The organism is Lysinibacillus sp. PWR01 (assembly GCF_043359455.1).
Classification (GTDB): Bacteria; Bacillota; Bacilli; order Bacillales_A; family Planococcaceae; genus Lysinibacillus; species Lysinibacillus fusiformis_F.
Window position 1 is genome coordinate 1 of record NZ_JBHERJ010000087.1, and the last position, 57,671, is coordinate 57,671.

Sequence of the window (57,671 nt, forward strand, 5' to 3'; positions counted from 1 at the left end):
TGACACCCCCCTCCATAAAGAGGAGTGAACACCTTCACATTATTTGAAAACCTTTGCTAAAAAAATTACATTTTGCGGGGGTGAAGCGGAAGGCTACTTGACTCCCGTGGGATAGCGAGATAGGTGAGCCCCTGTATGGAGATTTATTGGGGTCAGTTCACAGTAGCTTGCAACGGAAATCCATTTTCACCTTTCACAAAAATTCTAATGATTGTTTGTTTTTCAACACGATAAAAAGGTATTCAAGCCCCTCGCTTGAATACCTTTTTCTCATTCTATATCTATCGTCACCCATTCAGAGGACCATTGTTCAATCGCTTTTAGCACAGGTGCAATAGCATAACCTTTTTCCGTAAGTTCATACTCAATGACGACTGGTGTGGATGGAATTACTGTACGTAGCACAATTTGCTCAGTCTCTAACTCCTTTAAACGTTCTGTTAATACACGACTACTAATATTCAGCTGATTTTTAATGGTTGAGTACCTTTGTGGACCATCCAGTAGCTGATAAATAAGTAGGGTATTCCACCGATGATTTAATATCATGAGTGCTTTTTCAAAACGTGGACAAATATTTTTTTGATCCAAATGACTAACCCCCTTTTGTAATTAGTTCCTATTTAACAGTATATCACTTTTTTTAAAAAACCTGTTCTAAAAAAACATTAAGTTACTTGACAAAAGTTATTTTTAAAAATAAACTAAGTTACGAATTGTAAGTATAAGAAAAGGAGTTACTCTATTATGCAAAATATTGGTTCAACTATTTTACGTGTAGTTCTAGGCATTATTTTTGCCGTGCATGGTTTTCAAAAATTCCAAGGCGGTATCAGCTATACAGCTGACTTCTTTGATAGTCTAGGTATACCAGGATTTATGGCGTATATCGTGGCGATTATTGAATTAGTCGGTGGAATTGCTATTATTTTAGGTTTAGCAACAAGAATTTTTGGTGCTTTACTAACCATTACAATGATCGTGGCTATCTTTACAGCAAAGCTTAGTATCGGCTTTATCGGAGCTGATGGATTGGCTGGTTATGAATTAGATTTAGCTTTAGGAGCCATCGCTCTTTACTTTGCTTTAGCAGGAGCATCTAGCTTCTCCTTAGATTCTCAACTTTTTGGTAAAGAGTAAATAAAAAACCCGAAGTCTCCCATTTATAAGGGGGCTTCAGGTTTCTATCCATAATTGAATCGCTAACTATTTATAAAACTTTAAGAGTGCTTGTGTACCATTATCACCATAGCCTTCTGCGATTAATTTCTCATACATTTCATAGGCTAACGCTAGTCCAGGTAATGTGATGCCCATTCTGTTTGACTCATCTAAAGCTATTTTCATATCCTTTACAAAATGTTTAATATAAAAGCCTGGTGTAAAATCTTCTTTCATCATGCGTGGGGCCAAATTACTTAAAGACCATGACCCTGCTGCACCTGACGATATCGATTGTAATACGGTAGGTAAATCCAATCCTGCTTTTAGTCCATAAGCTAATGATTCACACACCCCAATCATACCAGAAGCAATGACAATTTGATTGCACATTTTTGTATGCTGCCCTGTACCTGCTTCACCTTGATAAACTATATTTCCTCCAAATTGCTTCATAATTGGCAATACCTTGTCATATGTATCCTGATCGCCACCAATCATAATAGACAAAGTGCCATTTTGTGCACCAATATCGCCACCAGAAACAGGGGCATCTAAAGCCTCAACACCGATTGATTGAGCATGCTTATAAATTTTAATTGCTAAGGATGGCTCTGAAGTTGTCATATCAATGACAATGTTGCCTTGTTCAGCTGTTTGGAAAAGGCCATTTTCCCCAAAATATACTTCCTCTACATCTGAAGGATAGCCTACCATTGTAAAGGCAATTTCATGATTTCTAAATGCTTCCGCAGGCGAGCTTGCCCATGACGCCCCTAAAGCAACAAGAGGCTCTGCTTTTTCTTTCGTACGCGTATAGACGGTTACTTCATGACCATTTTTTAATAAATGCTTAATGATACTAGCACCCATTACACCAGTTCCAATAAATGCAATACGTTTCTTTGTCATATGTACATGCTCCTTTGTTTTAGAATGTATGCACTCTCAGTGAGAGTTCAACTCTATATCTTTTCAGTTTAGGTGAATGAATGAAATAATTCAAACTCTTCCCACAACTTGTACTAAAATTTATATGTAAGGCATATATACCGAATAAGCAAAAAAAAGAGAGCAAGTGATTGGGGGATCACTGCTCTAAAGGGGGAAATGAGAATGTTGCTGTGTTCATAGTAAGTTATTCCCCATTGAAATGCATTTTAAACATATATGTTAAAATGTTTTTACTCTGAATACTGGAACAATCTTTTTAGTCTTCTTGGTCTTTTTCTTCTTCAAATGCCATCTGTCTATAATAAGTATTCATTAACTGATCTAATCTGCGACTCAGTTGAATGGTTTTTGCATTTTGCAACCCGTTTTCTACACCTGAGCGAATCATCATCTCACGAGTTTGTTCCATTTGTTTCAAGAGTAGATTGACCATTCATACAACCCTCCACACACAAATAATCATACCATTATTATACATTTATATTTCATTTCTTACAGCATTAACTTACGACAATGTTCGACAAATTAACTTCTTGGAATTTCAGTATAAGTATAGATAATCCGTCCATTTTGCTTGGCCTCACCTCTGAAATGTTTAAATAATGGATGCCTTACAAGTATTTCGCGAAATTCGTAAAATTCTTCCTTTTGAATTTCAATACTTTCTCTTTCCCCATTTTGTAATTGTTTAAGCATATTTTCGTATTTTTCCATTTACTTTATTCCTCTCTTTTCATTATTTGTGTAATAAATTATGAATTATTTAAAAAAAGCTTTACGTTTACCAATTTTTCATGCAAACTGTATATTATTAGTCGATGAAGGAGCTGACTGTCTGTGAAAATAGCTGAAGTTGGAAATATTATCGAGTTTAAAAATGGTCTCCAAGGTATTGTAGAAAAGGTAAATGAAAATTCGGTGATTGTTAATTTAACATATATGGAGAATTTTGATTCCCTAGAAATTGAAGAGAAAACGGTCGTCAATCATAAACGTTATAAAATTTTATATACTAATGAAGCTTAATAGTCTGAATAGTCCCTTTTTGTCTTAATAGATGATAAGGGACTATTTTTTTGATAAGATTAAGGTATGGAGGTCGAATATGCTAACAAATTCGAAACAAACAATACTATTTCTCCTTTCTTTATTATTCGTTTATGGCATGCTTGCTTTTACCTTTGCTAACCAAGCGGTATTTTGGTACATGTATGCATTCACTTTACTAGTATGTATTGCCATTGCCATCTTAGCTGGCTCCATTGAAGATCAATTACCTACATGGCAATTTTTACTCTTTGGTATTGGATACGGTACCATCACATATGGTATTATTCGCTTCGGTTACTGGCTCGCTCCATATATTAATAATAACTTAGTACAATCCGTTCAAAAATTTTTAGCAAGCTATGGACCACAAAATATTTGGCACTATGTTTTACTCGTATTTATCGTTGCCATAGGTGAAGAATTATTTTGGCGTGGTTATATCCAACAGCAGTTAAAACGCTTTATGCGCCCAACGTTGGCTGTCATAGTTACCGCAGTATTATGTGCTATATCAATTGCCCTAAGCGGATTCATGCTTGGTGTCATTGCCGCACTTGTAACAAGCATTATTTGGGGCTTCTTATATGAATGGCGTAAAAGTATGCCACTTGTTATTGTAGCTCATGTCGTTTTTGTACTATTATTATTTTTAGTGTTGCCTTTAACATCATAACATTAAAATTTGGAAACATTTTATCTTTACTGACGTTTAATTTAGAAAAGGAGGGTTTTTTATGCAAAAAAAATTAGTTTCTATTCTTGCATTATTACTAGCAGCCGTATTAGTTGTAGGTTGTAATACATCTGATAAAACAGGGGATTCAGATGCTCAACAAAATGAGCCATCTAATACTGGTGCCGATCAAAAACCATCTGGAGATGATACAGCAGGTGAATCAAATGAGGAAGAAGAAGAAGATACTCCTGCATCAAATGATACAAATACAGAGGATACTTCTAAACAGCCACAACAGGATGTGAAATACGTCCAAAATGGTGTAGATAAAACAGAAAAGGCAACTGAATCAGCAAGTGTTAATCAAAGCTATAAACTACAACAGCTTCCTGGTTTTACACTGACACAAGAAGAGCCTGGTAAAGACATGTTAGTGTCAAATAATGATGATGAAGTGTTTATGCGTATTGAGACGATTGAAGCTTCACAATCGAGCTTTGAAGAAGTAAAAACAACTATGCAAGATTATATGAATGCTGTGGGTGATACAGTAGCATTAACTGCTGATGAATTAGCTGCATTCAAAGATGTTCAAAATATCGAGGGTTATGTTGTAGACTACGATACTGAGAAAGTAATTGGGGTTGTTCTTGAAAAAGATGGTCTCATTACAAAATTAACAATTCATGATAATGATGAACAAGATTTAACAGATGCTATGCTTAATATGGCAGCAACTATATCTAAAAAATAATAAAATACTTAGGACGATAGACCATGTCTATCGTCCTTCCCTTTCTACAAAAAAAGTTGTCTCAAATCAATGAGACAACTTTTTTAATAAGATAAATCCTTTATAGAAAGGCCTATTTTCTTCAACAACGTAATAGCTTGTTCTTTTTCTTCTGGTGATAGCACACTCATTAATTCATGCAAATGCTGTTCGTGTTTTGGGAACAGCTCTCCCATAAATGCTTCACCTTCTGGGGTGATTTCTGCATACGTAACACGACGATCAGCAGGACAAGATACTCGTAATAAGTAACCTCTCTTCTCCAGCTTGTCAATGACATACGTAATAGACCCACTGGCTAACAAAATTTTATTGCCAATTTGCTGTAATGGCTGTCTTCCTTTATGATAGAGAAGCTCTAGAACAGCAAATTCAGTTGGGTTTAAACCATTATCCTGAAATAATTGATGTGTTGTCTCATTAATTGATTTTAGTGCACGTGATAATACAATATATAATTTTAAAGATTGTTTTAGATCTTCTGACGGCATATTCTTTTCCTCTCACTTCGCTCTTTATACATGACATTATAGCGACATTAGAAAAGCATTGTCAAAAGCAATATACGATTTAGAAGGTTTTGTTGCTCATTATGCAACCATTTTTACTCTCTTTATGTTACTAAATAAGCAGAATCTTTTGTGGATACTTCCATTGTATCCATCTGATTAAATGTGTAAATTGGAAACTGCAGATGGAAGCATGTCCCCTTCTGTAATTCGCTACTAACGCCTATTACACCTTCATGCTCTTCAATCACCTTTTTCACGAAAGCAAGGCCCAGTCCTGTCCCTGTTGATTTTGTCGTGTAAAAAGGCTGGAATAGGTTTTGAAGTGTCGTGCTGTCCATGCCAACACCTTCATCTTTTATCATAAGTTCGACAATCGCACAGTCATTTGTTGCCATTTCGACGGTAATCGTACCGCCATTATTCATGGATTCCATTGCATTTTTGATCAGGTTCATCAGCACTTGCTTTAATCGATTCTCGTTGCCGCCAATATATACTTGATTAGAAGTAGAAATATACTGAATCATAATATTTTTCATAAGTGCATCTGGTAGCATAAACTCAATGACTTGCTTTACAATATGATCCAGTTCTAATAATTCCACTTTCATCGTTGTTGGCTTGGACAATACTAAAAGTTCGGATAAGATTTGTTCCATCCGTTGAAGCTCACTGTCAATAACAGAGAGATACATGCGTGATTCATCATCAGCATTCAACTTTAGTAATTCCGTAAAACCTTTTAAAGAAGTTAATGGGTTACGAATTTCATGCGCAATACTCGCAGCCATCTGTCCAACAACATTTAATGCTTGCTGATGCTCGACTTTATGCTGAAGTTGCTTTTTTTCTGTTTCATCATTAATAACAGTGACAATAATATTATTGTATTCATCGAAAATACTGGAAATTTCATAATAGCAAGTTCTGCTCACTTGTGTTTCATCGACTACATGAATGCTTGCATGTTTTTCACCCATTAGTTTAGATAGGTAGGATGTAATTTGTCCTTTTTTCAATGTAAATGAATCGAATATATGTTGATGCGCTTTATGAAGGAGCTGCGAATTTTCAACTTTCAGAAACATTTCTGCATATTTATTAAGCCCAAGAATAATACCGCTAGCGTCACTAACAATGACAGCATAAGGTAAGTAATCATAGGCATTAAAAGATTGCGCTCTCTCATGTGCTTGACTAACATATAATTTATGAGCAACATCATCATTTAATGTTGAAATTTGCGCAACGATTTCTTCTGTATTGGGATCGTAAAAACATTTGAAAGATAACATTTCGTAGTCATTTCCAACTGTGCGAATATTGAAAATTTCTTCTGAACGTAAATCATTTTGTAACTGTTTGACGAACTTAGTCCATTTAAAATTAGATGGCTCGTCCATAGCTAAATAGCCAATATACGTTAAATTAAGATTAAAAAGTTTGATAGCAGCCTCATTGACGTTCAAAATTTTCCCTGCTTTATTGAGTATAAGTGTTGGTGACGAAGTACTTTTCATAAGATTTCCAAAACATTGATTAATATCATTTTGCTTCAACTTTCTCACCGAACCTTTCAAAAGAGTAAAAAACCTCTAAATCGAATTTTGAGTCTTTACTATACTTTATGACCGCACGATTCTATTATTACAAAATTTAGTAAATTTAAGTATTTTAAATTATTTCACGAACCGTTCACAAAATAAATAGGTAAAATGAATTATATTGTATGTCAGATACTTGACTGCTACAATAGGATGTTGAAAGGAAGATTATTGCATGAATACTATTTTAACTACTTTAAATGCAAAGTATATTCACACAAATTTAGCATTGCGCTATTTAAAAGGCGCAGCTTTACCGGAGTTTAACCCAATTATAGCAGAGTATACTATTAAAGATCCTGCTTTTAATATTGTATCAGATTTATTCCAAAAAAAACCTGATATTGTTGGATTTAGTTGCTATATTTGGAACATCGAAGAAACGATTCACGTTATTAAAATGTTAAAAACGGTCTGTCCAAATGTTAAAATTTTGCTCGGGGGGCCTGAGGTTTCTTATGATTCTCACCATTGGTTACGTCGAATACCTGAGGTAGACTTCATTGTGATGGGTGAAGGAGAAACTTCATTTAAACAATTACTGCGCTACTTCCATGGTGAAATTTTACTGGAAGATGTTCCTGGTATTTGTTATTTGGAGGGCGAGAAAGTCAAGATTCACGCTATGCCACCTAAAATTGATTTGCGTGAATTACCAAGTCCTTTTCGTTTCGAGGAGGATCTTCCCTATCTAGGTAAACGAATTCAATATATTGAAACAAGTCGAGGCTGCCCATTTAGCTGCCAATTTTGTTTATCTTCTATTGAAGTGGGCGTCCGATACTTCAACCGTGAAAAAATAAAAGAGGATATTCGTTTCTTAATGGATAACGGAGCTCGAACAATTAAATTCGTGGATCGTACCTTCAATATCAGCCGTAGCTATGCTATGGAAATGTTCCAATTTTTAATTGATGAACACAAACCTGGCGTTGTGTTCCAATTTGAAATCACGGCCGATATTATGCGTCCTGAAGTAATTCAATTCTTAAATGACAATGCACCAAAAGGTTTGTTCCGTTTCGAAATAGGTGTTCAATCGACGAACGATTTAACAAATACTCTTGTGAAACGTCGTCAAAACTTTGAAAAACTAAAGCGAACAGTAACAATGGTGAAAGATGGCGGAAAAATAGATCAACATTTAGATTTAATTGCTGGATTGCCAGAGGAAGATTATGCAAGCTTCCGTCAAACATTTAATGATGTTTTTGCAATGCGGCCAGAGGAATTGCAGCTTGGATTTTTAAAGCTTTTACGCGGTACTGGTCTTCGTTTAGAAGCTGAAAAGTTTGGCTATACCTATGTGGATCTATCTCCTTACGAAATCTTTTCAAATAATGTTCTAACATTTGATGATATCGTTCGCATTAAACATGCTGAGGATGTTCTTGAGAAGTATTGGAATGATCACCGTATGGATCATACGATTGAATACTTAGTGACAGAGGTCTTTGATACACCATTTGATTTCTTCCAGAATTTTGGGACGTATTGGGAAACAAAAGGCTGGTCTCGTATTGGCTATCAGCTGGAAGATTTATTCCGCCGTTTATTAATGTTTTTAGAAACTATTGAAAATGTGAATTTAAACATTGTCCAGAGTTTAATGCAGCTTGATTATTTAATGGCTCAGCAGTTCCAACCACGGAAGCTATGGTGGAATGAACGTCCAACAGAAGACCAACAAAAGGCCCTTTACCATGCCTTACGAGAAAATCCAGCTATCGCTGGTGAGGAATTTGCTAACTTTAAGTTATCTGAAAAAGAGTTGTTTAAGCATACCTTGATCATCCCCCACTCTCTTGACTATCAAGATTTCATAAATGGCAAAATTGTACCAAAAAATGGCTATCTGTTAACCTATTTCCGTCATGGTCAAGCGCCCTATTTTGCAACAATCTACTCTAAATAATAAGAAAAGCTAGTCCTGTAATAATTATCAGGACTAGCTTTTTTTCTTACTTAAAACATTCTTAAATCCTCAAAGTAACAATAAAGACTGTAAAATTTGTTCTTTCTCCATATCATTCGTTCCGTTAGTTAAGTATTCATAGCTAGCCCTATCAATATAGGCTAAATTACTTAAACAAAAACTGTTAAAACTTTGTAAAAATACCCAAAAAATGAATTGTTCAATCAGGAAAAATAATTTTAAATTTTTTGAATATTTTATGACAACTTCATGTTTTTATACTTTTTATGGAGTATACGATGGGATGATTACCTATTAAGCATCATATACTCCTTAAGATTTACCCTATAATTACTCTTTCTTTTGGATAGTGGAAGCCTGATTTTTTACCTCTTCCTCCACCCCCAAGTGTGTAAAGGAATGAAATTAATCCAACTCGACCAATAAACATTAAAATAATGATAATGATTTTACCAATCACTGATAAATCGGATGTTATTCCTAACGACATCCCACATGTACCGAACGCTGATGTGATTTCAAAAATAATCTGAATAAGGGATGCTTGTGGCTCTGTTATAAGCAAGATAAGGGTTGCAACTAACACCATGAAAAAGGCTAATAAAATAACGACAAATGACCTGAAAACATCAATTAAATGAATTTCTCGACCAAATACTTGAATATCCTCTCTTCCCCTAGCAAAGGTAATTAAGAATAAAATGGCCAAGGCAAAAGTTGTGGTACGAATCCCTCCACCAACTGAACTTGGTGAAGAACCGATGAACATCAGGAAGCTCATAAATATATCGGTTGCTTCGCTAAATGTCGTGACATCATAAGTTGTCAATCCAGCTGATCTTGTTGATACAGAATGGAACATCGCTGAAAATAGTGCTTCATGCCAAGACATTTCCTTAAAAGAATGGAAAGATTCAAGGAGTAAAATGACAAGCGCACCAACTATAAATAAAATGGCGTATGTTGAAGTAGTAATTTTAGTAAACAAACTAAAACGAAAATTCTCGCGTCGATTAAGTAAGAAAGTCTTCAATTCAATTAATACTGGAAAGCCGATAGCTCCTAATACGATCAGTACCATGGTAACCATTTGTACAAAATAATCATCATGGAATGGCAGTAAGCTCATTCCCGTAATATCGAAACCACCATTTGTTGTAGCAGAAATAGAAGCAAAAATTCCATGTAAAAAGGCTTCTTCTAATGTATCAAAGTAATTGGTAAAATGTAGCGTTAAAATAATCGTACCTGCTAATTCAATGCCAAATAAAATTTTTAAAATTTCGCGTATTAATTTAACAACACCAGAGACACTGTACTGGTTATGATCTATCATGATTAACTGGCGCTCACGCATGCCAATTTTTTTCCCAACTAGCAACCACACAAAGGTACCAAGTGACATAATACCAATGGCGCCTAACTGTAAAATAACAAGAATCATTATAAGCCCAAAGGTCGTATAAGTTTCCGAAATATTAATCGTCGTTAACCCCGTGACACTTACTGCACTGACTGCCGTAAACAAACTATCTAAAAAAGAAACTTTTACACCTTCTTGATGAACGCCTGGAAGCCGTAATAACAGGAAGGAAATCGCTATGGCTATAAAATAATAAGAAACAAGTACCTGAAATGGTGTGACTAGTTTATTTGATGATTTTTTCCAAGGCACTTTAACAACTCCTCCCACATATGATGCCCAACTAGATAGATTATAGTATAGAAAAAATACATAAAAAAAGAAAGAGGAATAGTGATAACTATTCCCCTAACGTTCATGTACTTATTTTTTATTTCGAACACCGACTAAATAACCTGCAAATGCAATACCTACTAGGACAATCCAGAAGGTTAACTCCCATGCAGTGGAATGTGGAAATTCCTTAGGTAATATCCCTACCTTTTCATGAGCCAATGTTAAGACAACCAGCTTCACACCTACCCAGCCAACGATTAGAAATGCCGCTGTTTCAAGTGAAGGATAATCATTTAATATTTTTACAAACCATTGTGCTGCAAAACGCATCATAATAACGCCGATAAATCCACCAAGGAGCATCACAATAAACTGCCCGCCATTGATACCGCCAATATCAAATCCGCCTAAGTGTGGCAAAGTTACAGCAATTGCAACGGCTGCAAGCATTGAATCAATAGCAAAAGCAATATCTGCCGCTTCTACCTTTAGGACGGTTAACCAGAAACCAGAACCCTTTTTTCCAGCTTTCTCAGTTTGTTCTTCTTCTTCATCCTTATGTTTACGCAAATCATATATATTTTTCGCAGACATAAACAATAGATAAGCAGCACCGACCGCTTGTATTTGCCAATAATTTACCAATACCGTAATAACAAACAGCGCGGAGAATCGGAAAATCAGTGCCCCAAATAGTCCATAAAATAACGCCTTTTTTTGCTGCTCTTGTGGTAAATGCTTGACCATAACAGCCATTACTACCGCGTTATCAGCTGCAAGTAATCCCTCTAATACAACTAGGACAATTAATACCCAGCCATATTGTAATAAAATTGCTTCCATTCTAGTGCCTCCTCTAAGCTCTATATACCCACTATGACCATTTCATCCAATTACAAAAAGAAAAAAACCCCTGCCCTAATTCAGGCAAAGGTCTCGCTAAGTAAATTCATACCCTATTTCTTTAAGGTACATTAATCTACACGTCATACGTATAGAGCCATTCACTATCACACCCGATGGTAAGTACCATGTCTTGACGAATGTGAAACCAGGTAAAGTTAATTGCCTGTTAGCTACTCCCCTTTGACAAATTGTCGAAGGTATCTTCTTTCAAATATTATAGCACTATCATTTACAGCTGACAAAAATATCTATATGTTTTTTCTTTACTTAATCTGAATTTGATAGCTCTTATCTTCTTTATGTGCTAAATAAAACTCAATCATTCTTGGCATCGTCTGTATAAAATCGGGGCATGTAATACCGCCCTTTTGTAAAATATGATGTGCTTCAGTCGTATCAAATGTGGCATTCCATGTTAAATAATCTAATGTTTCTTGTTCGACACCTAATTTTTTTCGAATAAACGGAAGCTGTAATGATAGTTTCGCCAATATAAATGGTAAACGTCCTTTTGGATAAGAGTTCGTAACTAGTTTCACCATTGTACGGTATACTTCCTGTACAGGGTGAGGATTTGGATCAGTTAAATGAAGTGTCTTCCCTTCTGCACCCTGCTCGTTTACCAGAAAAGTAGAGGCATTTAAAATATAGTCGACTGGCACTACATTAATCGTCGATGTAGATTGACCAATATACGGAATAAAAGGTAAACCCTTTAAACGTTCCACTAAGTTTAAAAAGAAATAAGGGCCATCAAATTTAATGGTTTCACCCGTTTCGGAATGCCCCCGCACAATTCCAGGTCTAATAATCGTCAGTGGCAATTCTGATTTTAAATCCTCTACTCGAAGCTCAGCCTCATATTTTGTTTCCTCATAGTAATTTTTAAATGTTTTAGGTCGGATTAATTCATTTTCACGTAGTAGTCCCTCTCGTGCACCTGCTACATAGGCAGTACTAAAATACATATAGCGTTGTAAATTTGGTAAGGTGCGGACAAAATCATTCACCATTGTTGTCCCATGAACATTTACTTTCCACGCAATATCACGTGGCACAGCTAAATCATAGATAGCGGCTAAATGCCAAAGCACTTCGATTTGCGGTACAATTTCTTTGAGGGTTTGATTGTCTAACCCCAGATTTGGTAGTGTAATATCGCCCTCCACGATACGAATCGAACAGTCAGGAAACTCCTCTATCAGTTTGTTTTTTTCCTTTTGTGCCTTGATGATTTCACCTGTCAACACGATCGCAATCACTTGTTGTGTCTGTTTCTTTTGGAATAATGCTCGAATTAGTTGACTCGAAATGAAACCAGGAAAACCAGTAAAAAAATGAACCTTCATCTTTCTTTCCCCCTTGAATCTAGCGCATCTTTCTTGTTTCTTTATCCATTAAGCTGTAGATAATCGGTACAATATACAGCGTTAGTAATGTTGAAGTCACAAGCCCTCCGATTACAGCAATCCCCATCGGTTGGTTCATCTCTGTTCCTTCTCCAATGCCAAGTGCGAGTGGTAATAGCCCTAAAATAGTCGTTAACGCTGTCATTAGAATCGGACGTAGACGATCTTGGCTAGCGAGTAATATTGCCTCATAAGCTGGCATACCCATTGCCTTTTGCTGATTAATATAATCGACAAGTACGATGCCGTTATTCACGACAATTCCAACAAGCACTAAAATACCAATAACAGAGGTCACACCAATTAAAGTATGTGTTGCGAACATAGCGATCGCCACACCAATGATCATTAATGGGACAGTAAACATGATAACAAACGGATACTTAAATGACTCAAATTGAGCCGCCATCACAATATAAACAAGCACGATTGCTAGCATCACTGCTAATAGCATATCATCGATTGCACTATCATAAAGCTCTCGATCCCCACTGAACACAACTTGAGTGGTAGGTGGCAAATTGACTTGTTCTAAGGCTTTATCTACTTTTGCAGAAATTCCTCCCAACGATTCCTTTGTTTCATAATCTACAAAAAAGGCCACTGCTGCTGCTTGATCAGAACGACGAATGGATACGGGACCCTCTTTTATAGATACAGTAGCCACTTCCTCTAATTTTACAAATAAGCCTGCTGGCGAACGAAGCTGCATAGCTTTTAGCGCATCTATACTAGTATTAAATGTCTGTCCATAGCCTGTATAAACGGGTAATACTGCGCCGTCCTCAGTAATTAATTGGGACGTTAATTGACCTTTTGTCATTTGATTCACGGTTTGAGCGATTTGTGCTGGAACAAAACCGTAGTCTTTTGCTTTTTCTCGATTAACCTCAATTTGAATCTCTTGAACAGTATTATCTAAATCTGTAGAGACATTTGTGACTTGCTGAATCGCTAGAAGTTCCTGCTGCACTTTCTTAACAGTCTGCTGTAGCCTTTGTTCATCGGAGTCTGTTAAGCGGAATGTTAAGGTGTGTGGTGACGAGCCTGTAGCTGTTGATACATTAAAAGTAATTTCTCCTTGCTCTCCAAGCTCTCCCTGTATATCTTGTTCTAGCTCTTCCACAAATTCGAAAATGGAACGTTGCCTTTCTGCTAATGGCACAAGTTTTACATACATTTCAGCTTGGTTGGCGCTAGTTTGTCCACGTGCCTGAGATTGTTGTGTACCGCCAATTAAACTAACATAAACATCCACATCTTTTTCCTGTTTCAAACGTTCCTCAATTTGCTTAACAATCTTTTCTGTTTCCGATACAGCAACACCTTTTTCAAGATTGACACTTATAGAAGTGAAGCCCTCATCGGTAGGCGGTAAAAACTCAGTACCTATTCGAGTCAGCCCAAATAAAGATAGACTAAAGCAAACTACTGTGAAAATTAGTATGAGCATTCGATGCTTTAATACCCAGACAATTGAATTTTTGTAATGCCCATAAAATTTGGACTTACTGCGTTCTACATAAAAATTACTGTTTTTCATTTTTAAAAGTCGACTTGCTAGCATCGGCACGACCGTCAACGCCACTACTAGAGATGCAATTAAGCTGAACGAGATTGTTAAGGCGAACTCTGTAAAAATTTGACCAATCAATCCTTCGATGAACATGACAGGAATGAATACTGCTATTGTTGTTAAAGTGGAGGCTGTAATCGCAAGGGCTACTTCCTTTGTTCCTTCCTTTGCTGCAGTAATGGGGTCCTTTTCTAATCCTAAGTGTCTTTCTATATTCTCAATAACGACTATGGCATTATCCACAAGCATACCAATCCCGAGTGCTAAAGCTCCTAATGTCATAATATTGAGGGAAAAATTCGCAAAAAACATCAACACAAATGTCACAATAACCGAATAAGGAATGGCAACACCAATGATGATCGGACTCTTTACACTACGTAAAAAAACAAATAGGATGAACATCGCAAATAATCCACCTAATAGTAAGGAAGAGCCGATGTTGTTAATTGCTAAATCTACATAATTACCTTGATCAACAAGAATATCTGCTGTGATTCCTTTATACTGTTCTTTTTTTAGTAATGCCTCTAAGGCCTTCTGAAACTCCTTCGAAACCTCTGCCGTATTTGCACCAGATTCCTGTAAAACAGACATAAGGACTGCTGGATGCTCATTAGCACGTGTTGTTGTAAGAGATTGTTGTTCTGTCCTCTCGACGGTTGCAAGATCACCAACGGTTAGCGATTCGCCCGTTAAAGGGTTCACCGAAACAATTAAATCGGCTATGCTTTCAGGTGATGATAATGTACTCACAATACGTGTTGATAGCATTTTGCCATCATCTGTTGAAACAGGCTCACCAGGAAGCGACACATTATTCGCTTGAACTATTTGCATCACATCTGTTTGTGTCAAGCCTTTTTCAACTAACTTTGCTTCATCTAATGTTATTTGAATCTCTTCAATCAATTTGCCAGAAACATTCACACTGGCAACACCTTCTGTCCGTAGCAGCTCTTTCTCTAAGTGCTCAGCTAATAAACGTACATCTACTTGATTATTTTCCGCACGTAAAGACAGCTGAATAATGGGAAATTGAGACGGATCGAACTTTAGAAAACTAGGCTTGCCAGCATCATGAGGCAGTGGGGTCATATCAATTCGCTGTAAAATATCAAGTTGGACCACTTCCATATTAGTGGACCAGTTGAACTCAAGCACAATTAAATTGGAGCCTTCTTGTGAGGTTGATTGGATTTTCTTGATGCCAGGTAAGGTGGCAAGTGTAGCCTCTAATGGCTTCGTTATCTTCTCATTTACCTCCGTCGGGTTTGCCCCAGGATATGAGGTGACAACCACACCAATAGGAGGATTTAATTCTGGAATTAACGTAATCGGTATTTTTAATAATGAGACACCACCTAGTATGATGACAAAAAGCATAGTAACAATCGTAAAGACGGGTCTTTTAATGGAAAAATGACTAATATTCATATAAAAACAAACTCCTTTTTCTACCTCTTCCTTTCTATGATAGCCGAAAAGGAGATTATTTTATAAATAAGCTAGGCTCCCTTTAGCAAAATACTATCCTTAAAAGAAACTTACATTTCCTAATAATGTATATATTCTACAAACAGTGTCAATTTTCCTTGCAAAAAAACACGAATCGCAAAATTGTCGATTCGTGTTTCATGATTATAGAAGGCTATAAAGTTTAATGTTTTCGTTTTTATCGGCAAACCATCGCATAGCAAACTCATTTTCAAATAGGAAAACAAGATTGTCAAAACGGTCTTTCACGAGCATGGAGCGACCTGAGGACATAGACTCTTTAACATCCTCTTCATTTTCAATCCAACGTGCGATTTTGGAACCAATTGGCTCCATTCTTACTTCCACATTGTATTCATTTTTCATACGATGCTCAAATACTTCAAATTGTAATTGACCAACTGCTCCAAGGATAACCTCTTCTGTATGCAGCGTTTTATAGTATTGAATGGCACCCTCTTGTACTAATTGTAAAATCCCTTTATGGAATTGCTTTGATTTCATAACGTTCTTCGCTGTTACACGTACGAATAATTCTGGTGTAAACTGTGGTAATTTTTCAAATTGGAATGTTTTCTTGCCACCTACAACAGTGTCTCCAATTTGGTATGTTCCTGTATCATATAAACCAATAATATCTCCGGCAACTGCTTCATCTACTGTTTCACGATCATCTGCAAGGAACTGTGTAGATTGCGTAACTTTAAAGGATTTCCCAGTACGAGATAATGTCATATTCATCCCACGTTCAAATTTACCAGAAACAATACGTACAAAGGCAATACGGTCACGGTGGGCAGGATTCATATTGGCCTGAATTTTGAAAATAAAACCTGAAAACTCATTATGCTCCACAGGATCAATGAACTGCTCATCTTCAGTAATTCTAGGCTGAGGTGTCGGTGCAAATTGTAAGTATGTTTCAAGGAAGGTTTGAACACCAAAGTTCGTTAATGCTGAACCAAAGAATACAGGTGTTAATTCCCCACGACGAATTTTTTCCTCAGAATACGCATTCCCAGCTTCATCTAGAAGGAGAATATCGTCCATTGCTTGTGAATAATAAGAAGTCACTTTCATTGGATGCTCCACAGCAAGCTCTCCATTGTCATCTATTGGTAAGAAACGTTCAGCTTCATCTGTACGGAATTGTTCAATGCGTTTATTATAACGATCATAAATACCAAGGAACTCTTTACCCATACCGATTGGCCAGTTCATTGGATATGCGTTGATACCTAGTACCTCTTCAAGCTCTTCAATCAACTCAAGTGGTTCTTTCCCTTGACGGTCTAACTTATTAATAAATGTAAAAATTGGAATACCACGCATTTTACAAACCTTAAATAGCTTTAAAGTCTGAGCCTCGATCCCTTTGGCAGCATCCACTACCATGACAGCACTATCTACAGCCATTAATGTACGATATGTGTCTTCTGAGAAATCTTGGTGACCAGGGGTATCCAAAATATTCACACGAGAGCCGCTATAATCGAATTGCATGACGGATGAAGTAACCGAAATCCCACGTTGTTTTTCGATCTCCATCCAGTCTGATGTTGCAAACTTACCTGTTTTTTTCCCTTTGACTGTACCTGCATCACGAATGGCACCACCAAAAAGTAAAAGCTTTTCTGTAATCGTCGTTTTCCCAGCATCAGGGTGACTGATAATGGCAAAAGTACGACGCGATAGTATATCTTTTTCTAAATTTGAATTCATTTCGTCATTCTCCTTTTTTCATACTTAATAATAATAAAAGAAGACTTGCCTTTCGTACAACCTTTTTACATGAAATCTCCAAAAAGAAAACCCTCTAGTTACAACTAAAAGGGTTTCCTAATAACTTAGCTTTCATCATACGAATTTTAATCGGCCAGCTTCTATCGCAATTTCTGCATCACTATGTGGGAATTTTGTATTTTCGATAATTTGATAATCCTCATGCCCTTTACCAGCAAAAATAATCATGTCACCGGGTTCAGCAATTTCAATAGCATGGCGCACTGCTTCTGCACGATCCCCAATACAAGCATAATGGTCATGAAGCATACCTTTGGCAAGATCGCCTGTAATACTAGCATAGTCTTCATAGCGTGGGTCATCTGTTGTCAAAATGACATATTCCGCAGCTGACGCTTTCTCAGCCATGGCAGGACGCTTCGATTTATCTCGATTACCCCCTGTTCCAACTAAGAAAATCAGCTTGCCCTTTTTATAAGGTTGTGCAGCTTCAATCGCCTTTTCAATAGCATCTGGCGTATGCGCATAATCAATAAAAATTTGTACAGGTAGATCTGAACATACTTTCTCCATACGACCTTTAACTGGTGGTAGTTGCTCAATTTGCTCAATAATGGACTCCATTGAATAGCCACGACCATAAAACGCAATCATGGCTGCCAATACATTATAAATGTTAAATTCCCCAAGTAAATTCATTTTTACGCGATAAATTCCTTCGGGCATTTCCACGTCAAAAGATGTCATATAATCGTGATACTCACAGTTAATGGCACGGAAATCAGCCTTTTCATTTTTTAAACCATATGTCCACACTGGAAATGGTGTCATGGCGGCATACCGCTCTGACCAAGCATCGTCAGCATTCAACACAACAAATTTATTTTTTTCTAAATCTTGTCCAAGTTGGGAGAATAATAAGCCTTTTGCATGGCCGTATTCCTCCATCGTACCATGGAAATCAAGGTGATCATGCGTTAGATTCGTAAAAATAGCGATATCATAATCAACACCTGCTAAACGCCCAAGTGCTAACCCATGTGATGAAACTTCCATTGTCATTAAACGACAGCCTTCCATTTTTGCTCGGAAAATCATTTGTTGTGTCGATAACGCATCACTCGTTGTATTGGCTGATTCATATAAAATACCATTTAAATTAAAGCCAATTGTGCCGGATAAGGCCGATTTTTCGCCCATACCATGCATAATATTTTGAATAATTCCTGTTACGGATGTTTTACCATTCGTTCCAGTTACACCAATCATCGTTATGTCCTTAGAAGGATAATCAAAGAACTTTGCAGCTAGTAAACCTACTGCGCGATCTGTATCTTGCACAATCACTTGTGCAATCGTTTCTCCTAGCGGTAATTCACGCTCCGTTACAACAATTGTTGCGCCGCCATCTACAGCCTTTTGCGCATAATCATGCCCATCTACTGTATAACCTTTGATACAAACAAACATGCTATTTGGTTGCACACTTCTTGAATCTACTACGATATCGCTAACCTGATCTGGCAGCACGCCAATTATTTTTTTCAAAGGTAATGCGCTTAACAATTCCTCTGCATACATTTCATAGTCCTCCAATCAATCTCTACACTCATATCATCACCCTTAACAATCGACAAAAAACGACAATATGAATTCCCCCACATTCTATTGAACTTATTTTACTACTTATTTCATGATAAATAAAATGCCTCTGTTGTGTTTTTTCAACGAAAACGCTTTCATTTGAACAAAAAATCATGTTTTCTTCAAATTTTCATTTATAATCACCAATCGGCATTTTTCGACATAACGAGAAAGGTTTATTTAGAGAACAATCTTCTATGCATATGAGACTTATTCTTAAAATGGAGGCATCATAAGATACCCCCATTGTTAGGCTATTTCATAATTGAACGCACAATTTTCACTTTTTGTTTATATGGTGGGAACAGCACATTTGTCTCCAGTTTGGAAGATTTTTTTAAAATAGATTTGGGGTGTGTAAAGTTTTCAAAGCTCGCTTTGCCATGGTATGCTTTCACGCCAGATGGACCTACACCACCGAATGGTAAATGTAAATTCCCAACATGTGTGATGGTATCATTAATACAGCCTCCACCAAATGGTAATTCTTCTAAAAAGTATTGCATTGCTTTTTCATGTTCTGAGAAGAAATATGCCGCTAAAGGCTTCGGTAATTGGCGAATTTGATGAAAGGCAAGTGGCAAATCATTATACATCATAACAGGTAAGATAGGACCAAACAGTTCTTCCTGCATCGAAGGACTTGTCCATTTTACGTATTCGACGATTGTAGGTTCAATATATAAATCATCTCGATCCATTCGTCCACCATATGTAATGGCATCACGTTCTTCCACGATTATTTGCTGTAAACGATCGAATTGTTTCAAATTCACAATACGACCGTAATCAGGGCTTTTCAAAGGATTTTTGCCGTAAAACGAACGAATCGTTTCTTTTAAAATTTTCATAAATCGGTCATAAACATCTTTGTGGACAAGTAAATAATCGGGGGCCACACATGTTTGTCCAGTATTTGTAAATTTACCCCATACAATACGCTTTGCCGCTACTTCTAGATTTGCTGTTTGATCGACAATCGCTGGACTTTTCCCACCAAGCTCTAAAGCAACTGGTGTCAAACGTTCTGCAGCAGCTTTTGCTACTTCTTTACCAACGGCTACACTACCTGTAAAAAAGATGTAATCGAAGGAAGCATGAATAAGTGCCGTAACCTCTTCCTTTTCACCTTCAACAACACGTACGTAGGAAGAGGGGAACGTTTCCTCAATGATTTTTTTCACAATGGATGCTGTGTGTACAGATGTTTCTGACGGTTTGACGATTGCTGTGTTGCCTCCAACAATGGCACCAATTAGAGGCTCCATTACAAGTTGGAATGGATAATTAAAAGGCCCAATTATTAATGTAACTCCATACGGCTCACGTACAATGAAGCTCTTGCCCATTTGATATTGTATCGGCGTTTTGACTGCTTCTGGTTCCATCCATTCTTCCACATGCTTTACCATATATGAAATACTATCTAATACAATGCCAATTTCTGTCGCATATGCTTCAAATTCGCTTTTACGAAGGTCTAAGTGAAGCGCATTCAATATTTCTTTTTCATATTTCAAAATTGAAGTTTTTAATTTCTTTAATTGCTCTTTTCTAAATTTCACACTTTTTGTTGCGCGTGAAAAATAAAATTGACGTTGCGCTGTAATCATATTTTCCACATCTTGTGACGTAAAATTCATCAATAAAGCACCCCTTTTTTAAAATGGCATACATAGTTTTTTCATTTTGAAACAAACTATCTTTGTCTATACGATACAACATCGAGAGGCAAAAATCCTCTTTCTACATCGAGGGGGTGAAATGGCATATGTGAAAATGAAATGTTTTAGTTTTTTCATCTCGGGAAATATACAACTACATATTAAAACCGAAACGGGGGCGTAGATGAATGACAACAACAACAGGAACATGGTGGGAGTCCATTTTTTCTGGACCATTATCGCATGGAATTTGTGAAGAAAAAATAATGCTATTGCAAGATGAAGCTTTCTTATATCTCTCTACAATACCTGTGGAGAATGAAGAAAATCCAGAAGGAAATTAAAAAATAGCGCATTATAGGATGCCCCTATAAATGCGCTTTTATTATTTTAATTAACAATGAACACTTGCTGCAATTGTTCTAACTGTGCTTCAAGTCTGCTGATGGCCTCTTCCTCAATTGCAAAGCCACCCTCTTCCAAACGAATGATTTGTTTATCCACAATGTAAACAGAATTAGTAATGGATGTGGCTCCTAGTACAGCTAAAACTGGCTTTAGTGCATATTCCAATGCCAATAAATGGCTGATTGACCCTCCTACAGCTATAGGTAGTATAGCCTTATCGAGCAAGGCTTTTTGCGGTAGCAAATCCAAGTAAGTCTTCAAAATACCTGTATAGGATGCTTTATAAATAGGTGTAAGGATGACAATAAGATCTGCTTCCTTAATCTGTTCATTTTCAGATTGTATTTCCTTACTTGAAAAATTCGCCGTTAATAAATCAGTAGCTGGTAGTTCATGTACATAATTTGAGTGAACCTCTATTCCTTGTGTAATGAAATGATTTTCCACCTTTTCATGAATAGCCGTAACTCTTGAATTTTTTGAATTACTTCCATTAATAATGACTGCTTTTGTCATCTTACCCACTCCCTTTATCATTGTTATTAAAAAAGGCCCCTATTCTACAATTCGACGGATAACCGTTTTGTAAAATAGAAGCCTCTAGATGTCTAGTTAACTTAAATACCTAGTATTCTTATAAAATTAATTTAACATAAATTTCTTGAATGTCAACAGCTTTTTATCATTGGTGAATTGCTTTCCCAAAAACAGCTTTTGCCACATCACCAATATGCTCCGACACTGTCGGATGTGGAAAAATCATATGTGCAAGTGATTGAGCTGTACCACCAGCATTTTTTGTTGCTAATAGCGCATTAAGCATTTCTGTTGCACCATCCGCTACTACACAAGCACCTAAAATTTGACCATTATCCTTGGATGAAATTAGCTTCACAAAGCCTTCTGTATTCCCCTCCATTAATGCCTTTGGATTAGTCTGCAGTGGCATTTTTGTTACCGTATATGGCGTTTTGACCTGCTCTTCTAATAAACCAAATGTGGCAATTTCAGGATGTGTATAAACACATCGAGGGATGCACGATTGATCAATTGGTATTGGCTGGTTGCCCACAATATAATCAACAACGTAAATTCCCTCCGCACTGGCAGAATGCGCAAGTTGATAACCACCCACTAAGTCACCAATCGCATACATATTCGGCAGGCTTGTCTCAAAATGCTTATTGACTGCGATTAACCGACCATCAAAAGTTAATCCTAATTGCTCTGCAATTTCTGTATTCGGACGACGTCCAGTTGCAAATAAAAGGTTTTCATATGTATAAGAGCCTTTAGATGTATGAATGGTATTGCCTTCAAATTTTTCAAATTGGAAATCTGTCACAAGTTCAATACCAAGCTTCTTCATTTTTTCTCGAATCAGCGGTCTTGCTTCAGCCTCTTCCGTTTGTAAAATATCCTCGCTATGATTAAGCACTGTTACCTTAGTACCGAGGGGTGCTAAACTAAAGGCCATTTCAACTGCAATTACACCTCCCCCAATAATTGTTAACTGCGCTGGAAGCTCCTCTATATCAAAAAATGTGTCTGTCGTATAGTAGGTAGATGTCTCTAACCCTTCAAATGGTGGGACGAAGGGTTTACTGCCTGTGGCTAAAATAATATCTGTAGCCGTTATTGTCTCGTTCTCGATTGTAATTGTTAAATCCTTTGCGACTGAAGCTTCGCCACGATATAAAGTAACATGATTGCTGACAATATAATGCTCAATGTTTGTTAATAGTTCATGAATAATCGTATCTTTCCGCTGCATTAATCGAGGAAAATTAATTTCCACTTTGGGCACTTCTATTCCCCAGCTATTCCCCCGTTTTATTTCCTGCACAAGTTTACTATGCTCCAATAAAATCTTTGATGGTATGCAGCCAACATTATAGCAGGCGCCTCCCAATTTATCTCGTTCAATTAGCGCGACTGTTTTGCCATTCTTTGCTGCATGTATGGCTGCTACATAGCCACCTGGTCCCGCTCCAATTATAGCAATATCAAAATTTTCCATAATTTTCACCTCATGTACCACCATATCATTTGCAAATTTTGAATGCAATGACAGACATAGTAAAAGCCTCTCATTCAATGAAAGGCTTTTGACTTACATAGTATTTGCTTCTCTTTCGCGGGTATTCAACACTCATTGCTCTGTTTAATAAATATTTCGTTGCCAAAATCGTTGCTGGGCAATGGCAGCTACAAACTTTTTCGGGAAATCTTTGTTACCTGTCGCTAACACGATGCCTGGTCCTACATTGGCATTCGACATATTGAAGAAGGTTGTGCCAGTTGCAGCAAATCCTATGGGCTTAAAGTGACGATATGCTTCATTTATATAATTGACGATATAAGTATTGAATTTCGCCTGATTACTTGCTTTTACCCCAACAACATATAACGAGTCGAATAATACAGCATCGGTTGTAATAAATGTGTCAGTAGCCGTTAATTGCACACCATTATTCCCTGTCACAACACCTAGTCGATCAGAGATGATGCTGTAGCGTACACCTTGTCTTGTTAAATATTTCAATACTTCCCCGACTTCATTTGCATCAAAGCCATCACCAATTAAGACACCTACTTTCAGTGTATAAGGTAATTTAATGGTATTGGCTTGGCTCAGTGCAGGTGAGGAGGCTGTTACCTTGGACTGCTCTCCGCTAGGACGATTTACACCAACATTGTCTGCCACTGTTGTAGCCATTGCTTTATCTACATGGACAAACATATCCACTACTTGCTGACGAACTGATTTACTCTTCACTTTTCCTACTTCGAAGCTAAAGGCATCAATAATATGTTGTTTTTCAGGTGGGGACATGCTATTCCAAAAGAGCCTTGCTTGTGAAAAATGATCATCGAAGGATTTACTACGCGCTCTTGTGATTCGCCCCTCAACCTTTTCTTCATAATGAACATATCCTCCTTCTCTTGCAGTAGAAGTGGCTGGTGTATTATTGGCTAGTGAATTTTTATGATAGCTTACCCTACCTAAATTAATCGTCTGTCGGCTAAAGCCATTACGTTGATTGTTATGCACAGGGCAAATCGGACGATTAATAGGAATCTCTGCAAAATTTGGTCCCCCTAATCGAATCAACTGTGTATCTAAATAAGAAAAGAGTCGACCTTGTAGCAGTGGATCATTGGTAAAATCGATGCCTGGCACAACATTACCTGGATGGAACGCAACTTGCTCTGTTTCAGCAAAGACATTATCCACATTGCGATTTAAGGTCATCTTTCCAATCTTCTTCACTGGCACTAGTTCCTCTGGCCAAAGCTTTGTCGCATCTAAAATATCAAAATCAAATTTAAATTCATCCTCAGGTTCTAGTATTTGTATGCCTAACTCAAACTCTGGATAATCTCCAATTTCGATCGCTTCCCATAAATCTCGTCGCTGAAAATCTGGGTCCTTCCCAGCAATTATCTGGGCTTCATCCCAAACAAGAGAATGCACACCTAACACAGGCTTCCAATGGAATTTAACAAATCTTGATCTCCCCTTGTCATTGACGAAGCGGAACGTATGCACGCCAAAACCTTCCATCATACGAAAGCTTCGTGGAATGGCACGGTCAGACATCACCCACATTACCATATGTGCAATTTCCTGATTACTGGCTACAAAATCCCAAAAAGTATCGTGTGCGGAGGCAGCTTGTGGCATATCATTGTGTGGCTCAGGCTTTACAGCATGAATTAAATCGGGAAACTTAATGGCATCCTGAATAAAAAAAACAGGTATATTATTACCGACTAAATCATAATTTCCCTCATCCGTATAAAACTTCGTTGCAAACCCACGTACATCACGAGCTGTGTCCATTGACCCTAAGCTCCCTACCACTGTCGAAAATCTGACAAACACAGGTATTTTCTTTTTCGGATCCTGCAAAAATTTCGCTTTCGTATACTCTGCCATGGATTCATATAATTCAAACTCGCCATGTGCTGCAAAACCTCTGGCATGTACAACACGCTCTGGAATACGCTCATGATCAAAATGGGTAATTTTTTCTCTAAGATGAAAATCCTCCATAATTGTCGGCCCACGAACACCTGCCTTTAACGAATCTTCATCATTGGACACCCTTAGTCCCTGATTCGTTGTCATTTTCGTGCCCTCATTCTCGACACGAAACGGCTCAAGTTGATGATCCTTTGCGTTTCCTTCTACATTATTGGATTGATTTGACTTTGAGTTATCCACGCAATCCCCTTTCATACATGTACTGATTTCGCTCCATATACACTATATGTTTTTGAAAAAGAAACATGCCTTCATTTCGACAAAGCATTATGTAAAGATAAAAACAGGCTTCTATTTGATCATAGAAAACCTGCTCAATCTTAAAATATGTATCGTATCATTTCATGTATGTTACAGTATGGGTTGTCACGGCTCTCTGTTTCTCGGAGAGCCATCATGTCTGTGCAATTTTTAATCGCTACCTCATGTCGTAATGCAATGGGGGCTATGATGGCTTCATCAGCCTTATGACGGAAATAACGACTCACACCAAGGTGCTGTTCCATTTTGTCATTTAAGACAGCACGGGGATATTTTTCTGTACTGTCGACTTCCTCAAAATGCAACAGTAACCACAATTCAAATGCTTCATTTGTATAGGCAATATGAATATTTTTTTCCTCGCAAAATTGATTGACTTCCTCTAATTGCTTATCGGTTAGATCATCCTTATCAAAAACAATCCACACCTCATCAAAGTATTGATAGCTGGAATCTCGATAAGCATGTTGGGCAAGCTTGATTGCTGACCGTTTAACATTTTTTATTTTGACACTAACCATTTTAGAACGCTTTAAAATACGCATTTGTTCAAAATAAATACGTTCAGTTTCACCTTCACAATAAATTAAGATGGTTTTACGCAGTGTTCGGCTCCCTTGTTGACGTACTCTCACTGCTCAGATACCTCCGCTTCTTCTAAATATTGTTCGGATAAATACTCATTAATGACAGGCGTTGCACCAAATTCCCCTTTCATATACCGTTTCGCATAAGAAAGATCCCCACGTTTCTTTTGTAAATCTGCAAAATCAAATAAGGAGTATAGTTCCGATTCATTTTTAAAGCTTTTATTCACAAACCAGATTTGATCGGATCGTAGTGGCTGATCAAGTAATTCTATTTCATGACTCGTCACGACAAATTGATTACGGCTATTGCGTTTGCTGTTCATAATAGCCATTAAAAACTCACAAATCGATACATGGAATGCTGTGTCGAATTCGTCTATAAAAATGGTTTTTCCTTTATTATAAGCATCCACCATCACACATGCTAAATGTAGCATTCGTACTGTGCCCTTAGAATCCATTGTCCAATTAATTGTTTCTGTCCCTATCGGTTTACCTGCTTCATCAAATGATAAGTAATGTAGATCAATATCTACTTCTTGAATCACCTCAGGCGTATCAAACTCATAGCCAATTGTATTTTTCTCTCTGCGTTCCACACGTCTAGCCGTAACATCTTGAATGGAAAGGTCTGCAATTTTAAGAAGTTTGATCACTTCTTTTTTAAAGGGCTCCTCTTCAAGTTTACGAATAAGGGGATGACTTGATAACCGATTTGCTTCATCTAGAAACAGAATTTTATGTAAAAACCAATCGAATATCTTTAATGCATCAGGATCATTAAAAACATGCAATACGGATAAAAAGGCTGTATTGTTTCGTGTGTACTTTGTCAATTCCTGCGCTGTTGTTTGGGCTGTTTCATAAGAATATTCTGTACCGTCCCATTGTCTGACAAACAGTTCTTCCTTCAGTGACCTATTCGTTTTCACAAGACGTTCATAAAGAACTTGAGAAGCATTATACTGTATTTCATAATCGTACAAAGCTCCGTCTAAAAAAAGCGATATCATAAACTCTGTTGGTTTGTCTTGCTGTCTTCCTAACTTAAATGGTTGATAGGGTAGACGTAATTGCTTTACATTATTTAAGTTTTCAAAATTAAAAAGCAAGGAACGCAATACTTTAATAGCCGTAAAAAGATTGGATTTCCCACTTCCATTTGGGCCAAAAACAAATGCACTTTTTACAAGACGAAGTGTATCAAACTGGATTGTGTGGGTATCCTTCCATTTTCGTAGGCGACTTCCCGCAACCATTGAAAATAACGTATCATCTTTATAACTCAAACAATTTTTCACTCTAAAATCTACAAGCATATGTAAGCCTCCGTCCGCAACCATTTCTTTAATGAATTATTATACTATAGACATAGAAAAAGACATATTACTCAATGTAATATGCCCACATACTTTATTGCCTTTATCCACTATTTTGTTGAATTTCTGCTAACTTTTCATTTTGTAGCGCATGCAATGTACGTTCGATTCCTTCTGCAAATGAAGTTTTGGGCTTCCAACCAATGGCATTGGATAATTTGTCATTATTTAAAAACGAGTGTTCAATATCTCCTTCTCGTGCTGGGGCATATTGAATTTCAAGTGGATGATTTAAATGTTGGAGCAGTAAGATGACTTGGTGAATAGACCAAGCTTCATTGGTGGATACATTATACGTACCTTGTAAACGTGCAGATACACCTGCGTAAATAGCATCTGCAATATCATCAACATAAATGAAATCACGCGTTTGTTCACCATCACCATAAATCGTAAAAGGTTTACCTGCCATACTGCTTTTTAACATACTTGGAATCACAGCTGCTTCACCTTGCATTTGCTGTCTTGGACCGAAAACATTGGCAAATCTATAAATGAGAACGGGCAAACGATAATCTTTTTGCCATTTCTCACAGTAGGTTTCGCCAATGCTCTTATTTAATCCGTACATAGATATTGGTTCACAGACATCTGATTCTTCTAATGGAGGATAGTGACTATCTCCATAAACAGCTGCTGAGGAGGCAAAGACAAAGTGCTGTACCTTATACTTGGATGATAAAAAAAGCATTTGGCTGAGCCCAACTATATTGGTCAAAATATCCTTTACTGGCTCCTGGATAGACTGTTGCACGCTCGTTTGCGCTGCACAATGGACGACCACATCAAAGTTTATTTCCTTAAAAAGATGCTCGCAAACCTCATCCTCAACATTTAACAGATAGGATTTATGCTCAAAGTCAACATTCCGTAAATGCCCCGTACTTAAATTATCAATAATATAAACCGTTGCACCTTCTTCAAAAAAACGCCTACCTACTGCACTGCCAATAAAACCATAGCCACCTGTCACTAATACATTCATCCTATCGCCCCCAAAAACAATATGATGATTTATATGCAGTAATTACTAAAAATATGCAAGAAACTTATTTGTTGGTAATTTTTCACAAATTCTTTTTACAAGATTGCTTCATTAACAAGTTTCTATCTTGGGCTATATAAAAGGCATGCTTGAAGATTACTTCAAACATGCCCTAGCTATCTATTTTTAAGCTGGATTAATTTCTAATTCAACCGTTACTTTAATATCTTTCCCAACAAGAACGCCACCAGTTTCTAATGCTGCGTTCCAAGTTAGGCCAAAGTCTTCACGATTAATTGTTGTTTCAGCTTCAAAGCCATATACTTCTTGACCCCATGGATTTGTGCCTTTTCCATTAAATTCTGTATCAAACGTTACTGATTTTGTAACGTCTTTAATTGTTAAATCACCAGTTACTGCATATTCATCGCCTGCTTTTTTAGCAATGTTTGTAGATTTAAACGTAATCGTTGGATATTTTTCTGCATCAAAGAAATCTGCTGCTTTTAAATGATTATCGCGGTCTTCACTACGTGTATTAATGCTCGCTGGATCAATTGTAAAACTAATAGAAGCAGTTGTTAAATCTGCAAGATCTGCTGCCTCAATATCAGCTGAGTAACTGTCAAATACACCCTTAACTTTTGATACCATCATGTGCTTTACTTGAAAGTTAATTGCTGAGTGTCCTAAATCAATGTTCCATTTTGCCATTATAAATTCCTCCAATTGGTTGATTTTATCTCGATTTCGAGATATATTTTAAAATATGAAGCAACTACAGTTTTTATGTTACCCAAAATTGGTTAGGATAAACATTTGTAGTTACTTATTTGTTTACATCTTAGCTTATAAAAATTTTTAATTACTTTCTGTAACCTACTATATATTAATAATTTAGTTACGTCAAGTAATTAAATTAAATTTTTTATACATAAAAAGGATGTCCGAGTCATCGGTACATCCCTTTCTATTCTTTCCCTCAACGTTTTACTAATTTGCCTTGCACGACAAAGCGATGATCATCACTCATGACAGCATCCTTACATGTAGATAAAGTAAGGATTTTATCGTCTGGACTTATATCAACATCCATCTGAATAGCAGACCGCTCCTGTATTTCCTCCAAAAATTGTTGATAAGCCTCCCTGCCAGTAAAGTCGGTCTCAATATAATAGAAATCAATCGTTGTCTCATATGCAGCAAAAACTTCAATATCATAGCCCTCATATAAGGTATCAAGGTATAGGATTGGATGTTCATCTGCATAGTCTTGCTTTAAGTAATTTTTAAGACTACCAAACATTGTATTATTCTTCATAGCATGTCCATACAACACCGTGTTTTTGTCCATATTCAGTATATTATTTCGATAATCCATGAACACACTCCCGGCCCGACTCTCCTGATCTTTATAGTTATGATTTAAATAAAAGTCATTGTTATCAGCTTGTAATATTGGATTATTAAGTTTTGTCCCATCCACTGAAATCCACCCAACAATATGAGAATTGATCGCTAATAAATCATGAAACTGTGGTCTTATAGGTAACGTGGATACATCATCTGTCGTTTGATTTTCCGTCATTTGATCTGCTGGCTGTTCTTTAATAGCTGTCAATGTGGCTTGATAAATGGCTTGTACTTCCTTTAACGATTTTGATGTTTCATAATACGTATAGAGGTACTTAGCAAGTGAAAAAGCCGAAAATAAAAATATTGCTAAATATACAAGTGTTAACAACTTTGATGCCTTTTTTTTCATCCGATCACCATCTTATATCCCCATTGGCATCATATAATAGCCAAGCTGTTTATCTTCATTAAATATCGCGTCAACTCCATAGACTTCTTTAATCACTTCTTTTGTAATCACATCACGTGGAGCACCCTCTGCGAAAATTTGACCTTCCTTCATCAAAATAATATGGTCACTATAGCGAATGGCTTGGTTAATATCATGAAGCACCATAATAATCGTTAAACCATGCTGCTCGTTTAATGTTTTCACCAGTTCTAACAATTCAATTTGATAGTAAATATCCAAATAGGTTGTAGGTTCATCTAAACACAATATTTCTGATTGTTGTGCTAACGCCATCGCAATCCATACACGCTGCCTTTCCCCACCAGATAATGCCTCTAAATTGGTTGTGCCTTTATGTTGTAAATTTGTACAGGCAAGTGCCCATTCAATTGCTTTCGTATCTTCATCGTGATTTTTTTTCAGCATTGTTTGATGAGGTAAACGACCGAATCCTACTAATTTTTCTATTGTTAAATCTTTTGGTATATCATTTTGCTGATACACGATGGCCAGTTTTTTAGCAAATTCCTTTGGCTTATAGTGCAGTAAATCTTTATTTTCTAACGATACAGTCCCTGCTTTAGGTGAATGAAGGCGAGAAATGACACTTAATAATGTTGATTTCCCACAGCCATTCGGACCAATGATAGTCGTAATTTTACCTTTGACAATTGTTGTTGAAACACCATTTAAATGGTTACGTGTATTATCATGCGAAACAATGATGTCTTGTATATTCATGTTCGTCACTCTTTTCGTAATAGGAATATTAAGAATGGGCCACCGATTATTGCCATAATTGTGGAGGCTGGAATTTCAATAGGTGCAACAATTGTACGGCCAATCGTGTCTGCCAGTAAAATTAATAGTGCACCTGCTAATGCTGTGAATGGAATGAGCACGACATGATCATGCCCAACCAATCTTCTAGCAATGTGAGGTACTAGTAGACCCACAAACGAAATGACGCCTGCCACAACAACTGATACAGCTGCTAATAAAACAGCGACAGCTGCAATGAGTAACCGCGCACGAGCTACTTGAAACCCTAAACTTTTGACTGTTTTGTCTTGCAGTACTAGCAAATTACACCAGCTATATAAAGCAAATGCACCAATCAATCCGATTGTTCCATATGTCACAATTGTAGAGACATCTTTCCATGTACGCATCGTTAAATTAGAGCCAATCACACTGGATGCTGATGTATTTAGAGAACCACCCAAGCTAATAAGTGCCTCTGTTAATCCTGTAAACATAGCGTTAATGGCAATACCCACTAAAATTAGCTTAAGCGGACTCAAGCCAGATTTCCAAGAGAGTGCAAATACAAGCGAACAAGCCAATGCACCACCCATAAATGCTAAGACGGGTGTCATAAAAAATAATGTAGGGAAAAAGGCAATGATAGCAAGCTGTACAAATGCTGCACCAGAAGATATTCCGATTACCCCAGCATCAGCCAATGGATTACGCATCACGGACTGTAAAAGCACCCCAGATACTGAAAGTGCCGCACCTGCAAATAATGCTACAATGATGCGTGGGAAACGTAAATCTCGAATTGCCTCCATTTGACTATTTCCTTCTTCAAATAATGCTCCTATAAATTCAAAAAAGCCCATTTTAATGCTACCTGTTGTGGCTGAATAAACGACTGTCACAAGTAATAAAACAATTACAATTAAAAAACTGACGATTCTTTTTGTCATATTGGACTTCCTTTTTCTATGTTTAAATTCTATAAAGATAAGAAAAACGCTCTATGATAAGTATAATACTGATCATACGAGCGACAATTCTAATTACTATTTACGATAGAAGATTTCCATCAGTTGTCCTAAAGCTTGTGGTACTTGTAAGGAGGCTGTCGTCCCGAATAATTCTTCCTCTAAATCATAGACTTTTCCGTTTTTCACTGCATCAAAATGTTTCCAAATATCATTTGTTTTAAATTCCTCATCGAACATTTTCACAACTTCATCTGGCATACCATGTGATAAACGTAAAATAATATCAGGATTACTGTTATGTAGATACTCTGTATTGGAAGATAAATATTCAGCGTCCTGACCTTCCATTACATTGATTCCCCCTGCTCGCTTAACAAGATCACCTGCATAGGAATTTTCAGTTGCTACTAAATAGCTCCCTGGAATACCAAGTAAGATTAAAACACGAGGTCCTTCTTTATTTGCCGCAACACTTTGTACCGCTTCAATATTTTTCTGTAGATCCTGTACTAGGCCCTCAGCTTGTGTTACACGATTATAGCGTTCACCAAGTGTTGTGATTTCCGTTAACATGGCATCCACACTTTGAAAATTTAAAAAGTCGACAGGGATATTCAATTGTTTAAACTTATCCTGCAAATCGTATTCTAATGTCGATACAGATAATACTTCTGTCGGATTTAATGATTTCACAATTTCCATATCAGGCTCCATTGCATTGCCGATAGTTGGTAGACCTTCAAAACGTTTTGCTAATTGCTTTTCCGTTTCTGGTACAGCGATCGCATCCAAATCCAGCTTATCTAGAATATCTGCCACCACAACTGTTCCAGCAATGATACGTTGCTCACTCTCTTCTGTTCCTTGTTCTTCTTCAGCAACCGTTTTCTCCTTCACTGCTGGCTTGTCACTGCCACTACAAGCTGCAAGAAGCAGAGATAGTAATGTCAACAACAGTAGCCCTATTTTCCAATCCTTTTTCATTGTGTCATCTCCCACTTATTTTTGCTTCACTCTGTCATTTTTTGTTTTTTAAGACGTCGAATGAGTAGCCAGCCTGATACTAGGCAAATAACGATAAGCAATATAATTTTCACTATATTTAACGGTTCAATCTGCTGGGGTGTCATAGAAGTATTCATTACCTTTTCAGTAGTGGCTTCATCTTTTATGTCTTCCTCTGGTTCATCTTCTTCCCCTTTATCCACTGATTCATCAAGTGTCCGATCAAATGCTAATTTTTCATCCAGTGGCACAACGAGCATCGTCTGGGAAGTTGGTTCTTCGGATTTAGCAGAGTTTGTTTCCTCCACAATAGTGGCTTGTATAGATGGTTTTTTTACTTGCTCTTTCACTACTCGATCCGCCGCTTTATCACTGACAACGGGTTTAGAAGCTGTTACTTTAGAGGGCTTATCTAAAACCTTTGCAACTTGTGTTTCATCAAATACTAACTGAACAAAATATTGATGGTGATAAGAAATATCAGGAATATCGATCTTTACCCACATTCGTAATGCTTGTGCTAAATCTTCAACCTCAAATTCTACAATCCGTACATTATCTAGAAGTGAAAGCTGTTTAGGTTCAACTTGCTCCCCTTTATAATCTACCTTTAGCCCTGTGACCCAAGCTGATTGTAAAATCGTCATTTGCGCATAGTATCTACCATCTTTTTCAATCACTTTTGCCACAGGCTTTACATAACTATTCATAATAGAAGGTTCTTGTTTACCATCTACCATTAAAACATAATTTAAAGCCCATTCCTGACCCGTTATTCCCTCTGCATCTATTTCCTCCACTACTTCTTTATCGTCTTCACCTTGCGAAATATTTGGTGATAATGTCTGCATGTTTAGGTGAAGCTCTTGGGAAAACGAGGCATATTGTTCTTCTGTTGCAAGTTCTATACTGCCATTGATGATAATTGGTTGTTGTAACGCTAAAACATCAAACTGAACTAAATTTTCTATTTTATCCAATGTGAAAGAAAGCTCATGGCCTAGCTGTTCGATATGTATATCGCTGATAGGACTTAGCTCTTCAAGAGCCATTGTTAATTGATAGTGCTCATTCTTAACTGAGAGCATTGCTACATCTTTAAAAAGGCTTCCTTCAAAGCCTTCGATAGGAGAAAAACTTAGTTCAACTTGATAACTACCATCTGCGATAGCAGAATCCTCAGCTTTTGCTTGTAGAAAAAGGGACGGAGAAAAAAAGAACAATATAATTGAAAAAATAACCACTAGGCAAAGGTTACTTCTCTTTTGTGTCATTGCATGCTAGCCTCCCATTTCTTTAAAAGCACAGGAACTTCCTTCCCCATAAATGTGAGAAAGGAAGTTGCTGTTAAGATCATTATTTATTCAAGTATTGCAATGAGCCATTTAAAATTTTCGCCATATGTGATCGTTTTAATGGGCTATTCGCATCGATAACAGTTTTACCATCTGCAGTAGGTGAACCAGTCATGACTTTACCTGCATACAGAAGTGCAAAGGCTTTTTTCGCTTCTTCATCTTTCACTTTTGCTCCATCAGCATAGTAAGTAAGACTTGGGTCACCAAAGTTCATTTCTTTACCTGCTACATGTGTTACTGTACGATAGATCATTACAGCCGCTTGTTGACGAGTTAATGTATCATTCGGATTAAAGTTCGTTGCTTTTTTAACAATTCCTGCTTCAGCTAATGCATTAATTGCTTGTACTGCTTCAGCGCTAAGTTTACCTGTATCTTTAAACCCAGCATCTTTTGTAGAAGTTACGTTCAATGCACGTGCCACCATTAAAGCAAATTGAGAACGTGTAATATTGTCGTTTGGTTTGAAGTAGTCTTGACCTTTAACAATTCCTAAACTGTAAAGTGATAAGATTGCTTCTTTATTTGCATCTTTACTAATATCTTTAAATGGATTTACAACTGGTTTTACTGCACCTTCGACAGCAAAGCTAAATTGTACTGTATGATTTGAATCATATTTCACACCTTGTGCTGGCTCATCAACAACGATGTGTAATTGAGCATTCACAAGTTTCTTTAAATCAGCTACTTCAAATGAGTATGTGCGTGCATTTGTAGCATCGTCTTGTTTCACTAAAGTTGCTTCTTTCCCCTCTACAGTGAAACCTTTTACATATTGCCCTTGAGGGAATGTCATTGTCACGATGTTTTTACCGTCTTTAGCAGAAATGCCTACTTTTGGTGCAATATATTGTTTCATGATCGATTCTTCTGTTGTACCATTTTTATAAACAGTGACAACTACTTCGTTCACTTTAACTTCTTCTTTTACTTCTTCTTTAACATCTTCTTTCACTGCTTTTAAATCGAATTCGTACCATTTGTCCATATTTGCAGAAGGAACGACTACATGGATTTTTGCTGATTTAACTTCATCAACAACCACAGGGAAACTGTATGTAATTGTGCCGTCGCTATTTTTCACTTCAGTTGCATCTACATATTTATCGCCTTGCTTTGTTTGTAGACCCGCAATCATTGGTGCCGATTTTGCTGTAACCGTTAAAGTTGCTTCAAATTTCCCGTCTTTTTCAACGATTGAACCCTGTGGTACTAGATGAGAACTAATAGCAGGCTGATCTTCTGTTGTACCAGGTTTGAAGATTTTGAAATTGATAACTGATGCCGTTTTGTCAGCTTTCGTTGCTTCTGCTTTTACTTCTGTATTTGTTGTTACGACCTCTGCTGCAGATGCAAAGGATGGAACTGAAAGAGATGCAGCTAGCAATGAAGCTAGTACTATTTTAGTTGCGCGAGATTGACGTTTTTTAGCCATTTATTGACCCTCCGTTTTTGTTTGTAGTTTTTTTCTATAAAGTAAAAATGCTGACCCCACTAAAGCTACAATTAATAGGTACGGTGTTGCATCACCTGTTTGTGGATTCGGCACTTGACTTTCTGTAGTAGAAGCTGTGGACGCTTTGGATTCATTTGACGTTGTTTGTTGAGTCGAAGCTGTAGAGCTAGCAGTCGATACGGCATCAAATACAAGCGACACGCTATATTCATGGTGATAATTAATATCATCAATATCAATTTTCATAGATGTTACTACTGGTTGGGATAAATCTTTAACCGTGAATTGTACAGTACGTGTATCTGCCGCTTTATCTTCACTGACAACAGTTGCGCCACCAGGCGGTTGAAATTTTGTAATCCATGCACTGTTTTTTAGGGTAATTTGCACAGTAGCTGTGCCATTTTTCACCGTTACGTTTGCCGGTTTTACAAAATAGTCGTTTGCAATAGATGCAGAGTTACTATCAGGTTTATTGACCTGATACTTTATCGAATGTGTGCCATCAGCCAGTTGAGCAGATGCTTGTGTCAGCCCTAAGTTAACAACGACAATACTAACAAGCATGATCAACATGAGCATTTTCTTCATGTGTTGCACGCCTCCTTTAGTCATAGTAAAACATCATAATTGAAAAAATATTCGTATGAAAGCACTTCCACCTAAACGAAAATTATTCTCAATTACGATTCTACTCCCAAGAATAATCGCTGATACCAGTGTATGTCAACTGTTAAACCAAATTAGTCCTCAATATGTCAAATTTTCCTCCTAATAAAAAGAATATAACCAAAATATGGTTACATTCTAAGGGTGATGTATTCATTTAATGCACAAGAAATATTTTTTCAATACTTACTAATGGTTACCCATTCTCGTAATTAAAGATTTTGTTAGCAGCATAGATATTTTCTATAATCTGTAAACTATGGTGATCGACCATTACTTTTATACGTTTTAGATGTTATTTTGCAAAAACCTCAAAAATACCAATCATAATTAGTAGCCATCCTGATATTGCTGTAGAGTGCTTGCCAATATACGTTTTTGATAGTAAAGAGCCACATCTACTTCCCACCCCAACTGTGATAAACGAAAACACGCCGATGGAAATGACCGTCCAAAGGGCAGAGATGCCATTTGCACCTATTGCAATACCCCCTGCTAAACAGTTCGCTGATAATACGAAACCAAGTGCCATTGCCTCACGCGTTGAAATCACTAAATTTTTATCTTCATCAAATAATTCAGGATTGCCAGCTATCCGTTTATTAGAAAAATTATTGGACATTAACGTCCATACACCAATGACACACAATAGTAAACTTCCTAATAAATTGGCAGTATGCGGTGAAATATACTCAACAACTGTGCTACCTGCTGTTACTGCGACATATGTGACAATCATTGACATAACAGCAATCACGGCATTCGATAAAATTGGAATTTTAACTTGTTTGACACCATAAGCTAAGCCGATCCCCAAGTTATCTAAATTCGCAGCGATCCCTATTAGAATAATTGTAATCCAATGCATACTAAGCCTCCTCGCACCCCAGTCTCCATTTTCACCTATCATATGTCATCAATAGAAAAATTTATGGGCAGCCCGATATAGACTGCACGGCCAATCCCATGATTCCCGTAATGATTTGCACAGCATCCATTTGACAAAAGTAACAACTTGTTTTTAAAATAAAGTTGTTACTTATTTATTTTTTAATTTTTACAATAATTCAAGAGTTGATGGAGAGGGGAAATTTATGAGATATCTAAGATTATGGAAAATTGGTTTCGCTTTAGCCTGCCTACTAGTTTTATCTGCATGTGGTTCAGCAAGTGAGGGTACGCAGAATAATAATAGAAATGAAATCAATTTAGCCTATGTTGAATGGGATACTGAGGTTGCTTCTACACATGTAGTAGGACAAGTATTAGAGGATTTAGGATATAAGGTAACATTGACGCCTTTAGACAATGGGATCATGTGGGAGGCACTTGCAAACGGAGAGGTTGACGGTATGGTATCTGCCTGGTTACCGCAAACACATGCCCCACAAGTAGAGAAATACAAAGATAAAATAGAGAATTTAGGTGAAAATCTAACTGGTGCTAAGATTGGTTTAGTCGTTCCAAGTTATATGGATGTCAATTCTATTGAAGATTTAACAAACCAAGCTAATCAAACAATTACAGGAATTGAACCAGGAGCTAATATGATGGCTACAACAGAAAATGCCTATAAGGAATATAAAAATCTGGAAGGTTGGCATGTATTGACCTCGTCTGCCGGTGCAATGACCGCAGCCCTTAGCCAAGCCATCTCCAATAATGAAGAAATCATCATCACAGGCTGGTCACCACACTGGATCTTTAACGCCTATGATTTAAAGTATTTAGATGACCCGAAAGGTTTATATGGGACGGAAGAATATATTGGCACTTTTGCCCGTAATGGCTTGAAAGAGGATGCCCCTGAAGCCTATCGTGTCCTTGATCGTTTCCACTGGACTGCTGAAGACATAGAAAGTGTGATGTTTGATATTATGGAAGGTATGAGTGCCAAGGAGGCTGCTAAAAAATGGATTGATAACAATCAAGATAAAGTAGCCGAATGGACGAAAGATTAAAAGTATAATGACTAAAAAAAATCCATTTACTAATGTCTAGTAAATGGATTTCATAATGTAGACAGCTACATTCTATTATAGAATGAACCGTCTAAAATTTTTAACGTTCCCAAAAAATGAGGGAGGTTTCAGGAGCGTAATCATGAACTAGCAAACTTCTGGAGAAAAGTAGCTAAAGTTCATCCTCTCTACACTGTATTGTAGTCGAGGAATATTCTTTATATGATAATGATAATCATTATCAATTATTTTGTCAACATATAAATAGACTTTTTTTTCGTAGCAGTCCCCCACTTAACTTAAGACGCCTTCGCTGTATGATAAAGAGGTTGAAATCCCTTTTTCATTTGTAAAGCCAATCTCGCAGTCTAAAAGACTACCAAACATTATGGCAATGGCATTTGAAAAAGCCGCCGCCTGTAAAATACAAACAGCAACTTCAACTATAGTAGCTGTTATCATCTGTGCAAGCTACAATAAATAATTTAATTGTCTATTAATTTTTATGACAGCTTTTTTTCGGAATGCTTTTTTCAAAAAAATTTAAGCTAATAAACAGCGATTGGCCCATAAGGTCCTTCGATAATTTCTATTTTTGTTTCAAAAATATCCGTCAAAATTTTCGAGTCCATAACTTCTTCTACTGTTCCGAAAGCGGCAATTTGTCCATCTTTCATAGCACAAATTCTATCAGAATACTTGGCTGCAAAATTTATATCATGCATAACAGTCAGAATGGTTCTTCCAAATTCATTAGCCGCACGTCTCAAATGCTCCATCATTTGAACAGAACGAGCAACATCAAGGTTGTTCAAAGGCTCGTCTAAAAGTACATATTCAGTTTCTTGGCATAAAACCATCGCTACATATGCCCTTTGTCTTTGGCCACCAGAAAGCTCATCTAAATATCGATTTTCTAAATCCGTTAAATCTAAGAAATCGATATATTTAGAAATAATCATCTCATCCTCTTTAGTTAATCTTCCCTTTGAATAAGGAAAGCGTCCAAATCCAACTAGTTGTCTAATCGTAAGCCTAGTGACAAAATGATTTTCTTGTCGCAATATAGTTAAAATTTTTGCTAAGTCTTTTGATTTAGATTCAGAAATATTCATATTTGCTACCTGAATTTGACCTTCTTCCATATCCAAGAGTCTTCCAATCATCAAAAGTGTCGTAGACTTTCCGGCACCATTTGGTCCAATTAATGAAGTAAAACCAGCTTTTGGTATTTCAATATCCAAAGGTCCAATTTTCACCTTATCAGTATAGAACTTTTTAACATTATCAATTTTTATCATAAAGCCCTCTTCCTTAAAATCACAGTTAAAAATATGATTCCACCAAATAATTCAATAATAACTGAAACTACACCTTGAGCATGGAATACATGATACATCAAAAAGTATGCACTCGTTATGATCAAAAAGCCTATAGCAAGAGCCATTGGAAAAATATATCGATGATCATAAGTCGATGCTGCCTGATAGCTTAGAGTGGCTACTAAAAAGCCATAGAAAGTAAGTGGTCCAATCAAAGCCGTTGAAATGGACATTAAAATGGCAACTAATACAAGTGTATAAATGACACTAGGTTGATATTTAACTCCAAAAGTAGTAGCAACATCCTTGCCTAATGATAATATATTCAAATTCTTAGAATGAGCAAGAAGTAATATCGCTACAATGATTACCATAGGAATGACGATAGGAAAATAGGCAGAATCCGCATTATTAACAGAACCAAACAATCTCGCCTGTAAAATATCAAACTCTGAAGGCGCAAGTAGTCTTCTCATGAAAGTTGACACAGAATTTAGCCCAGTCCCTATAATAATGCCAACTAAAAGCATCAATTGTAAATTTCCATATTTACCGGAAAGCAACCATCCATACAAAATCAAACTCATCAAGACCATAACAACAACCTGAAATAAAAATGATCCAATACCACTAAAATTTATTAATGCACTAGCACCAAAGAAAAAGATTGTACTAGTATGAATTGTTGAATAAAGTGATTCGAAGCCTAACAGCGAAGGCGTTATAATCCTATTATTTGTAATCGATTGAAAAGCAACAGTCGACAGGCTCTGACAAACTGCAGCAATAATCATGGCGACAAGGGCTACTATTCGTCTCATTACAACAGGAATAAATGAAGGCGAATCTATTGGAACCGGATTGTTATACACTAAAAGTCCATATGAAGAAAGGATGCCTAAAGCAATCAATGTGATCAGTATAATCCAATAGCGTCTTTCCTCCTTCTTAGTACGAAAAGCCCTAGCTGATCTATTTTCATTCTGAAGGCTAGCATCGATTTCGACATTATCTTTATTTCTATATTCGAATGTGGTCATCGTAGCCTCCTTGGTTTTCTTTGTCTCAATAAAATAGTAATAAACACAACTGCCCCCACTGTTCCAAGTATTAAAGAAACAGGTACTTCAAAAGGCATGATAATTGTTCGAGAAATGATGTCACAGGCAGTTATAGTTCCCATTCCAATCAAACATACCCAAGGTAAATTACTTCTAAGATCATCGCCTCTAAACATTGAAACAATGTTCGGAACAATTAACCCCAAGAAAGGTAAGTTTCCAATAACAGCTGCAACAATTCCAACAGCAAAAGAAATAAGGGCTGTCCCCAAAAGAACAATCCTATTGTAATTAACGCCAAGGCTTGTTGCGACATCTTCACCTAGTCCAGCTAAGGTTAATCTATTTGCATAAATAAAAATAAGCAAAGTAACGATCACAATTAGCCATAAATATTCATATCTTCCCACCTGAACGGCCGCAAAAGAACCTACAAACCAAGTTTCAATGCTCTGCGTCATTTGAAAAAGAAGTCCCATAAAAGTGGACACTGCAGAAATGACTGCTCCAAGCATTAATCCAATAATTGGAACAATTAAAGACGAACGAAGCTTAACTCTTCTTAAAAATAAAAAGAAAATCATCGTTCCTATAAAAGAAAAAATGATTGCACCAGTCATTCTTTGAACTAAAGTTGGGGAAGGAAATAATAAATAAACTAGGAGCAGTCCTAATCCTGACCATTCAATAGTCCCCGTTGTAGTAGGTTCAACAAAGCGATTCTGTGTAATCAGTTGCATGACGAGTCCCGCCATTGACATTGCAGCTCCTGTAAGCATCAATGCAGCTGTTCTAGGAACACGAGTTATGAAAAACATCTCCATTCCATCCTCTTGTCCACGTATATCATAAACTCCAGTAAACAGTGATATAATGCCTAAAAAAATAACAACTATAATCGCTAATATAAAAGGTTTTGTACATATCTTATTATGGTTATAAAACTGGGGTTGAGAAAAATTCTCAACCCTAGAAATTATATTTTTTGGCACTATTTCATACTCCTTTACACTACTTAGCTAAAGTATTTGCAAGATTTTCAAATAACTCTATATAAGTCTGAATTGATTCATTCGTGTAAGTATCTGCCGGTGCATAAATAATCTGTTCTTTAGAAACAGCCGTTGTTTTTTGGAGAGCAGGTGCGTTAGCAATAACATCCTGGGCAGGCGCTGATGTTGCTGCATCAGATGTTGCTGCATCACGGTCTAATACGAACAACCAATCCGGATTACTTTGTGCAATTGCTTCAACAGAAACTTCATCACCTTTATGATCAGTCGTAGAATCAGCAACTTCTAGTGCTGGAGCCCAACCGAAAATTTCATACATTGGTCCCCACACACGTCCAGAATGTGGAGCTGCAAAACCAATATCCCCACCAGAAACAATAACACTCATCACTTTATCTGTTCCATTATAAGCAGATTTTGCATTTTCGATTACTTTATCAAAATCAGCTACCACTTGTTTCGCTTCTTCATTTTTATCGAAAATTTGTCCTAAAGCAATTGTAGAATTTTTAAGTCCATTTACTAAGTTTTCACCAGGCGTTGCAGTTTCCTCAGAAACATCAACATTAAGATCAATAACAGCTGCATTTGGCACTAATTTTTTGATATCTTCGTAATAGCCAGCAAATCTTTGACCGATGATTACAAGTTCAGGGTTTGCAGCAGCGATAATTTCAAGATTTGGTTCGCGGTGATTTCCAATATTTTGAACTGAATCATCCTTTACATAAGGTGAATCCGCGGGCATTACATCCTTTGGAACAGCTACTAGTTCAATATTCCAATCAGCTAACGTTTCGAAAGTTCTATTATCCAAAGCAACTACATTCTTTGGGTTTACAGGAACAGTAACAGTTCCATGGGCATCAGTGATTTCAACCGTCGTAGGCTTAGCAACCTCTTCACTTCCGTTATCTTTAGGCGTTGACTCTTCGTTCGTTTTATTACTTGAATCTGAACAAGCTACTAGCATCAAAGTCAAAACTGCCAAAATACCAACAAATTTTAAAAACATAGATTTCTTCATACATATACTCCTTATAGTGTAATTTTTTGAAAATGATGAAGTCTATAGATTGAGTTGGATAGTAATTGCTTGCCATCCTAATCGCTATTGATAATCATTTTCATTTGTTCGTCCTGTGGAATAGTATAGTGATTAATTATGTGAAAATCTTGTGAAGGATATAAATTAATAAATAAAGTTACATCAAGCATAAATTGGATACAAAAAAGGAAAATATGTTTCCGCCTCTTCAATACCTTCCAAAAACTGTTTGCTTACTCGATTTAATAGAACAAAAAAAAGAGCAAAACGGTTGAAACTGTTTTACTCGTTTTTTCGATTATGTTTAATATTGCTTACTGTGACAAACTGCATGATACCTATTATCTTCTTGTTACTATTCAATCATTGAATAACCTCTGCCATGGATTGTTTGAATATATCGATCTTTCTTCTCGCATTTTAGCTTTTTTCTTAAATACCCAATATATAAATCCACTACATTTGGATTGACAGCTAAGTCATATCCCCAAACCTGATTCAATAGCACTTCACGGCTCAATATTTTATTTTTATTTTTGATTAAAAATACTAGTAAATCATACTCGCGCTTAGTAAGCGGGAGATTTTCGCCACCTTTTGCCACAATATTGCATGATGCATCAACAAAGAGATCCTTAAACCGATAGAAATCAGTCTCGTTTGTCTGGATAACGTCCCCTCTTCTTAGAATAACTTTTATCCTTGCTACTAATTCTTCTTTTACAAACGGTTTTCTTATATAATCATCTGCTCCTGCTTGCAATCCGGCTATGCAATCCTTGCTAGACACATTATCGGTAACAATAATGATCGGTGTCGTTTTAACAGCCCGTATTTGTCTGCAAATTTCGGGTCCAGATATACTTAACGAATCCCAATCCAATACGATAATATCCCAATCTTGCTCATATACTATATTTAAACCTTTATTTTCATTGTGAAGTGTTAAAATGAAATAGCCTTCTTGCTTTAGCCCGCTTACAATTTTTTTTGCCAAAGACCTTTCATTCTTAATTACCAACACCTGCTTCACTTATGATTCACCTCTACTTCATTACATAAATAATCTATTACAAAAAAATATTGGATTTATCAATCTTAAATTTCTCAAAAACTATTATAACAACTTATCTAAATAAATTTTTAAAAATTTACAATAAATATGTAAAATACTAAACTTTGTAATTAAATTGATACTTATGAAAATTTAAGAAAAATCGATGTTACCTCAACAAGTAATGGCCTTGAACAAGCAAAGAATATATGAAGAATCACTTTAATGGGAGAATTTACAAAAATACCTTAGCTTAGATAGAAAAATTGACTCCACATTCGTATTGTAGAAGGTTTAAGAAAGTATGGGTTTCTCCTACAGCGTACATAAACGAAATTCGTATACATTATGCATAGGAAATACTTTGTGCTAAACTAACCATTAAAGGTGGGGTTACTTTTAAATAAGGGATGATAGAGAAATTTACTTTAGTAGAAGTATTAACATCAAATAGAGAAAACTTATAATTATTGCAAACACATTAAGTTTTAAATTAAAAAACCCGCCGTTTTGAAAATAGCCTAATCAAAATGAGTGGGTTTTTAATATAAATATATTCTAATATAAATCACTTTAAATATCTTGCTTCAAACATATATTGATCATATAATTTACCACTTTCAAACTGGATTATTGCATCAAGAACGGACTCTAACATTCCAATTTTCCAGATAGTCTCTATTACTGGAACTGTTCCTACTGTTTCAATAGTTCGTTTATATTTTTCTAACTCTAAACTTCTTTCAATCAGTTCTTTAAACGCCTTAAGGGTATTCCCTTCATGCTCAAATGGTCGCTGTAAATTAATATCATTTAATTCGTCTTTATACTTTTTAGTTGTTTGATTTCTCATTTTTTTAGCTTTATCTGCTTGAATTTGCATTGGTCCGTAACGAAATCTTGAGCGCCATGCTACAAAAGTTTTTACTGGAACACCTAGTAACTTAGCACCATCCCACTTCTCCAATTCTTTTTCTACACAAACTTCATACATAACATCCTTTAAAGGCTTCCCGAATTTTTCTTCTACAATGATTTTGTAATCCAAATCTATCACTCCTAAACCATTCGTAATTTCATTAAACCTTTTTTGATTCAAAGTACAATTTTAAATTACTTTTTCTTAATTTATTAGCTTCTTTAATTAAGTTGATTTTTTTCTCATGTATTTTTTTTAGTGAACTTATTGCATTTTCTACGATTGCTGGAGCATCATTTCCTAAGTTTGGCAAATTCTTATTTAAATATTCATATATAGCTTTTTTTTCAATATCGGATGGTACGGTTGGCGCTAGAGGCAACTCGAATGGTGATTTTGTATCTACCAATTCTTGAGGCGTATTATATAGAAACTGAAAAGCATTTTGTAGCATCCTTCGTTGCCTTTCATCAGTCACCTCATAGACCCCTTTTGAATCAAGAGTAATTCGATCAAATTCAACCATTACTAGTTTGTCTGGTTTTCTATTTTTTGTTCTGTAATACAACATAACCTTTAAGACGTCCTGTTCTGAAAGCTCCTTTATTTCTTTGAATCTCCCATTTTTAGGGTTAGGAACCTTATAAATTTTATTCTCTTTTGAAATATACAACCATTTTATACCACCCATAATCAATCCCCCTAAAAATAATAGAACATTCGTTCCTTTTTAGAATTATAACGAACAGATGTTACACGTTCAATTTATAAATAACTTATTTGACTTTATCTTTACAAAACTTTCAAATAGAAGAAACTCTACTAATTGACATGCAATTTAGTTAAAAAACTAAAATTGGACATTCGTATAATCAATGCTTTGGAAAAAAATCCACGAGGATTAATACCTCATGGATTTCGTTTTAAGTAAAATAATATTTCTTGCTTCAAGTGTTACTTCTGCATATCTTTAGGTTAAGCAACCTTAATAGATCGTAAAGTTAAAACGATTACGATATCATGTAAATCAAAAATAAATTCATCTCCTTCTATATGTTATTGATAATCATTTTCATTTGAATGTTCTATGGAGAAGTATAACTTTATTTTATGTGAAAATCCTGTGAAGGGTAAACTTGTTACATTACTAAAGAAGCTAGGAAAAACCGATGTATTTTGAAGGATCATTAAGGAATGAAAGAATAATTAATAAAGCTATTTGTGTGGGGAGACTACGAATAACTGAAATCCAAACATCTTATTATGCTAAAAATAAGTTTGGTATTGCTAAAGAGGAGTAGGTTGAACTATTTCTAGTTCATATTAACATTTCCAAATCAAAGGTTATTTTTAAAATAATTGATTCTTCATCGTAACTCTTGGCTGATTTTATAGTAATTCAATGATCAACTATTTTTGTGACATTTAGTGTAGCTCTCTTTCTGTACTTGGTCAATAGCTATATACTTACTGCTTCAACCCCATCTTGACATCAACTTTAATACTGTACAAAAGTTGAAACGCCACTATCACCAAAATGGGACTTGCCAATCAATGTCGTGTCGAGGAGTCTATTGGAGCTATGCTCACTTTGGACATTTTAAAGAAGAAGTAAACATCAAAGAATACGAAAAGTTAGAAGAGGTAAAACAAGAAATAAAGGAATTTAAAAAGCTGCTACCTGTAAGATACAGACAGCAGCTTCCTAGCCTTTTTGAAATTGTCTTTTAACAAGCGGCTTTTTAGATTATTGAACTACTTCCGGATGGAATCCATCTTTTTGGAAGTAATCATCATGTGACCAAATATTTAATTTTGCATCCTGTGCTTTTTGCTGAATAGCTCTAAAGGCATCTTCAAATGTGTTGTTTGGCTTATGAATATAACGTACAACTGCTAGACCTTCCTTTAATAAAGATTCCTGCAATAACACATCATCTACAAAAACATAAGCTAATAAGCGATCATAATTGTCTGTTTCTGGTCCAACATCATAGACCGCTTCAATTTTTTGAGCCTTTTCCAATAAATTGATCGTGTACTCTTTTGCTTGTTCAGCATATGGCTGGGCGCCACCTTTGTTGTAATTCATTTCAGGTGTATCCACCATTAACAGACGAATTTTTCGTTTCTCATTATTAATTGTCGCCTGAATCGTATCCCCATCATATGCTTTAATATAGTCTATCTCAAAGCGTTTATTTCCTGTTTTTTCTTCCACTTGTTCAATGGATATAGTACCTTGCTGATCTGTAACTGATTTTGTATCTTGATCTTCTGCAGGAGATCTGCCAAATATCATATACAATGCTACAGCCAGAATAATCGTACCACTTGTTATTAATGTTTTTATATCTTGCATTTTCATGTAGTAGGCCCCTCACAACTCATCATCTTTTCTTATACCTACGACTCGTATAAGTTGTGTAACTCATCATCAGGAAGACAAAAAGTTTCACGATGTTTCTATTGTAAAATATCAAGCTACTACATTCAAGCTATCACATTGTCACAGCTACCCAATGATTAGGAGAAACCTCTACTAGCTGACTATTTTCTACCTCATAACGTACTTTTACATCTTCTGCATGTTCAGCATCGCTATATTTCTGCTTCTCTATTGCAGGATCTGGAATAGGAATGGAGCGTAATAATGCACGTGTATAAGGATGCTGTGGATTAGCATATAGCTCTTCACTTTCTGCCAATTCAACAATTTTCCCACCATACATGACCGCAACACGATCACTGATATGCTTCACCATGGATAGATCATGGGCAATAAATAAATAAGTCAAACCAAGTTTTTGCTGTAATTCCTTTAATAAATCAACAATCTGCTTTTGAATAGAAACATCCAGTGCTGATAAGGGTTCATCACAAACAATAAAGTTTGGCTCGACTGCTAATGCTCTAGCAATCCCAATTCGCTGACGTTGACCACCTGAAAATTCATGAGGATAACGCATCGCATGTTCTTTCTTCAAACCGACAAGTTCAAGCAATTCCTCTACTCGTTGTCGTCTCTCTTCATGTGTCTTCACCAGACCATGAATATCAAGAGCCTCTCCAATAATATCTAAGATTTTTTTGCGAGGATTTAACGATGAATAAGGGTCTTGGAAAATAATTTGCATATGACGACGCATTGCCTTTAGCTGTTTTTTCGTTAGTCTTGTTACAGGTATTCCTTGATATAGAACCTCGCCATTTGTAGGCTGATGAAGCTGGAGAATCGTCCGACCTGTAGTCGATTTACCTGAACCAGATTCACCAACCAAGCCTAATGTTTCACCAGGATATATATAAAATGATAAATCATTCACAGCTTTCAGCGTTTGACCACGGCCTAATGGAAATTCTTTCGACAGATGAGTTACTTCGATTAAAGGCTTATGTCGATCGATACCTGGCTGAATAGTAGCAATCTCTTTTGGTTGCTTTTTCTCATGCAGCTTTGGTAACGCATTCAATAATTTCTGGGTGTACGGATGCTGGGCATTTGCAAAAATTTCTTCCGTTGTGCCCTGTTCAACTATTTCTCCTTCTTTCATCACAATGATGCGATCACACATACCTGCAACAACGCCTAAATCATGTGTAATTAAAATAATAGACGTCCCCATTTTCTTTTGCATGTCGCGCATCAATTTTAGAATTTGAGCTTGAATAGTAACATCCAGTGCTGTTGTTGGCTCATCCGCAATAAGCAGTGATGGATTACAAGCAAGTGCCATAGCGATCATCACACGTTGACGCATACCACCTGAAAATTCATGGGGATATTGTCGATACCGTTCTTCTGCATCTCCAATACCAACCAGTTTTAATAACTCTATTGTTTGTTGATAGGCTTCGGTTTTTGACATTGACTGATGCTTGATTAAACTTTCAGCCACTTGATCTCCTATTCGAATAGTAGGGTTTGTGGATGTCATTGGATCTTGAAAAATCATACTAATATCTTGTCCACGAATCCCTTCCATTTGTTTTTCACTAAATTCAGTGAGTTCTTGCCCTTTAAACACAATAGTACCAGATTTCAGAAATGAAGGTGGAGATGGCAATAAACGCATAATGGAACGAGCCGTTACACTTTTCCCGCTACCAGACTCTCCTACAATTCCGAGTGTTTCACCTTTATTTAGATGGAAGCTAACGTCCTTAACAGCTTCGAATTCTGTCTCCCCTGTGATAAAGGACACGCGAAGATTATTGATTTCTAAAAGCTTTTCATTCATTCGACCCATCCTTTTTAAAATTTGTGATTGACTTACTTACAAGTATAATCCATACTTTACAATACTGATAGGAATTATACAATATAATGCTGAATATTTTATTTACGTTTGGAGGAAATGCATGGTTACTTCAAAAAATCATTTAAAACCTGAGAAATTTATTTTCTTTTCTACGGTTTATCAAAAACTAATGCATCAAAAGCCTTATCATCTCATTCTTTTTCTTTTAAGTATTTTAGTTCACCCTTTTACATACTTTATCTATCGGAAAAGAAAACATTCTAACACTTATGATCAGGCTTTTGCATTGCGTAGTCAATACTATCTAGAGCATGGGCTGGTTGCTCGCTGGCAAAAAGAATTTGAGCAACAAGAAATAGCAAAAGCTACATTTTTTAAAGATGCTGTATTGGAGTCACAAATTCAGGCAACAGCCAAGCAATTAGCTCAAAGAAAACTACAACAGCTAGTGGATCAAGATTTACAAAAAGAGGGCATACAACAACTATCCTATGACCAATTTTTTAATCAGCAACTAACAAACAAACGTTTTGTAGCCCTTACCTTTCTACCAGCTGTTTTATTTTATGTAGTACTGATCTTATTTGCGAATCCATTTCTGCAATTTATCATTGAACGTATTTTACAAAGCTTCATTGTGATTGTTGGTGTGGCTACATTAGTGTTTACCATTTTATATTTATCACCATTTGATCCAGCAAGAAACTTACTTGGAGTTGAAGCAACACCTGAGCAAATAGCAAACTTTAATCGCATTCACGGTTTGGATCAACCTTATTTATCACAGCTATGGAACGCATTATCTGGCCTATTTACTTTTGATTTAGGCACATCCTTTGCAGGTAAAGAAGATATAACACACAGCATTGCTACAAAATTCCCTGTCACACTTGAAATAGCCGTGTTGTCATTGTTAATGGCTATCGCCATAGCTATTCCAGTCGGTATTATTTCAGCTGTTCGTCCAAATTCATATTTGGATTATACATTTATGTTCATTGCTTTAATCGGCTTATCCATTCCAAGCTTTTGGCAAGGTTTAATTTTTATTTTGACATTTGCTCTAAAGCTACAATGGTTTCCAGCCACCTATAACCCTCATAATTGGTTATCGCTCATCATGCCCATTATCGTCTTGGGAACATCCATTACAGCATCCATTGCTAGGATGACAAGGTCGAGTATGCTTGAGGTGATTCATGAGGACTACATTATTACAGCAAAAGCAAAGGGCTTAAATGAATTCAAAGTCATTTCAAAACATGCCATTCGCAATGCCATGATTCCGATTATTACGGTGATTGGACTTCTTTTTGGGGGTATGTTGGGAGGCGCATCTGTAACAGAAAAGGTATTCAACATTAGTGGGATTGGCAGCTATATCGTCGATAAGCAATTTATCCCTGATATTCCAGCCATTCTTGGCGGCGTTGTTTATATCGCCATCACCATCTCGATTGTCAATTTATTCATTGATATCATGTATGCCTTTTTTGATCCACGCATTCGCTCTAAAATGAAGAAGTCTTAAAGGAGGATCACCTGTGAAAAACATCTTACATGTCAAACTACTTTTGAAGATTACACAGGAATATGTCAATTCTCATTTTACTTTTGTCTTTTCCTTACTGTTTTCTTTACTATTTCTAGCCTATAGCTATAATTTTTCCAGCAATAGCTGGCGACCTGTGGTTCTGCTCTTTTTTGTTATTTATGCCTTTACCACGGCATATGTTGCCTTCGTCAATTTACGAATTAAAAAGGATTTAGCAAAGCATGGTGACATTCAAAAAAGCACTCGAATGTTTGGCTATCCCCTTTTAGTAACGATACTGTCAGGCAATATTTTTTCGACATCCTTTGCATTTATGCTTGTGTCAAAAAGTAAGACTGCAGAATATACTTTTGCTGCCTATGCCTTTATCACACAACTATTCATCTTAGGTATTGCAGCGTTGAATTTATTTAAGCCATATGTGACAGATACCTTTTTACTGGCAATGGGCGTTTTTTTGGTACTCTCGCTTCTTTATATCGTGATGGCCGTTTTATGTACAAAATATGTCACAGCAACTGAGGCACCAAAATGGATGCTCATTCCAGGTATTGTCCTCCTATTGGCCACTTTCACTGGTAATCTATTTGCGACTTTACTAGGATATAGCCTTATTCAAAAGGCTCGAAAGGCTAATCCATCTTCTATTGAGAAGTGGCAAAAAATATGGGAAAAGATTTTACGCAATACGATGGCTGTGTTCGGCTTATTCTTTATTATTTTCATGTTTTCGTTGTCCGTTACAAGCTCTTGGACTTTTGACTATGACTTCGCTACGGAAAATAACTATGGAGCATTGCTACAAACACCGACATTAGAATATCCACTAGGTACAGATAATTATGGCCGAGATTTATTTTCTCGTATTGTATTTGGAGCACAAATATCGTTAATCGTCGGATTTTTCTCAACGATTATCCCCGCAGTTATTGGTGGAGCATTAGGAGCATTTTCAGGCTATTACGGTAAATCCACTGACAATATCATCATGCGGAGTCTCGATATTTTATATGCCATTCCTGGGATATTGTTAGCTATTGCTATTATCGCCGCTTTTGGTGCTAATACGGTGAATCTGATTATTGCACTTAGTGTTGGGGCAATTCCAACCTATGCTCGTACAATGCGGGCGAATGTTATGCAGCTTGCCAATTATGAATTTGTAGAATCGGCTAGAGCTTTAGGTGCATCTGATGCTGCTATTATTTTCAAGCACATTGTTCCCAATTCTTTAGCACCAATGATTGTGAAAGCAACATTAACGATTGGCGGAGCTGTTATTTCAACAAGTAGTTTAAGTTTTTTAGGGCTAGGTATTGAGCCGCATATTCCCGAATGGGGCAATATTTTAAAAGTTGGTAGTACGTACCTGGAGACACATTCATATGTCGCTATTTTCCCAGGTCTTTGTATTATGCTTCTTGTCCTCTCCTTTAACTTCTTAGGAGACGGTTTACGAGATGCTTTAGATCCAAAAACAAATTAATCGGAGGTAACTATGAAGAAATTACTTGTATTTTTATTCGTTGCAGTACTAGCTTTGGCTGGCTGTGTACAAACAAAAACTGACGTAGAAGGCAGTAAAGATTCAAAAGATAGTGACAAGAGCAATGGCAAGATTGCCATTGAAGTATTAGGAATGGCAGCTTCTGAAGAAGATATGAATATTGTACGTGACCAATTAGTAAAAAATGGTTTTGATGTAAAGCTAAATATTCAACCAGATTACGGTTCTTTCTCTGCTCAAAAAGAAGCAGGTAACTATGACCTTGCTCTTTCAAGCTGGACGACAGTTACAGGGAACCCTGACTATGCTGTTCGTGGTTTATTTAAAACTGGCGGTGACTACAGTGTGGTGGCAGATTCAAAATTAGATGCATTAATTGATGAAGCGAGCACATTGACTGGTGAAGAAGCAGCAGCCAAATATAAAGATTTAGAACAATTATTAGTATTTGATCAGGCTTATATTGCGCCTTTATATATTTCCAATAAGTATCAAGGGATCTACTCTGAACTAGTAAACCCTAAAACAGTTCTTTTACCAAAATCTCGTGCACAAGTTTGGGAAAAAATCGAATTTAATGATACATCTAAAAATGCAACAGAACCTTTAATTTTACACCAAACAATCAATTCTCTTACTTCACTTGACCCGATTAAAGGGAATGATGGTTCAATCAACACATTAAACACAAATATGTATGTTCGTCTTGTTAACTTAACAGACACAGATGAAGTTGTTTCAGATGGTTCATTATCTTATAACCATGTAATGGCTGAAGGTAATCAAGAATATTACTTCATTTTACGAGATGATATCCACTTTGCAGCTGTGAAAGATGGTGCTGCTGTTGATACGGGGGAATTAGTGTCAGCTGAAGATGTAGTCTTCTCATTAAATCGTGCAAAAGATGCTAACTCAGTACCAGATCACCGTACTTATAGCATTCATGAAAATATTGAAACAGTGGAAATCGTTTCTGATTTAGCTGAATTAAAAGATAAAAAAGTATCTGGCTCTGAGCAATCCGTTTTAGATGCATTATCTCAAAGCCTACCTGCTTCTGTAGCTCAGTTAGCAAAAGAAAAAGGTACTGTTAATAATGCGGCAGGTGCATACCAAGTTGTTAAAATTACAACACCTACACCTTTCCCACAAGTATTAAATTATTTAGCACACCAATCTGGTGGTATCGTGTCTGAAAAACAAGTAACAAGTATCAATACGTATGATGTGGCTAACTATAACCCTGACAAGGACATTGCCTATGGTGATCAAGCTACTGTAACAGAGGGTTCAGCAACATTCAATAACCAGCTATATGCAAGTGGTCCTTACATTTTAGTGAAGAAAAATGATTATGAAGCACAGTTTGTGAAAAACCCTGCATATCGTGCTGGCAGTGAATACGAGCCAAAAATTGCTAAAATCAATGTCCGTTTTATCTCTGATGTTGATAGTGCCCTATCTGCATTACGTAATGGTGAAATTCATGTTCTTCAAACAGTACCAGAAACGAAACTGGATATTGTAAAATCAGATGCTAAATTAACATTAAATACGGCAGATAGTAATGCTGTTTCCTACCTACAAATGAATACATCTGGCCGTGCAGTTTCTGATTCAGCAGATTTACGTAAGGCAATTCTATACTCTATTAACCAAGACGAATTTATTAGCTATTACCAAGGTAATAAAAAACCAGCTGTATCCACAGTCTCTCCATTAGTTGATACTGGTTTAAAACTTGAAGCAGATAGCGACAAGGTAAAAGAATTTGTAAAAGCATATAACGATAATAAGTAGTACAAATTAGAGCCTTCTCAAAATTTGAGAAGGCTCTCATGTTGTTGCAAAAAGATGATGTTAACGGCAGAAAAAGCAACTTTGCAAGGTGAGGGGTTGATTTCCGTTCCGCCAGCGTCCTTTCCAGGGGGCGTCCGAGGAGCCGCTTCACTCACTTACGTTCGCTCCAGGGTCTCCTCTGTGACGCTAAATCCCCTAGGAGTGACGCTGGCTGCACTCCAATCAACCCTTCTGCAAAATGTCTTTACTTTTTATACTAGCATAGCAATCAAATCGCCCATTATCTGTATTCTTAGAGGGGATAAACTCTTATTTTCAATGTGGAGAAGTCATACGTGACAACCATAAAGAGTCGTGAACACCTTCACTTTATTAGAAAACCTTTGCTAAAAAGGTAACACTTTTGTGGGTTGGAGTGGAAGGCTACTTGACTCCCGTGGGATAGCGAGACAGGCGAGCCCCTGCACGGAGCGGAGGAAGCGATTCGGCGCTCGCCCACAGGAAAGCAAGTAGCCTGCAACGGAAATTTATTTTCACTTTTCACAAAAATTCTATTGATTGTTTTGTTTTTCAACACTATGAGAGCCTTCTCAAAATTTGAGAAGGCTCATTTTTAATAGTAGAAACTCATTTTATATTTCATTATGTGATTTTGGTTTTGGCCCTAGCTCTTCAGGTTCGATATCAGCAAATGTTTCGCCTTCCTCTTCTAAATCACGCATACGATGTGCAATACGTGAAGCCGCCGAAGCTGCTATACTACCAACCAAATCATCTAAGAACGTGTTGACATGATGTCCAGGTTCTGTATCTAGTTTTTTGATAATCCCTATTTTTTGCTTGTCTAAGTGACCAAAAGTGGTAACGGCAATGCTGCCATATGTAAAAACAGATCCTAGTGCGATTGTTTCGTCTACACCAAATAAACCTTCATCTGATTCGATAATTTGCTGTAGTGGTGAAGATAATAATTTCTTCTCTGCTAATTCATCTAATTCAATTCCTACTAATAAAGCATGTTGTACTTCTCGCTTACGTAATACACGTTCAACAGAATGAACACAATGCTCCAGTGTTAAACCTTCATTATAGGTTTTTTGCATTTCGTAAACAATTTGCGCGATATCCTCTATCGCTACACCTCTACGAATTAACGCGGCTTGAGCTGCCTTTGCTACTTCGTCAGAGTGCACACGAATACTTTTATTATGCATAATTAACCCTCATTTCGATTTTTATTGCTAGTATAATGCTAGCCCAACCTATTATACCTTTACTTACGTAATATGGTACAATTTTGTTACAAACATAAGAAGGAGTGTCATCATTGGATAAGGGAACAGTACAGGATTTAACATTTTACAGTGAGTCATTACAGGAGGAATTACAGCTCTATATTTATGTTCCTGCAAATTATTCTCCACTATATAAATACAATATTTTAATCGCATCAGACGGTAAAGACTATTTCCAACTTGGTGGTATTACAAAGCTAGCTGATGAACTGATTGATGACTATGAAATCGAAAATTTAATTATTGCATTTGTTCCTTACAAAGACATAAAAGATCGACGACATAAATATATTCCGAGCGGTGAGCAACATGAATCCTATCTTCGCTTTTTAGCACATGAGCTAGTACCGTATTTAGATCGTGAGTATGCCACTTACCAAATGGGTATGAGTCGTGGAGTGATTGGTGACTCTATGGCTGCTACAGCTTCCTTAATGGCTGCTTTAAAGTACCCAAGCATCTTTGGCAAAGTCATTCTACAATCACCATACGTTGACGCTGATGTGTTAAAGGCTGTTGAAAATTTTAAAGATCCAGGGTCCATTTCTATCTACCATATTGTCGGCAAAGGCGAAGATCAGGTTGTGACAATGGATAAAACCATCAAAGATTTTTTAACACCTAATCGTCAATTGCATGATCTCATGATCAGTAAAGGGTTTACTACATTTTATGACGAGTTCGATGGCAATCATACATGGAAATATTGGAAACCAGATCTTCGACGTGCATTAATCGAAAATTTCAATTAATATTAGGCGATTCAAATTACGAAAACTGAAATTTCTGTTATACTTAATTAGAAAAATTGTTTATATTCGGGAGGTAATGGACTATGAAGTACGGTATTGTGGCATTTCCATCAAAAAAATTGCAAGATTTAGCGAACACTTATCGCAAACGATACGATCCTCATTATGCGAAGATTACACCGCATATGACATTAAAGGACAGCTTCGATGCGTCTGAAGAAGAGATTCAAACCATCGTCAAGCAATTAGATGAACTTGCTGCTAAATATGCACCTTTAAACATTCATGCATCTCGCATAAGTTCGTTTTTCCCTACAACAAATGCGATTTACTTCCGCATTGAACCAACAGAACAATTAGCGGCATTCCAACATGCACTTCAAGACAGCATCCCTAAAGGGGAAATGAAACATGTATTTGTTCCTCATATTACAATCGCTCAAAAAATGTCAGCCTCTGAGCATGACGATATCTTTGGACAATTACGCATGACAGGCGTTGATGAAAAAGATACAATTGATCGCATTCATCTTTTATATCAACTAGAAGATGGTTCATGGACAACATACGAAACATTCCGTTTGTCTGGAGCTGAGTGATTGTTGTATAACGTTAAAATTGTTGAAACAAAGCAAGAACACGATGATGCCTTTGCTATTCGCAAAAAAGTGTTTGTTGAAGAGCAAGGTGTTCCGCTTCATCTAGAATGTGATGCTGAGGATGCAACTGCAACACATTTCATTATGTATGATAACGATGAGCCTGTAGGAGCAGCACGTTTACGCAGTATTGACAACAAAACAGCTAAAATTGAACGTGTTTGTATTTTACAATCTCAACGTGGCAAAAAATTGGGCGCTTTAATCATGAGGGAAATGGAGAAGCATGCCATTTCTATCAATAAAAAAACCTTAAAACTTCATGCACAAAGCTATGCTATTCCCTTCTACGAAAAGCTAGGCTTTACAGTTACCTCACCTGAGTTTATGGATGCAGGTATTCCACACCGTGCTATGGAGAAGAACATTTAATGAAAGGGTGTTACGATATTTACAATGTCGTAACACCCCTTTTTTAAGAGACGAATTCGCTTGCCACCATTTATCTACTCTATCGTAACAAGCAGCATTGCCAAGTAGATATGCCATGCGCTACTTCATCATTCTAGTGATTTTATCTAAATCTAGTGATGCGCCATCTTGAATAATAGATTGTACTAATTTATCTTCTAATTCTTGCGTAATCGATCTGTTAGATATTTTAGCAACACGTCGTACAATTTTTCTTACTTGTTTTTCACTGGTAAAATCCGCATGTTGAATGGCATTGGCTAATGCGAAGATTTCATCCATCGATACACCTGTTTTTTTCTCAATCGAATTAAAAAACGAGCGATGCATGTTTTCCCTCCTATCATTAAAACTCAATATGACCTTGCATCTTGCACGAAACATTTCGCAAATGGTGGAGGCCTTAACTTTATTTAGCATTTCCTAAATAAAAGCTAAAGCCTTTATTATGTTCATCAAATTAGATGTAAGTAGCGCCAACAATAATTAATAGAATGAATAGTACAACAATTAGAACAAA

At 36.5% G+C, this 57,671-nt stretch carries 55 protein-coding genes (1 of these 55 running past the window's edge); 14 read left to right on the forward strand and 41 right to left on the reverse strand.

All coding sequences use genetic code 11. From position 1 onward, the window contains the following. Window positions 1–270: 270 nt before the first annotated feature. The gene (locus ACEVFT_RS19275; protein ID WP_016992449.1) at window positions 271–591 is read right to left on the reverse strand and encodes a winged helix-turn-helix transcriptional regulator; all 321 of its coding nucleotides are present in this window, start codon (window positions 589–591) and stop codon (window positions 271–273) included. Between the two features lie 156 nt (window positions 592–747). On the opposite strand from ACEVFT_RS19275, the gene ACEVFT_RS19280 reads away from it, so the two are divergent. After that, window positions 748–1,140: a DoxX family protein gene (locus tag ACEVFT_RS19280; RefSeq protein ID WP_205441540.1), complete on the forward strand. Its 393-nt coding sequence runs from the start codon at window positions 748–750 to the stop codon at window positions 1,138–1,140. Between the two features lie 66 nt (window positions 1,141–1,206). On the opposite strand, the gene ACEVFT_RS19285 is transcribed toward ACEVFT_RS19280, so the two are convergent. The 3 genes from ACEVFT_RS19285 to ACEVFT_RS19295 form a co-directional block, all read right to left on the reverse strand. Continuing rightward, window positions 1,207–2,073 (reverse strand): NAD(P)-dependent oxidoreductase, encoded by an 867-nt coding sequence (locus ACEVFT_RS19285; RefSeq protein WP_393951027.1) that lies wholly within the window; start codon window positions 2,071–2,073, stop codon window positions 1,207–1,209. A gap of 298 nt (window positions 2,074–2,371) precedes the next feature. Next, a complete protein-coding gene (locus tag ACEVFT_RS19290; RefSeq protein ID WP_004224595.1) occupies window positions 2,372–2,548 on the reverse strand; it encodes an aspartyl-phosphate phosphatase Spo0E family protein in 177 nt (58 codons plus the stop codon). 92 nt (window positions 2,549–2,640) lie between these two features. After that, window positions 2,641–2,829 (reverse strand): hypothetical protein, encoded by a 189-nt coding sequence (locus tag ACEVFT_RS19295; protein WP_205441536.1) that lies wholly within the window; start codon window positions 2,827–2,829, stop codon window positions 2,641–2,643. A gap of 123 nt (window positions 2,830–2,952) precedes the next feature. Here ACEVFT_RS19295 and ACEVFT_RS19300 point away from each other — a divergent pair, with 123 nt between their 5' ends. The 3 genes from ACEVFT_RS19300 to ACEVFT_RS19310 all read left to right on the forward strand — a co-directional run bounded on the left by ACEVFT_RS19300 (window position 2,953) and on the right by ACEVFT_RS19310 (window position 4,595). Next, complete coding sequence (locus ACEVFT_RS19300; RefSeq protein ID WP_004224583.1) at window positions 2,953–3,141, forward strand: YkvS family protein; 189 nt, start codon at window positions 2,953–2,955, stop codon at window positions 3,139–3,141. A gap of 79 nt (window positions 3,142–3,220) precedes the next feature. Continuing rightward, window positions 3,221–3,838: a CPBP family intramembrane glutamic endopeptidase gene (locus ACEVFT_RS19305; protein WP_205441534.1), complete on the forward strand. Its 618-nt coding sequence runs from the start codon at window positions 3,221–3,223 to the stop codon at window positions 3,836–3,838. A 61-nt stretch (window positions 3,839–3,899) separates the two neighbouring features. After that, window positions 3,900–4,595 carry a hypothetical protein gene (locus tag ACEVFT_RS19310; protein ID WP_393951028.1) on the forward strand — a complete coding sequence of 232 codons (696 nt, stop codon included), beginning with the start codon at window positions 3,900–3,902 and terminating at the stop codon, window positions 4,593–4,595. 83 nt (window positions 4,596–4,678) lie between these two features. Here the strand turns inward: ACEVFT_RS19310 and ACEVFT_RS19315 are convergent, their stop codons facing one another. Beyond that, window positions 4,679–5,125: a MarR family winged helix-turn-helix transcriptional regulator gene (locus tag ACEVFT_RS19315; RefSeq protein WP_205441522.1), complete on the reverse strand. Its 447-nt coding sequence runs from the start codon at window positions 5,123–5,125 to the stop codon at window positions 4,679–4,681. 122 nt (window positions 5,126–5,247) lie between these two features. Beyond that, window positions 5,248–6,615, reverse strand: a complete 1,368-nt coding sequence (locus tag ACEVFT_RS19320; protein ID WP_393951029.1) for an ATP-binding protein — start codon at window positions 6,613–6,615, stop codon at window positions 5,248–5,250. Between the two features lie 310 nt (window positions 6,616–6,925). Between ACEVFT_RS19320 and ACEVFT_RS19325 the strand changes: the two genes are divergently transcribed. Next, the gene (locus ACEVFT_RS19325; protein WP_393951030.1) at window positions 6,926–8,665 is read left to right on the forward strand and encodes a B12-binding domain-containing radical SAM protein; all 1,740 of its coding nucleotides are present in this window, start codon (window positions 6,926–6,928) and stop codon (window positions 8,663–8,665) included. Between the two features lie 340 nt (window positions 8,666–9,005). On the opposite strand, the gene ACEVFT_RS19330 is transcribed toward ACEVFT_RS19325, so the two are convergent. The 7 genes from ACEVFT_RS19330 to ACEVFT_RS19360 all read right to left on the reverse strand — a co-directional run bounded on the left by ACEVFT_RS19330 (window position 9,006) and on the right by ACEVFT_RS19360 (window position 20,803). Next, complete coding sequence (locus ACEVFT_RS19330; RefSeq protein ID WP_205441516.1) at window positions 9,006–10,361, reverse strand: TrkH family potassium uptake protein; 1,356 nt, start codon at window positions 10,359–10,361, stop codon at window positions 9,006–9,008. A gap of 111 nt (window positions 10,362–10,472) precedes the next feature. Next, on the reverse strand, window positions 10,473–11,228 hold the full coding sequence (locus ACEVFT_RS19335) for a TerC family protein (RefSeq protein WP_205441514.1): 756 nt from the start codon (window positions 11,226–11,228) through the stop codon (window positions 10,473–10,475). 326 nt (window positions 11,229–11,554) lie between these two features. Further along, complete coding sequence (locus tag ACEVFT_RS19340; protein WP_393951031.1) at window positions 11,555–12,640, reverse strand: SDR family oxidoreductase; 1,086 nt, start codon at window positions 12,638–12,640, stop codon at window positions 11,555–11,557. A gap of 19 nt (window positions 12,641–12,659) precedes the next feature. Further along, window positions 12,660–15,713 carry an efflux RND transporter permease subunit gene (locus tag ACEVFT_RS19345; protein WP_393951032.1) on the reverse strand — a complete coding sequence of 1,018 codons (3,054 nt, stop codon included), beginning with the start codon at window positions 15,711–15,713 and terminating at the stop codon, window positions 12,660–12,662. A 204-nt stretch (window positions 15,714–15,917) separates the two neighbouring features. Next, the gene (locus ACEVFT_RS19350; RefSeq protein WP_205441508.1) at window positions 15,918–17,495 is read right to left on the reverse strand and encodes a peptide chain release factor 3; all 1,578 of its coding nucleotides are present in this window, start codon (window positions 17,493–17,495) and stop codon (window positions 15,918–15,920) included. A gap of 135 nt (window positions 17,496–17,630) precedes the next feature. Then, the gene (locus tag ACEVFT_RS19355) at window positions 17,631–19,097 is read right to left on the reverse strand and encodes a UDP-N-acetylmuramoyl-L-alanyl-D-glutamate--2,6-diaminopimelate ligase (protein WP_393951033.1); all 1,467 of its coding nucleotides are present in this window, start codon (window positions 19,095–19,097) and stop codon (window positions 17,631–17,633) included. Between the two features lie 317 nt (window positions 19,098–19,414). Further along, window positions 19,415–20,803: an aldehyde dehydrogenase gene (locus ACEVFT_RS19360; protein ID WP_393951034.1), complete on the reverse strand. Its 1,389-nt coding sequence runs from the start codon at window positions 20,801–20,803 to the stop codon at window positions 19,415–19,417. A 209-nt stretch (window positions 20,804–21,012) separates the two neighbouring features. On the opposite strand from ACEVFT_RS19360, the gene ACEVFT_RS19365 reads away from it, so the two are divergent. After that, a complete protein-coding gene (locus tag ACEVFT_RS19365; protein WP_205441502.1) occupies window positions 21,013–21,168 on the forward strand; it encodes a hypothetical protein in 156 nt (51 codons plus the stop codon). Between the two features lie 46 nt (window positions 21,169–21,214). Here the strand turns inward: ACEVFT_RS19365 and ssuE are convergent, their stop codons facing one another. The 15 genes from ssuE to ACEVFT_RS19440 all read right to left on the reverse strand — a co-directional run bounded on the left by ssuE (window position 21,215) and on the right by ACEVFT_RS19440 (window position 37,397). Then, the gene (ssuE, locus tag ACEVFT_RS19370; RefSeq protein ID WP_342442562.1) at window positions 21,215–21,748 is read right to left on the reverse strand and encodes an NADPH-dependent FMN reductase; all 534 of its coding nucleotides are present in this window, start codon (window positions 21,746–21,748) and stop codon (window positions 21,215–21,217) included. A gap of 166 nt (window positions 21,749–21,914) precedes the next feature. Continuing rightward, complete coding sequence (gene lpdA, locus ACEVFT_RS19375; RefSeq protein ID WP_393951035.1) at window positions 21,915–23,252, reverse strand: dihydrolipoyl dehydrogenase; 1,338 nt, start codon at window positions 23,250–23,252, stop codon at window positions 21,915–21,917. 144 nt (window positions 23,253–23,396) lie between these two features. Next, the gene (locus ACEVFT_RS19380) at window positions 23,397–25,478 is read right to left on the reverse strand and encodes a catalase (RefSeq protein WP_205441496.1); all 2,082 of its coding nucleotides are present in this window, start codon (window positions 25,476–25,478) and stop codon (window positions 23,397–23,399) included. A 125-nt stretch (window positions 25,479–25,603) separates the two neighbouring features. Next, window positions 25,604–26,179: an RloB family protein gene (locus ACEVFT_RS19385; RefSeq protein ID WP_393951036.1), complete on the reverse strand. Its 576-nt coding sequence runs from the start codon at window positions 26,177–26,179 to the stop codon at window positions 25,604–25,606. Next, window positions 26,176–27,453 (reverse strand): AAA family ATPase, encoded by a 1,278-nt coding sequence (locus tag ACEVFT_RS19390; RefSeq protein WP_393951037.1) that lies wholly within the window; start codon window positions 27,451–27,453, stop codon window positions 26,176–26,178. Before ACEVFT_RS19390 ends, ACEVFT_RS19385 begins: the two co-directional genes overlap by 4 nt. Window positions 27,454–27,556: 103 nt before the next feature. Further along, the gene (locus ACEVFT_RS19395) at window positions 27,557–28,498 is read right to left on the reverse strand and encodes an NAD-dependent epimerase/dehydratase family protein (protein WP_393951038.1); all 942 of its coding nucleotides are present in this window, start codon (window positions 28,496–28,498) and stop codon (window positions 27,557–27,559) included. 186 nt (window positions 28,499–28,684) lie between these two features. Continuing rightward, window positions 28,685–29,212, reverse strand: coding sequence for a YceI family protein (locus tag ACEVFT_RS19400; protein ID WP_393951039.1), 528 nt, complete (start codon window positions 29,210–29,212; stop codon window positions 28,685–28,687). 268 nt (window positions 29,213–29,480) lie between these two features. Then, entirely contained in the window at window positions 29,481–30,263 is a 783-nt protein-coding gene (gene srtB, locus ACEVFT_RS19405; RefSeq protein ID WP_393951040.1) for a class B sortase, read from the reverse strand. Between the two features lie 12 nt (window positions 30,264–30,275). After that, window positions 30,276–31,046, reverse strand: a complete 771-nt coding sequence (locus ACEVFT_RS19410) for an ABC transporter ATP-binding protein (RefSeq protein WP_205441484.1) — start codon at window positions 31,044–31,046, stop codon at window positions 30,276–30,278. 5 nt (window positions 31,047–31,051) lie between these two features. Continuing rightward, window positions 31,052–32,017: a FecCD family ABC transporter permease gene (locus ACEVFT_RS19415; RefSeq protein ID WP_393951041.1), complete on the reverse strand. Its 966-nt coding sequence runs from the start codon at window positions 32,015–32,017 to the stop codon at window positions 31,052–31,054. A gap of 96 nt (window positions 32,018–32,113) precedes the next feature. Next, a complete protein-coding gene (gene isdE, locus ACEVFT_RS19420) occupies window positions 32,114–33,022 on the reverse strand; it encodes a heme ABC transporter substrate-binding protein IsdE (RefSeq protein ID WP_205441480.1) in 909 nt (302 codons plus the stop codon). 26 nt (window positions 33,023–33,048) lie between these two features. Then, a complete protein-coding gene (locus tag ACEVFT_RS19425) occupies window positions 33,049–34,317 on the reverse strand; it encodes an NEAT domain-containing protein (protein WP_393951042.1) in 1,269 nt (422 codons plus the stop codon). 82 nt (window positions 34,318–34,399) lie between these two features. Next, window positions 34,400–35,839 (reverse strand): NEAT domain-containing protein, encoded by a 1,440-nt coding sequence (locus tag ACEVFT_RS19430; RefSeq protein WP_393951043.1) that lies wholly within the window; start codon window positions 35,837–35,839, stop codon window positions 34,400–34,402. Then, window positions 35,840–36,451, reverse strand: a complete 612-nt coding sequence (gene isdC / locus ACEVFT_RS19435; RefSeq protein ID WP_243456015.1) for a heme uptake protein IsdC — start codon at window positions 36,449–36,451, stop codon at window positions 35,840–35,842. 373 nt (window positions 36,452–36,824) lie between these two features. Then, a complete protein-coding gene (locus ACEVFT_RS19440) occupies window positions 36,825–37,397 on the reverse strand; it encodes a manganese efflux pump (protein WP_205441455.1) in 573 nt (190 codons plus the stop codon). A gap of 226 nt (window positions 37,398–37,623) precedes the next feature. On the opposite strand from ACEVFT_RS19440, the gene ACEVFT_RS19445 reads away from it, so the two are divergent. Then, window positions 37,624–38,490, forward strand: a complete 867-nt coding sequence (locus ACEVFT_RS19445; RefSeq protein WP_393951044.1) for a glycine betaine ABC transporter substrate-binding protein — start codon at window positions 37,624–37,626, stop codon at window positions 38,488–38,490. 294 nt (window positions 38,491–38,784) lie between these two features. On the opposite strand, the gene ACEVFT_RS19450 is transcribed toward ACEVFT_RS19445, so the two are convergent. The 8 genes from ACEVFT_RS19450 to ACEVFT_RS19485 all read right to left on the reverse strand — a co-directional run bounded on the left by ACEVFT_RS19450 (window position 38,785) and on the right by ACEVFT_RS19485 (window position 45,598). Continuing rightward, the gene (locus ACEVFT_RS19450; RefSeq protein WP_342442533.1) at window positions 38,785–38,952 is read right to left on the reverse strand and encodes a hypothetical protein; all 168 of its coding nucleotides are present in this window, start codon (window positions 38,950–38,952) and stop codon (window positions 38,785–38,787) included. An 86-nt stretch (window positions 38,953–39,038) separates the two neighbouring features. Beyond that, window positions 39,039–39,791: an iron ABC transporter ATP-binding protein gene (locus tag ACEVFT_RS19455; RefSeq protein WP_342442532.1), complete on the reverse strand. Its 753-nt coding sequence runs from the start codon at window positions 39,789–39,791 to the stop codon at window positions 39,039–39,041. Beyond that, complete coding sequence (locus ACEVFT_RS19460; RefSeq protein ID WP_342442531.1) at window positions 39,788–40,852, reverse strand: iron chelate uptake ABC transporter family permease subunit; 1,065 nt, start codon at window positions 40,850–40,852, stop codon at window positions 39,788–39,790. The genes ACEVFT_RS19455 and ACEVFT_RS19460 overlap by 4 nt, the downstream gene beginning before the upstream one ends. Next, on the reverse strand, window positions 40,849–41,865 hold the full coding sequence (locus ACEVFT_RS19465) for an ABC transporter permease (RefSeq protein WP_393951045.1): 1,017 nt from the start codon (window positions 41,863–41,865) through the stop codon (window positions 40,849–40,851). The genes ACEVFT_RS19460 and ACEVFT_RS19465 overlap by 4 nt, the downstream gene beginning before the upstream one ends. 19 nt (window positions 41,866–41,884) lie before the next feature. Then, the gene (locus ACEVFT_RS19470; protein ID WP_342533976.1) at window positions 41,885–42,913 is read right to left on the reverse strand and encodes a siderophore ABC transporter substrate-binding protein; all 1,029 of its coding nucleotides are present in this window, start codon (window positions 42,911–42,913) and stop codon (window positions 41,885–41,887) included. Between the two features lie 376 nt (window positions 42,914–43,289). Beyond that, the gene (locus tag ACEVFT_RS19475) at window positions 43,290–43,967 is read right to left on the reverse strand and encodes a response regulator transcription factor (protein ID WP_342533975.1); all 678 of its coding nucleotides are present in this window, start codon (window positions 43,965–43,967) and stop codon (window positions 43,290–43,292) included. A 589-nt stretch (window positions 43,968–44,556) separates the two neighbouring features. Next, complete coding sequence (locus ACEVFT_RS19480; protein WP_393951048.1) at window positions 44,557–45,045, reverse strand: hypothetical protein; 489 nt, start codon at window positions 45,043–45,045, stop codon at window positions 44,557–44,559. Between the two features lie 22 nt (window positions 45,046–45,067). Then, window positions 45,068–45,598, reverse strand: coding sequence for a hypothetical protein (locus tag ACEVFT_RS19485; protein WP_205441441.1), 531 nt, complete (start codon window positions 45,596–45,598; stop codon window positions 45,068–45,070). An 863-nt stretch (window positions 45,599–46,461) separates the two neighbouring features. Here ACEVFT_RS19485 and ACEVFT_RS19490 point away from each other — a divergent pair. Next, window positions 46,462–46,638: a hypothetical protein gene (locus ACEVFT_RS19490; protein WP_342442519.1), complete on the forward strand. Its 177-nt coding sequence runs from the start codon at window positions 46,462–46,464 to the stop codon at window positions 46,636–46,638. Between the two features lie 16 nt (window positions 46,639–46,654). Here ACEVFT_RS19490 and ACEVFT_RS19495 read toward each other — a convergent pair whose 3' ends face one another. Together ACEVFT_RS19495 and ACEVFT_RS19500 are read right to left on the reverse strand one after the other, a co-directional pair. Then, window positions 46,655–47,275, reverse strand: a complete 621-nt coding sequence (locus tag ACEVFT_RS19495; RefSeq protein WP_393951046.1) for a thermonuclease family protein — start codon at window positions 47,273–47,275, stop codon at window positions 46,655–46,657. Between the two features lie 133 nt (window positions 47,276–47,408). Then, window positions 47,409–49,148: an ABC transporter ATP-binding protein gene (locus ACEVFT_RS19500; protein ID WP_205441435.1), complete on the reverse strand. Its 1,740-nt coding sequence runs from the start codon at window positions 49,146–49,148 to the stop codon at window positions 47,409–47,411. Between the two features lie 121 nt (window positions 49,149–49,269). On the opposite strand from ACEVFT_RS19500, the gene ACEVFT_RS19505 reads away from it, so the two are divergent. The 3 genes from ACEVFT_RS19505 to ACEVFT_RS19515 are packed head-to-tail and all read left to right on the forward strand — an operon-like array spanning window position 49,270 to window position 54,034. Beyond that, window positions 49,270–50,700: an ABC transporter permease gene (locus ACEVFT_RS19505; RefSeq protein WP_205441433.1), complete on the forward strand. Its 1,431-nt coding sequence runs from the start codon at window positions 49,270–49,272 to the stop codon at window positions 50,698–50,700. Between the two features lie 13 nt (window positions 50,701–50,713). Beyond that, a complete protein-coding gene (locus tag ACEVFT_RS19510; protein WP_205441431.1) occupies window positions 50,714–52,210 on the forward strand; it encodes an ABC transporter permease in 1,497 nt (498 codons plus the stop codon). Window positions 52,211–52,222: 12 nt separating this feature from the next. Beyond that, window positions 52,223–54,034 (forward strand): ABC transporter substrate-binding protein, encoded by a 1,812-nt coding sequence (locus ACEVFT_RS19515; RefSeq protein ID WP_342442515.1) that lies wholly within the window; start codon window positions 52,223–52,225, stop codon window positions 54,032–54,034. 632 nt (window positions 54,035–54,666) lie between these two features. On the opposite strand, the gene ACEVFT_RS19520 is transcribed toward ACEVFT_RS19515, so the two are convergent. Next, complete coding sequence (locus tag ACEVFT_RS19520; protein ID WP_054549790.1) at window positions 54,667–55,248, reverse strand: phosphatidylglycerophosphatase A family protein; 582 nt, start codon at window positions 55,246–55,248, stop codon at window positions 54,667–54,669. A 113-nt stretch (window positions 55,249–55,361) separates the two neighbouring features. On the opposite strand from ACEVFT_RS19520, the gene ACEVFT_RS19525 reads away from it, so the two are divergent. From ACEVFT_RS19525 to ACEVFT_RS19535, 3 genes are all read left to right on the forward strand, one after another. Then, a complete protein-coding gene (locus ACEVFT_RS19525) occupies window positions 55,362–56,081 on the forward strand; it encodes an alpha/beta hydrolase (RefSeq protein ID WP_205441427.1) in 720 nt (239 codons plus the stop codon). Between the two features lie 83 nt (window positions 56,082–56,164). Then, a complete protein-coding gene (locus tag ACEVFT_RS19530) occupies window positions 56,165–56,680 on the forward strand; it encodes a YjcG family protein (protein ID WP_205441425.1) in 516 nt (171 codons plus the stop codon). Between the two features lie 3 nt (window positions 56,681–56,683). Continuing rightward, the gene (locus tag ACEVFT_RS19535; protein ID WP_205441423.1) at window positions 56,684–57,112 is read left to right on the forward strand and encodes a GNAT family N-acetyltransferase; all 429 of its coding nucleotides are present in this window, start codon (window positions 56,684–56,686) and stop codon (window positions 57,110–57,112) included. A 120-nt stretch (window positions 57,113–57,232) separates the two neighbouring features. On the opposite strand, the gene ACEVFT_RS19540 is transcribed toward ACEVFT_RS19535, so the two are convergent. Further along, window positions 57,233–57,481, reverse strand: coding sequence for a stage VI sporulation protein F (locus ACEVFT_RS19540; RefSeq protein ID WP_141904781.1), 249 nt, complete (start codon window positions 57,479–57,481; stop codon window positions 57,233–57,235). Window positions 57,482–57,611: 130 nt separating this feature from the next. Beyond that, window positions 57,612–57,671, reverse strand: the final stretch of a protein-coding gene (locus ACEVFT_RS19545) for a YjcZ family sporulation protein (RefSeq protein WP_205441421.1). Its footprint extends 114 nt past the window's final position; only the last 60 of its 174 coding nucleotides appear in the window; its start codon lies off the right edge, out of view — the gene reads right to left on this strand; its stop codon occupies window positions 57,612–57,614.

Coding starts and splice junctions, on each gene's coding strand:
- ACEVFT_RS19460 (WP_342442531.1), bottom strand. CDS start 40,852: ATGACCACATTCGAATATAGAAATAAAGATAATGTCGAAATCGATGCT.
- ACEVFT_RS19505 (WP_205441433.1), top strand. CDS start 49,270: ATGGTTACTTCAAAAAATCATTTAAAACCTGAGAAATTTATTTTCTTT.
- ACEVFT_RS19390 (WP_393951037.1), bottom strand. CDS start 27,453: ATGCTTGTAGATTTTAGAGTGAAAAATTGTTTGAGTTATAAAGATGAT.
- ssuE (WP_342442562.1), bottom strand. CDS start 21,748: ATGACAAAAGCAGTCATTATTAATGGAAGTAATTCAAAAAATTCAAGA.
- ACEVFT_RS19285 (WP_393951027.1), bottom strand. CDS start 2,073: ATGACAAAGAAACGTATTGCATTTATTGGAACTGGTGTAATGGGTGCT.
- ACEVFT_RS19305 (WP_205441534.1), top strand. CDS start 3,221: ATGCTAACAAATTCGAAACAAACAATACTATTTCTCCTTTCTTTATTA.
- isdE (WP_205441480.1), bottom strand. CDS start 33,022: ATGAAAAAGGATTGGAAAATAGGGCTACTGTTGTTGACATTACTATCT.
- ACEVFT_RS19500 (WP_205441435.1), bottom strand. CDS start 49,148: ATGAATGAAAAGCTTTTAGAAATCAATAATCTTCGCGTGTCCTTTATC.
- ACEVFT_RS19335 (WP_205441514.1), bottom strand. CDS start 11,228: ATGGAAGCAATTTTATTACAATATGGCTGGGTATTAATTGTCCTAGTT.
- ACEVFT_RS19455 (WP_342442532.1), bottom strand. CDS start 39,791: ATGATAAAAATTGATAATGTTAAAAAGTTCTATACTGATAAGGTGAAA.
- ACEVFT_RS19485 (WP_205441441.1), bottom strand. CDS start 45,598: ATGGGTGGTATAAAATGGTTGTATATTTCAAAAGAGAATAAAATTTAT.
- ACEVFT_RS19280 (WP_205441540.1), top strand. CDS start 748: ATGCAAAATATTGGTTCAACTATTTTACGTGTAGTTCTAGGCATTATT.
- ACEVFT_RS19310 (WP_393951028.1), top strand. CDS start 3,900: ATGCAAAAAAAATTAGTTTCTATTCTTGCATTATTACTAGCAGCCGTA.
- isdC (WP_243456015.1), bottom strand. CDS start 36,451: ATGAAGAAAATGCTCATGTTGATCATGCTTGTTAGTATTGTCGTTGTT.
- ACEVFT_RS19410 (WP_205441484.1), bottom strand. CDS start 31,046: ATGAATATACAAGACATCATTGTTTCGCATGATAATACACGTAACCAT.
- ACEVFT_RS19360 (WP_393951034.1), bottom strand. CDS start 20,803: ATGAATTTTACGTCACAAGATGTGGAAAATATGATTACAGCGCAACGT.
- ACEVFT_RS19350 (WP_205441508.1), bottom strand. CDS start 17,495: ATGAATTCAAATTTAGAAAAAGATATACTATCGCGTCGTACTTTTGCC.
- lpdA (WP_393951035.1), bottom strand. CDS start 23,252: ATGGAAAATTTTGATATTGCTATAATTGGAGCGGGACCAGGTGGCTAT.
- ACEVFT_RS19445 (WP_393951044.1), top strand. CDS start 37,624: ATGAGATATCTAAGATTATGGAAAATTGGTTTCGCTTTAGCCTGCCTA.
- ACEVFT_RS19495 (WP_393951046.1), bottom strand. CDS start 47,275: ATGAAAATGCAAGATATAAAAACATTAATAACAAGTGGTACGATTATT.
- ACEVFT_RS19440 (WP_205441455.1), bottom strand. CDS start 37,397: ATGCATTGGATTACAATTATTCTAATAGGGATCGCTGCGAATTTAGAT.
- ACEVFT_RS19295 (WP_205441536.1), bottom strand. CDS start 2,829: ATGGAAAAATACGAAAATATGCTTAAACAATTACAAAATGGGGAAAGA.
- ACEVFT_RS19400 (WP_393951039.1), bottom strand. CDS start 29,212: ATGGCAAAATGGAACATTGATTTAGGACACTCAGCAATTAACTTTCAA.
- ACEVFT_RS19345 (WP_393951032.1), bottom strand. CDS start 15,713: ATGAATATTAGTCATTTTTCCATTAAAAGACCCGTCTTTACGATTGTT.
- ACEVFT_RS19470 (WP_342533976.1), bottom strand. CDS start 42,913: ATGAAGAAATCTATGTTTTTAAAATTTGTTGGTATTTTGGCAGTTTTG.
- ACEVFT_RS19325 (WP_393951030.1), top strand. CDS start 6,926: ATGAATACTATTTTAACTACTTTAAATGCAAAGTATATTCACACAAAT.
- ACEVFT_RS19530 (WP_205441425.1), top strand. CDS start 56,165: ATGAAGTACGGTATTGTGGCATTTCCATCAAAAAAATTGCAAGATTTA.
- ACEVFT_RS19520 (WP_054549790.1), bottom strand. CDS start 55,248: ATGCATAATAAAAGTATTCGTGTGCACTCTGACGAAGTAGCAAAGGCA.
- ACEVFT_RS19415 (WP_393951041.1), bottom strand. CDS start 32,017: ATGACAAAAAGAATCGTCAGTTTTTTAATTGTAATTGTTTTATTACTT.
- ACEVFT_RS19540 (WP_141904781.1), bottom strand. CDS start 57,481: ATGCATCGCTCGTTTTTTAATTCGATTGAGAAAAAAACAGGTGTATCG.
- ACEVFT_RS19355 (WP_393951033.1), bottom strand. CDS start 19,097: ATGTATGCAGAGGAATTGTTAAGCGCATTACCTTTGAAAAAAATAATT.
- ACEVFT_RS19450 (WP_342442533.1), bottom strand. CDS start 38,952: ATGATAACAGCTACTATAGTTGAAGTTGCTGTTTGTATTTTACAGGCG.
- ACEVFT_RS19430 (WP_393951043.1), bottom strand. CDS start 35,839: ATGGCTAAAAAACGTCAATCTCGCGCAACTAAAATAGTACTAGCTTCA.
- ACEVFT_RS19490 (WP_342442519.1), top strand. CDS start 46,462: ATGTCGTGTCGAGGAGTCTATTGGAGCTATGCTCACTTTGGACATTTT.
- srtB (WP_393951040.1), bottom strand. CDS start 30,263: ATGAAAAAAAAGGCATCAAAGTTGTTAACACTTGTATATTTAGCAATA.
- ACEVFT_RS19290 (WP_004224595.1), bottom strand. CDS start 2,548: ATGGTCAATCTACTCTTGAAACAAATGGAACAAACTCGTGAGATGATG.
- ACEVFT_RS19395 (WP_393951038.1), bottom strand. CDS start 28,498: ATGAATGTATTAGTGACAGGTGGCTATGGTTTTATTGGCAGTGCAGTA.
- ACEVFT_RS19425 (WP_393951042.1), bottom strand. CDS start 34,317: ATGACACAAAAGAGAAGTAACCTTTGCCTAGTGGTTATTTTTTCAATT.
- ACEVFT_RS19365 (WP_205441502.1), top strand. CDS start 21,013: ATGACAACAACAACAGGAACATGGTGGGAGTCCATTTTTTCTGGACCA.
- ACEVFT_RS19340 (WP_393951031.1), bottom strand. CDS start 12,640: ATGAAGGTTCATTTTTTTACTGGTTTTCCTGGTTTCATTTCGAGTCAA.
- ACEVFT_RS19315 (WP_205441522.1), bottom strand. CDS start 5,125: ATGCCGTCAGAAGATCTAAAACAATCTTTAAAATTATATATTGTATTA.
- ACEVFT_RS19380 (WP_205441496.1), bottom strand. CDS start 25,478: ATGAAAGGGGATTGCGTGGATAACTCAAAGTCAAATCAATCCAATAAT.
- ACEVFT_RS19515 (WP_342442515.1), top strand. CDS start 52,223: ATGAAGAAATTACTTGTATTTTTATTCGTTGCAGTACTAGCTTTGGCT.